Annotated in this window: 55 protein-coding genes (2 of these 55 running past the window's edge); 33 read left to right on the top strand and 22 right to left on the bottom strand. The window is 67.2% G+C overall.

The annotated features are described in order from the left end of the window. On the bottom strand, window positions 1-262 hold the start of the coding sequence (locus RN629_RS03205; protein WP_407033827.1) for a polyprenyl synthetase family protein. Its footprint begins 749 nt before the window's first position; the window shows 262 of its 1,011 coding nt (coding positions 1-262); its start codon is at window positions 260-262; its stop codon lies off the left edge, out of view. 108 nt (window positions 263-370) lie between these two features. Here RN629_RS03205 and RN629_RS03200 point away from each other — a divergent pair, with 108 nt between their 5' ends. Then, window positions 371-649, top strand: a complete 279-nt coding sequence (locus RN629_RS03200; protein ID WP_407033826.1) for a chorismate mutase — start codon at window positions 371-373, stop codon at window positions 647-649. Further along, entirely contained in the window at window positions 649-1,320 is a 672-nt protein-coding gene (locus tag RN629_RS03195) for a nucleoside/nucleotide kinase family protein (protein WP_407033825.1), read from the top strand. The genes RN629_RS03200 and RN629_RS03195 overlap by 1 nt, the downstream gene beginning before the upstream one ends. 89 nt (window positions 1,321-1,409) lie before the next feature. Here the strand turns inward: RN629_RS03195 and RN629_RS03190 are convergent, their stop codons facing one another. From RN629_RS03190 to RN629_RS03180, 3 genes are all read right to left on the bottom strand, one after another. Further along, a complete protein-coding gene (locus RN629_RS03190) occupies window positions 1,410-2,000 on the bottom strand; it encodes an NADPH-dependent FMN reductase (RefSeq protein ID WP_407033824.1) in 591 nt (196 codons plus the stop codon). A 90-nt stretch (window positions 2,001-2,090) separates the two neighbouring features. Further along, entirely contained in the window at window positions 2,091-3,554 is a 1,464-nt protein-coding gene (locus tag RN629_RS03185) for a methyl-accepting chemotaxis protein (protein WP_407033823.1), read from the bottom strand. A gap of 124 nt (window positions 3,555-3,678) precedes the next feature. Then, the gene (locus RN629_RS03180; protein WP_407033822.1) at window positions 3,679-5,220 is read right to left on the bottom strand and encodes a DUF389 domain-containing protein; all 1,542 of its coding nucleotides are present in this window, start codon (window positions 5,218-5,220) and stop codon (window positions 3,679-3,681) included. A gap of 134 nt (window positions 5,221-5,354) precedes the next feature. On the opposite strand from RN629_RS03180, the gene RN629_RS03175 reads away from it, so the two are divergent. The 7 genes from RN629_RS03175 (at window position 5,355) to rplA (ending at window position 11,332) form a co-directional block, all read left to right on the top strand. Further along, complete coding sequence (locus tag RN629_RS03175) at window positions 5,355-6,671, top strand: chloride channel protein (protein WP_407033821.1); 1,317 nt, start codon at window positions 5,355-5,357, stop codon at window positions 6,669-6,671. Between the two features lie 131 nt (window positions 6,672-6,802). Further along, window positions 6,803-8,848, top strand: a complete 2,046-nt coding sequence (locus tag RN629_RS03170) for a carbon starvation CstA family protein (protein ID WP_407033820.1) — start codon at window positions 6,803-6,805, stop codon at window positions 8,846-8,848. 10 nt (window positions 8,849-8,858) lie between these two features. Continuing rightward, the gene (locus RN629_RS03165; RefSeq protein ID WP_407033819.1) at window positions 8,859-9,041 is read left to right on the top strand and encodes a YbdD/YjiX family protein; all 183 of its coding nucleotides are present in this window, start codon (window positions 8,859-8,861) and stop codon (window positions 9,039-9,041) included. Between the two features lie 179 nt (window positions 9,042-9,220). Continuing rightward, on the top strand, window positions 9,221-9,418 hold the full coding sequence (gene secE, locus RN629_RS03160) for a preprotein translocase subunit SecE (RefSeq protein WP_407033818.1): 198 nt from the start codon (window positions 9,221-9,223) through the stop codon (window positions 9,416-9,418). Window positions 9,419-9,427: 9 nt separating this feature from the next. Then, complete coding sequence (gene nusG, locus RN629_RS03155) at window positions 9,428-9,964, top strand: transcription termination/antitermination protein NusG (RefSeq protein WP_407033817.1); 537 nt, start codon at window positions 9,428-9,430, stop codon at window positions 9,962-9,964. 239 nt (window positions 9,965-10,203) lie between these two features. Then, window positions 10,204-10,635, top strand: coding sequence for a 50S ribosomal protein L11 (gene rplK / locus RN629_RS03150; protein ID WP_407033816.1), 432 nt, complete (start codon window positions 10,204-10,206; stop codon window positions 10,633-10,635). 4 nt (window positions 10,636-10,639) lie between these two features. Then, window positions 10,640-11,332, top strand: a complete 693-nt coding sequence (gene rplA / locus RN629_RS03145; RefSeq protein WP_407033815.1) for a 50S ribosomal protein L1 — start codon at window positions 10,640-10,642, stop codon at window positions 11,330-11,332. Between the two features lie 349 nt (window positions 11,333-11,681). Here rplA and RN629_RS03140 read toward each other — a convergent pair whose 3' ends face one another. Beyond that, window positions 11,682-12,497, bottom strand: a complete 816-nt coding sequence (locus tag RN629_RS03140) for an LD-carboxypeptidase (protein ID WP_407033814.1) — start codon at window positions 12,495-12,497, stop codon at window positions 11,682-11,684. Between the two features lie 74 nt (window positions 12,498-12,571). Between RN629_RS03140 and RN629_RS03135 the strand changes: the two genes are divergently transcribed. The 9 genes from RN629_RS03135 (at window position 12,572) to RN629_RS03095 (ending at window position 18,124) form a co-directional block, all read left to right on the top strand. Then, the gene (locus tag RN629_RS03135) at window positions 12,572-13,963 is read left to right on the top strand and encodes a UDP-N-acetylmuramate--L-alanine ligase (protein ID WP_407033813.1); all 1,392 of its coding nucleotides are present in this window, start codon (window positions 12,572-12,574) and stop codon (window positions 13,961-13,963) included. Between the two features lie 63 nt (window positions 13,964-14,026). Next, window positions 14,027-14,437, top strand: a complete 411-nt coding sequence (locus tag RN629_RS03130) for a hypothetical protein (protein ID WP_407033812.1) — start codon at window positions 14,027-14,029, stop codon at window positions 14,435-14,437. Continuing rightward, window positions 14,434-14,634: a helix-turn-helix transcriptional regulator gene (locus tag RN629_RS03125; protein WP_407033811.1), complete on the top strand. Its 201-nt coding sequence runs from the start codon at window positions 14,434-14,436 to the stop codon at window positions 14,632-14,634. The genes RN629_RS03130 and RN629_RS03125 overlap by 4 nt, the downstream gene beginning before the upstream one ends. Window positions 14,635-14,742: 108 nt before the next feature. Continuing rightward, on the top strand, window positions 14,743-15,474 hold the full coding sequence (locus RN629_RS03120; RefSeq protein WP_407033810.1) for an alpha/beta hydrolase: 732 nt from the start codon (window positions 14,743-14,745) through the stop codon (window positions 15,472-15,474). Beyond that, the gene (locus RN629_RS03115; RefSeq protein WP_407033809.1) at window positions 15,471-16,220 is read left to right on the top strand and encodes a tetratricopeptide repeat protein; all 750 of its coding nucleotides are present in this window, start codon (window positions 15,471-15,473) and stop codon (window positions 16,218-16,220) included. Before RN629_RS03120 ends, RN629_RS03115 begins: the two co-directional genes overlap by 4 nt. Before the next feature lie 61 nt (window positions 16,221-16,281). Beyond that, complete coding sequence (locus RN629_RS03110; RefSeq protein WP_407033808.1) at window positions 16,282-16,560, top strand: hypothetical protein; 279 nt, start codon at window positions 16,282-16,284, stop codon at window positions 16,558-16,560. Window positions 16,561-16,570: 10 nt separating this feature from the next. Next, window positions 16,571-17,287: a hydroxyacylglutathione hydrolase gene (gene gloB / locus RN629_RS03105; protein WP_407033807.1), complete on the top strand. Its 717-nt coding sequence runs from the start codon at window positions 16,571-16,573 to the stop codon at window positions 17,285-17,287. Window positions 17,288-17,324: 37 nt separating this feature from the next. Beyond that, window positions 17,325-17,759 carry a hypothetical protein gene (locus RN629_RS03100; protein ID WP_407033806.1) on the top strand — a complete coding sequence of 145 codons (435 nt, stop codon included), beginning with the start codon at window positions 17,325-17,327 and terminating at the stop codon, window positions 17,757-17,759. Beyond that, on the top strand, window positions 17,759-18,124 hold the full coding sequence (locus tag RN629_RS03095; RefSeq protein ID WP_407033805.1) for a hypothetical protein: 366 nt from the start codon (window positions 17,759-17,761) through the stop codon (window positions 18,122-18,124). Before RN629_RS03100 ends, RN629_RS03095 begins: the two co-directional genes overlap by 1 nt. A 49-nt stretch (window positions 18,125-18,173) precedes the next feature. Here RN629_RS03095 and hslU read toward each other — a convergent pair whose 3' ends face one another. The 3 genes from hslU to phaR all read right to left on the bottom strand — a co-directional run bounded on the left by hslU (window position 18,174) and on the right by phaR (window position 20,923). Further along, entirely contained in the window at window positions 18,174-19,472 is a 1,299-nt protein-coding gene (hslU, locus tag RN629_RS03090; RefSeq protein ID WP_407033804.1) for an ATP-dependent protease ATPase subunit HslU, read from the bottom strand. A gap of 13 nt (window positions 19,473-19,485) precedes the next feature. Beyond that, a complete protein-coding gene (gene hslV / locus RN629_RS03085; RefSeq protein WP_037569098.1) occupies window positions 19,486-20,028 on the bottom strand; it encodes an ATP-dependent protease subunit HslV in 543 nt (180 codons plus the stop codon). Window positions 20,029-20,365: 337 nt separating this feature from the next. Beyond that, the gene (phaR, locus tag RN629_RS03080; protein ID WP_407033803.1) at window positions 20,366-20,923 is read right to left on the bottom strand and encodes a polyhydroxyalkanoate synthesis repressor PhaR; all 558 of its coding nucleotides are present in this window, start codon (window positions 20,921-20,923) and stop codon (window positions 20,366-20,368) included. Between the two features lie 39 nt (window positions 20,924-20,962). On the opposite strand from phaR, the gene RN629_RS03075 reads away from it, so the two are divergent. The 3 genes from RN629_RS03075 (at window position 20,963) to RN629_RS03065 (ending at window position 26,713) form a co-directional block, all read left to right on the top strand. Next, window positions 20,963-22,039, top strand: a complete 1,077-nt coding sequence (locus RN629_RS03075) for an alpha/beta fold hydrolase (RefSeq protein WP_407033802.1) — start codon at window positions 20,963-20,965, stop codon at window positions 22,037-22,039. A gap of 23 nt (window positions 22,040-22,062) precedes the next feature. Continuing rightward, complete coding sequence (locus tag RN629_RS03070; protein WP_407033801.1) at window positions 22,063-23,235, top strand: acetyl-CoA C-acetyltransferase; 1,173 nt, start codon at window positions 22,063-22,065, stop codon at window positions 23,233-23,235. A gap of 187 nt (window positions 23,236-23,422) precedes the next feature. Next, window positions 23,423-26,713 (top strand): TonB-dependent receptor domain-containing protein, encoded by a 3,291-nt coding sequence (locus tag RN629_RS03065; protein ID WP_407033800.1) that lies wholly within the window; start codon window positions 23,423-23,425, stop codon window positions 26,711-26,713. A 647-nt stretch (window positions 26,714-27,360) separates the two neighbouring features. Here RN629_RS03065 and alr read toward each other — a convergent pair. From alr to RN629_RS03025, 8 genes are all read right to left on the bottom strand, one after another. Next, window positions 27,361-28,401, bottom strand: a complete 1,041-nt coding sequence (gene alr, locus RN629_RS03060; RefSeq protein ID WP_407033799.1) for an alanine racemase — start codon at window positions 28,399-28,401, stop codon at window positions 27,361-27,363. Between the two features lie 96 nt (window positions 28,402-28,497). Further along, window positions 28,498-29,373 carry a 3-hydroxyisobutyrate dehydrogenase gene (mmsB, locus tag RN629_RS03055; protein ID WP_407033798.1) on the bottom strand — a complete coding sequence of 292 codons (876 nt, stop codon included), beginning with the start codon at window positions 29,371-29,373 and terminating at the stop codon, window positions 28,498-28,500. 36 nt (window positions 29,374-29,409) lie between these two features. Further along, on the bottom strand, window positions 29,410-30,186 hold the full coding sequence (locus RN629_RS03050; RefSeq protein ID WP_407033797.1) for an enoyl-CoA hydratase: 777 nt from the start codon (window positions 30,184-30,186) through the stop codon (window positions 29,410-29,412). Between the two features lie 11 nt (window positions 30,187-30,197). Then, window positions 30,198-31,247: an enoyl-CoA hydratase/isomerase family protein gene (locus tag RN629_RS03045; RefSeq protein ID WP_407033796.1), complete on the bottom strand. Its 1,050-nt coding sequence runs from the start codon at window positions 31,245-31,247 to the stop codon at window positions 30,198-30,200. 137 nt (window positions 31,248-31,384) lie between these two features. Continuing rightward, window positions 31,385-32,527, bottom strand: a complete 1,143-nt coding sequence (locus RN629_RS03040) for an acyl-CoA dehydrogenase family protein (protein WP_407033795.1) — start codon at window positions 32,525-32,527, stop codon at window positions 31,385-31,387. 11 nt (window positions 32,528-32,538) lie between these two features. Then, window positions 32,539-34,056, bottom strand: a complete 1,518-nt coding sequence (locus tag RN629_RS03035) for a CoA-acylating methylmalonate-semialdehyde dehydrogenase (RefSeq protein ID WP_407033794.1) — start codon at window positions 34,054-34,056, stop codon at window positions 32,539-32,541. Between the two features lie 127 nt (window positions 34,057-34,183). After that, entirely contained in the window at window positions 34,184-34,816 is a 633-nt protein-coding gene (locus tag RN629_RS03030; RefSeq protein WP_407033793.1) for a YoaK family protein, read from the bottom strand. Between the two features lie 363 nt (window positions 34,817-35,179). Beyond that, window positions 35,180-35,332, bottom strand: coding sequence for a hypothetical protein (locus RN629_RS03025; RefSeq protein WP_407033792.1), 153 nt, complete (start codon window positions 35,330-35,332; stop codon window positions 35,180-35,182). Window positions 35,333-35,586: 254 nt separating this feature from the next. Here RN629_RS03025 and RN629_RS03020 point away from each other — a divergent pair, with 254 nt between their 5' ends. The 7 genes from RN629_RS03020 to RN629_RS02990 all read left to right on the top strand — a co-directional run bounded on the left by RN629_RS03020 (window position 35,587) and on the right by RN629_RS02990 (window position 47,076). After that, window positions 35,587-36,849 (top strand): efflux RND transporter periplasmic adaptor subunit, encoded by a 1,263-nt coding sequence (locus RN629_RS03020; protein ID WP_407033791.1) that lies wholly within the window; start codon window positions 35,587-35,589, stop codon window positions 36,847-36,849. Then, window positions 36,849-40,043, top strand: a complete 3,195-nt coding sequence (locus RN629_RS03015) for an efflux RND transporter permease subunit (RefSeq protein ID WP_407033790.1) — start codon at window positions 36,849-36,851, stop codon at window positions 40,041-40,043. The genes RN629_RS03020 and RN629_RS03015 overlap by 1 nt, the downstream gene beginning before the upstream one ends. Further along, window positions 40,040-41,473 (top strand): efflux transporter outer membrane subunit, encoded by a 1,434-nt coding sequence (locus RN629_RS03010; RefSeq protein WP_407033789.1) that lies wholly within the window; start codon window positions 40,040-40,042, stop codon window positions 41,471-41,473. Before RN629_RS03015 ends, RN629_RS03010 begins: the two co-directional genes overlap by 4 nt. Window positions 41,474-41,676: 203 nt before the next feature. Continuing rightward, window positions 41,677-43,197: an aldehyde dehydrogenase gene (gene adh / locus RN629_RS03005; protein ID WP_407033788.1), complete on the top strand. Its 1,521-nt coding sequence runs from the start codon at window positions 41,677-41,679 to the stop codon at window positions 43,195-43,197. 68 nt (window positions 43,198-43,265) lie between these two features. Then, a complete protein-coding gene (locus RN629_RS03000) occupies window positions 43,266-43,655 on the top strand; it encodes a DUF779 domain-containing protein (RefSeq protein WP_407033787.1) in 390 nt (129 codons plus the stop codon). Between the two features lie 32 nt (window positions 43,656-43,687). Further along, a complete protein-coding gene (locus RN629_RS02995; protein WP_407033786.1) occupies window positions 43,688-44,842 on the top strand; it encodes an FIST N-terminal domain-containing protein in 1,155 nt (384 codons plus the stop codon). Further along, entirely contained in the window at window positions 44,839-47,076 is a 2,238-nt protein-coding gene (locus RN629_RS02990) for a NahK/ErcS family hybrid sensor histidine kinase/response regulator (RefSeq protein WP_407033785.1), read from the top strand. Before RN629_RS02995 ends, RN629_RS02990 begins: the two co-directional genes overlap by 4 nt. Here RN629_RS02990 and RN629_RS02985 read toward each other — a convergent pair. The 4 genes from RN629_RS02985 to RN629_RS02970 all read right to left on the bottom strand — a co-directional run bounded on the left by RN629_RS02985 (window position 47,057) and on the right by RN629_RS02970 (window position 49,666). Continuing rightward, entirely contained in the window at window positions 47,057-47,740 is a 684-nt protein-coding gene (locus RN629_RS02985) for a response regulator (protein ID WP_407033784.1), read from the bottom strand. The two genes, RN629_RS02990 and RN629_RS02985, sit on opposite strands and share 20 nt — an antisense overlap. Before the next feature lie 158 nt (window positions 47,741-47,898). Continuing rightward, window positions 47,899-48,798: a pirin family protein gene (locus RN629_RS02980; protein ID WP_407033783.1), complete on the bottom strand. Its 900-nt coding sequence runs from the start codon at window positions 48,796-48,798 to the stop codon at window positions 47,899-47,901. Beyond that, window positions 48,791-49,237 carry an NUDIX hydrolase gene (locus tag RN629_RS02975; protein WP_407033782.1) on the bottom strand — a complete coding sequence of 149 codons (447 nt, stop codon included), beginning with the start codon at window positions 49,235-49,237 and terminating at the stop codon, window positions 48,791-48,793. The genes RN629_RS02980 and RN629_RS02975 overlap by 8 nt, the downstream gene beginning before the upstream one ends. A 144-nt stretch (window positions 49,238-49,381) precedes the next feature. After that, complete coding sequence (locus tag RN629_RS02970; protein ID WP_407033781.1) at window positions 49,382-49,666, bottom strand: BolA family protein; 285 nt, start codon at window positions 49,664-49,666, stop codon at window positions 49,382-49,384. Window positions 49,667-49,706: 40 nt separating this feature from the next. Here RN629_RS02970 and RN629_RS02965 point away from each other — a divergent pair, with 40 nt between their 5' ends. Then, window positions 49,707-50,321 carry a J domain-containing protein gene (locus RN629_RS02965; RefSeq protein WP_407033780.1) on the top strand — a complete coding sequence of 205 codons (615 nt, stop codon included), beginning with the start codon at window positions 49,707-49,709 and terminating at the stop codon, window positions 50,319-50,321. Between the two features lie 24 nt (window positions 50,322-50,345). Here RN629_RS02965 and RN629_RS02960 read toward each other — a convergent pair whose 3' ends face one another. Beyond that, window positions 50,346-51,110 (bottom strand): VOC family protein, encoded by a 765-nt coding sequence (locus tag RN629_RS02960; RefSeq protein WP_407033779.1) that lies wholly within the window; start codon window positions 51,108-51,110, stop codon window positions 50,346-50,348. A gap of 193 nt (window positions 51,111-51,303) precedes the next feature. On the opposite strand from RN629_RS02960, the gene cobS reads away from it, so the two are divergent. The 3 genes from cobS to RN629_RS02945 are packed head-to-tail and all read left to right on the top strand — an operon-like array spanning window position 51,304 to window position 54,391. Then, window positions 51,304-52,311 carry a cobaltochelatase subunit CobS gene (cobS, locus tag RN629_RS02955; protein WP_407033778.1) on the top strand — a complete coding sequence of 336 codons (1,008 nt, stop codon included), beginning with the start codon at window positions 51,304-51,306 and terminating at the stop codon, window positions 52,309-52,311. A gap of 5 nt (window positions 52,312-52,316) precedes the next feature. Then, window positions 52,317-54,140, top strand: a complete 1,824-nt coding sequence (cobT, locus tag RN629_RS02950; protein ID WP_407033777.1) for a cobaltochelatase subunit CobT — start codon at window positions 52,317-52,319, stop codon at window positions 54,138-54,140. Then, window positions 54,137-54,391, top strand: a complete 255-nt coding sequence (locus tag RN629_RS02945) for a ribbon-helix-helix domain-containing protein (RefSeq protein ID WP_407033776.1) — start codon at window positions 54,137-54,139, stop codon at window positions 54,389-54,391. The genes cobT and RN629_RS02945 overlap by 4 nt, the downstream gene beginning before the upstream one ends. A gap of 38 nt (window positions 54,392-54,429) precedes the next feature. Here the strand turns inward: RN629_RS02945 and RN629_RS02940 are convergent, their stop codons facing one another. Then, on the bottom strand, window positions 54,430-56,028 hold the full coding sequence (locus RN629_RS02940) for a peptide MFS transporter (protein ID WP_407033775.1): 1,599 nt from the start codon (window positions 56,026-56,028) through the stop codon (window positions 54,430-54,432). Between the two features lie 128 nt (window positions 56,029-56,156). Here RN629_RS02940 and RN629_RS02935 point away from each other — a divergent pair, with 128 nt between their 5' ends. Further along, window positions 56,157-56,343 carry the beginning of a nitroreductase family protein gene (locus RN629_RS02935; RefSeq protein ID WP_407033774.1) on the top strand. The gene runs 407 nt beyond the window's last position, so only the first 187 of its 594 coding nucleotides appear in the window; it begins with the start codon at window positions 56,157-56,159; its stop codon lies beyond the right edge, outside the window.

Genomic DNA, 56,343 nt, shown 5'->3' with positions numbered 1-56,343 from the left:
TGAACTCGACCGCCGCCGCCAGCACATGGTGGCTGGTGCCCCGATAGCCCAGCAGTTGTGCGCTCGCGAGCGTCAGCATCGGGCGCATCCGCTTGCCCCCGCCCGAGATCAGATGCCCGGCCAGTTGCGGGATCAGCGGGATTTCCGAGCGCATCCGGTCGATGATGACCTGGTTCACGGCGTTCATGTCGTCCGCCACCAGCCGGATCATCGGGTCCAGCGAGGGCGCGGGCTTGGCGAGGCGGGTGGCGGTTACGGTCATGGGCAGGTAAGAGCCTCTGGCGACAACGCTTGCCGAACGCAAGCCTTGGCGCGAAAGGGCGGGCGTGAAATTGCCCGTGCCCGCCTGTCCGAGGGAGACGTATCGATCATGTCCGACACCGTGCTGACCGGCTATCGCCAGTCGATCGACAATATCGACGCCGCGCTGGTCTTCATGCTGGCCGAGCGGTTCAAGGTCACCCAGGCGGTCGGCGAATATAAGGCGAAGAACGGCCTGCCCCCCGCCGATCCGGGCCGCGAGGAGTCGCAGATCGCGCGCCTGCGCCAACTGGCCCTGGATGCGCAACTCGATCCGGAATTTTCGGAGAAGTTCCTGCGCTTTATCATCGACGAGGTGATCCGCCACCACGAAAGGCTGCGCGGCTGATGGCATTTCTTCTGGCGATCGAAGGCGGCGATGGCGCGGGCAAGGCGACCGCGACCGCGGCGGTGGCCGAGCGCCTGAACGCCGCCGGGCGTTCGGCGGCGGCGCTGTCCTTTCCACGATATGGCGACACGATCGGCGGCTGGGCGCTGGGCGAGTATCTGGCGGGCCGTCTGCCCCATGCGGCGGCGCCCGAAACGGCGGCGACGCTCTACGCGCTCGACCGATTCGAATCGCGGCCGCATCTGGTCGACCTCGCCGAGCGGCACGACGTCATCGTCTTCGACCGCTATATCGCGTCCAACATGGCCTATCAGGCCGCGCAGGTGCCGCCCGAACAGGCGCAGGCGCTGCTGCAATGGATCGAGCAGCTCGAAACGGTGCAGTTCCGCCTGCCCGCGCCGCACCTGTCGGTCTATCTCGACACCCCGCTCGACATCGCGCGCGACCTGATCGCCCGGAAGCGCAAGCGCAGCTACACCGACGACACCTATGACGCCTATGAGGCCGATCTGGGGCTGCAGGCGCGGGTGCGGGCCAATTATGCCGCGATGGCGGACGGCGCGATGCTGGGCGAATGGGCGACGGTGTCAACCGTGGCGCACGGCGCGTTGCGCGATCCCGCCGCGATCGCGGACGAGATCACCGCGCTGGTGACCGACCGGCTGGGTTAAGGCCGGAGACCGCCCCGACAAAGGGCCGAGCCCAGGGGTCACGGTTCACCAAGCCGATGGCGTGTTTTGACCGTCGGGCGATCGAACGCTTAGTTCGACGCCTGGATGGTCCCCGCCAGCGGCGCGAAACGGGCGATCTGCTGGCCGACCAGCCGCAATTGCCCTTCGACCGCCGGGTCGCCGATCCGCCCCTCCGCGTCGAAACGGGTCTGCTGCGTATTGATCGCCGCCGCGAACGGCGTGGGCCAGCCGCGCAGCGCATGGACGATCGAGCGCAGCGCCGCGATGGTCGACCCCGTCGCCTGCCAGCCATAAGCGGTGGCGATCAGCCCGACCGGCAGGTCCGCCAGATAGGGCCGCGTGTCCTTCGCAGTTTCCTCCAGCAGGTCGAGCGCGTTCTTCACCAACCCCGAAATGCTGCCATGATAGCCCGGGCTGGCGATGATGATCGCCGAAGCCTGGCGCACCGTGTCGACAAAGGCCTGCTCCGCCTCGGTCCGCTCCGCCGCGCGCGGGTTGTAAAGCGGCAGGCGCGCCAGATCCTCGCCGCCGAACACATGGGTGCGGAACCCTTCATCGGCTGCGGCCGTCATCGCGATCCGCAGCGCCCGCTCGGTGGACGAAACGCTACCGATCGTACCGCCGATACCAACGACCAGGGGAGAGGAAATATGGTCCATGCCCGTCTTTCACCCCGGAGACGGGCAGCGGGCAAGCGATAAGTTGGCCGGCCATGGGAAACCTGCCCGGCCGTGGCGGCCCATCGGGGGTCAGCCGGTGGCCGTCAGCCGCCGTTGCAGGCGATGAACCGCATTGCCGCGATCGCCCATCTCGGCGCTCAGGCGGAAGCGCGCGACCTCGTTCGCCAGGATCTCGGCCTCTTCGGCCAGGCTGCGCGCGGCGGAAGTCGCCTGCTCGACCATCGCGGCGTTGCGCTGGGTCACGCCGTCCATCTCGGACACCGCATTGTTGACCTGTTGCAGGCCATTGGACTGCTGGCTGGCGGAAGCGGCGATACGCGAGACGAGGTCGCTGATCTCGCCGATGCGACCGATGATCCGCTGCAGTGCCTCGCCCGCCTGGTTGACCAGCTCGACACCGGCGCCGACCTGATCCGACGAGGCCAGGATGCGCGTCTTCACGTCCTTGGCCGCTTCGGCCGAACGCTGGGCGAGCGCCCGCACCTCGCTGGCAACGACCGCGAAGCCCTTGCCCGCTTCCCCGGCCCGTGCCGCCTCGACGCCTGCGTTGAGCGCGAGCAGATTGGTCTGGAACGAGATGCCGTCGATGACGGTGATGATCTCGCTGATCTCGGAGGAAGAGCGTTCGATCCCGCTCATCGCCTCGACCGCGCGGCGGACGATCTCGCCCGAATCCTCGGCCTCGCTGCGCGCTTCGCCGACGATGCGATTGGCCTGCGACGCACCCTCGGCGGTCTGGCGGACCGTAACCGTGATCTGCTGCATCGCCGCGGCGGTTTCCTCCAGCGAGGCCGCCTGTTGCTTGGTGCGGTCGGACAGGTCGTCCGAGGCCTGGTGGATATCGCCCGACCCGGTGCGGATCTGCCCGCTCGAACGGGTGACGACGCCCAGCGTCGAACACATCTGGACGCGCATCGCCTCGAAACTGTCCGCCAGCGCCTGATATTCGGCGGGGAGCCCGTCGAGCGTCGCGGTCAGGTCGCCCTTGGCCATGCGGTCGAACACCGCCTCGCACCGTTCGATCACCGCGCGACGTCCGGCCTGTTCGGCCTCGAAATAGGCGGCCAGCGCGATGTCCATGTCGATCAGCGACGCCTTGACCAGCGCCGTGGCGGCGCGCGCCCGGCGCCGGGCGCCGAACAGACCCAGGAACCGCCCGATGATGAGCTTGGGCAGCACATATTCCAGCATCCGTGCATAGCCGCTGATGTACCAGGTCGGCGCCAGGCCGATCCGGGCATGGACCTGGCCGATATGCGTCGACGATTCGGCATAGCCGCGGTCGAGCGGGCCGGAAAACAGCTTGCGCCAATGGTCCAGTTGCTTGTCGCGGGCGTGATCCATCCGCGCCTGCGACGCGAACAGCCCGCGAATCTGCGACGTCGCCCCGATATAGCGGTACAGCGCGACCAGCGCGGCGGGCGCATGACGCTCGATCGCCCGCTTGATCGTCGGGAAAGAGGAATAGCTGGAGGCATTATACCCAAAAGCCGCCAGCCGCTGCTCAAAGTCGATCTGTTCCGTTCCGCTCACAGGATGCCCTCCGCTCCACATCGTCTGTAAAGACAAAGCGTTAACGGGGCGTAACATCAGGGCGGCGGCCGGATCCCGAGCCGGGCCGGCGTCGGATGCGGCCCGCTCACTCTCCTGCACCGCGTCATCGGGCCGCCGGCGCGCGGTGGCTGTCCCCTTCCGCCGCCGCCACGACTGGCGCATTCTCAACCCAGGCCAGCCGCAACGAACCCTCCGCCGTCGCACCGGCACTCGCCGAGCCGCCCCGATCGCGGATTCCGACGGCGACCGCACGGCGCTGCGCCGGGGTTCCGCCCTGCACGACCAGCGCGCGCCCGGCACGACCGGACGCCCAGGCCGCCAGCGTCAGCGCCCCGTCGCTGACCACCCCCGCGTCCAGCCGGGGGACCGGCAGGACCGCGTCGACCGAAGGAGCCAGCCGCACCGTCCATCCCGGCAACGCGTTGGACGCCCTTGCCTCCAGCTCGCGATAGCCCGCCATGGTCAGCCCCGGCAACGGCGCCGCGGTGGCCTGCAACGAACGGTTCTCGGTATCGACACGCACATCGTCGGGCCGCACCCCGGCGATCAGCGCGAGATCGGCGACCGCGCGCTGTTGCAGTTCGGCCGCGCTCGGCCCGCTGGACCGGTTGGCCCCCGCGATCTGCGCGGCTTCGACGCTGGTGCCGTCGGGCGCGATCCGCAACTGGTCGACATGCACGTCGATCGGGCGCGCCAGCCTCCGGCGCAGATCGGCCTCCAATCGCCGATCGGCCGTGGGATCGAGCTTGGCGGTCAGCACCATTGCGCGGATACGGATCGGCTTGGCACCATAGTCGATGTCGAGCTGCCCCAGGCGCGAGGGATCGGGGAAGCGCTCGGCGATCGTCTCCCGCACTTGGCGCCGCGCCACGGACTCGAACGCGATCTGGCGCAGCGCAGCGCCCAGCGGCACCGACAACAGGCCCAGCGCGACGACGAACAGGATCAACTGCCATCCGGTATGCTGCGGTGACAAATGGCTGCCAAAGCCATAGACCCGCGCGACCAGCGCGGCGGTCAGCGCGATCGTGATCGCATTGGTCAGGAAGAGCAGCAGCGACCCGCTGAACACCGTCCAGTTGAGCGTCGCGATGCCGAAGCCGACCACGACCAGCGGCGGCATCAGCGCGATCGCGATGGCCACGCCCACCACCGTGCCCCCCCGTCCGCGAATCAGCGCATAGGCGCCCGCCACCGCCGACAGCAGCGCGACCAGCAGGTCGAACAGGGTCGGCCGGGTGCGGCTGGCGATCTCGCTGGTGATCGTCTGGATCGGCGACAGGGTTACGAACAACACCGACAGCGCGACGGCGAGCAGCGCCCCGACCAGCAACGCCGTCGCCGCCCGCCGGATCTCGCGCGTGTCGACGGTGGCGATGCCAAAGCCCAGCCCGATGATCGGCATCATCAACGGCGACAGCAGCATCGCGCCGATCAGCACCGCGACAGAAGGCATGAGCAGGCCGAGCAGCGAAATGGCGGCCGACACGACGATCAGGAAGGCATAGCGCCCGGTCCAGCCCGAATCCTCGGCGATCTGGCGCAGCACCGCGTCATGATCGACGCCGCCCACCGCCCAGATCGACCACCAACGCCGGAATCTACCCGGCCCCTTCGTCATGTTCGCCGCCGCTTCTGCTGCCATCTTGTCGGTTCGTCCGTTGTTGATCCCATGCCTGGTCGGGACCTGATCCGGCCGGGCATGGGCGGGTCTAGGCCAATCGGGCGGCGGGGACGAGCCCGGCTGGTCTTTTTCCTTGGGAGGTGTAAGCGACATCCATGTCGGATTCGGAGTCCATTTCCCCATCGCACCACCGATGGACGCCCAGTCGCTATCGCGCCCTGCTCCGCACGCAAAGACCGAGCACGATCCAGTTCCGGACCCGGCTCGCCATCCTGCTGGGGGCGGTGGCGATCGGCTTGGCCGCGACGCTCTTCGCGCTCGCCGCCGATACCGCTGGCCGGATGTTCGCGCTCTATGCCGCCCGCTATCCCTATGCCCCGCTCGTCACCACGCCGATCCTGTTCGCCGCGCTGGTCTGGCTGACACGGCGCTACGTGCCGCTGGCGCGCGGTTCGGGCATTCCGCAGGTGATCGCGGCGCAGGAGGACCCCGAACGCGCCACCCATTCGCTGGTGTCGATCCGTACCGTGATCGGCAAGGCGTTACTGACCATCATGGCGGTGCTGGGCGGCGCGTCGGTCGGGCGCGAAGGCCCGACGGTGCAGATTGCCGCAGCGGTCATGGGGCTGAGCCACCGCCTGCTGCGCGTGCCGTTGCGCGGCGCGGTGCTGATCGCCGGGGGGGCGGCGGGGGTCGCCGCGGCGTTCAACACGCCGATCGCCGGGCTGTTGTTCGCGATCGAGGAACTCGCCTCCGCCTATGAGCAGCGGGTCACGCTGCTGGTGATCGCCGCGATCGTCATCGCGGGCATGGTCGCCCAGTCGGTGCAGGGCGACTATGTCTATTTCGGCGTGATCGGCGCGCATATGGGTGTCACCTCCGCCCTGGTCGCGGTGCCGGTGATCGGGCTGGTCGGCGGGCTGGTCGGCGGGCTCTTCTCACGCCTGATGCTGATGCTCGCGATCGGCACCAACCGGCTGACCCGCTGGACCAAGGCCCATCCGGTCGTCTTCGCCGCGCTGTGCGGGCTGGTGGTCGCCGGGCTGGGCTGTGCCACCGGGCTGACCTGGGGCACCGGCTATGGCTCGGCACGGGCGATGATCGCGGGGGCCGATGCGCCGCTGTGGTTCGGCCCGGCCAAGCTGGTCACCACGCTCGCCACCGCGGTCGCCGGACTGCCCGGCGGCATTTTCGCCCCCTCGCTGGCGGTGGGCGCGGGCGTGGGCAATCTGCTGTGCCCGCTATTCCCCGGTTCGCCGTCTTCGGCGATCGTTATCCTGGGCATGGTCGCCTATTTCGCCGGCGTGGTGCGCGCGCCGCTGACCGCCGTCATCATCCTGTCGGAGACGACCGCCAGCCGGGGCCTGATGCTGCCCATGTTCGCGGTCGCGTTCCTGGCCGACGGCGCAAGCACGCTCGTCTGTCGCGAGAAACTCTATCACGGCCTGTCGCGCACCTTCTCCATGCATTGAGAACCGCCCGCGCAAGGCCCGCTCTCCTCACTCCCCCATTGCCTTCACCCATCGATCGTCTTTCCGGGGTGGCGTGATCGGACCCGGACGGTAAAGATCCCGCCGGACAAACGAGAGAGGACCGGCGGGGCATGACGAAACACCTCCCCTGGATCGCGCTGGCGATCATGGGCGCGGGCGCACTGGGCGTGATCGCCACGGTGCGGGGCGAACCGATCAACGCACTGTGGATCGTCGCGGCGGCGGTCTCGGTCTATCTCATCGCCTATCGCTATTATGCCCTGTTCATCGCGCGGGTGATCGGCATCGATCCGGCCCGCCCCACTCCCGCGATCCGCCGCGCCGATGGCCTGGACTATGTCGCAACCGACCGGACGGTGCTGTTCGGCCACCATTTCGCCGCGATCGCGGGGGCCGGACCGCTGGTCGGGCCGGTGCTGGCGGCGCAGATGGGCTATCTGCCGGGGACGCTGTGGATCCTGGCCGGTGTGGTGCTGGCCGGGGCGGTGCAGGATTTCCTGGTGCTGTTCCTGTCGATGCGACGCGACGGCCGTTCGCTGGGCGAATTGATCCGCATGGAGATGGGCCCGGTGGCGGGCACCATCGCGCTGTTCGGCGCCTTCATGATCATGGTCATCATCCTGGCGGTGCTGGCGCTGATCGTCGTGCGGGCGCTGGCCGAAAGCCCCTGGGGACTGTTCACCGTCGCGGCCACCGTGCCGCTCGCCATGCTGATGGGCGGCTATACCCGCTGGGTCCGGCCGGGGAAGATCGGCGAGGTGTCGATCATCGGCTTTATCGGCCTGATCCTCGCCATCGTCTATGGCCAGTCGGTCGCGCAATCGGCGGTGTTCGCGCCGCTGTTCACCTTCACCCCGGTGCAGCTCTGCTTCCTGCTGATCGGTTACGGCGCGGTCGCCTCGGTCCTGCCGGTGTGGCTGTTGCTCGCCCCGCGCGACTATCTGTCGACCTTCCTCAAGATCGGCGCGATCGTGGCGCTGGCCATCGGCATCGTCATCATGGCGCCCCCGCTGAAGATGCCCGCGCTAACGAAGTTCATCGACGGCAGCGGGCCGGTCTGGGCGGGGCCGCTCTTCCCCTTCCTGTTCATCACCATCGCGTGCGGTGCGGTGTCGGGCTTCCACGCGCTGATCGCCAGCGGCACCACCCCCAAGCTGATCGCCAGCGAGAAGGACGCGCCGTTCATCGGGTATGGCGCGATGCTGATGGAAAGCGCGGTGGCGATCATGGCGCTGGTCGCGGCCTCGATCCTCGATCCGGGCGTCTATTTCGCGATGAACGCGCCCGCCGCCGTGCTGGGCACCGACCCCGCCAGCGCCGCCGCCGCCGTCACCGCGATGGGCTTCCCCATCTCGGCCGATACGCTGGCGCAGGTGGCCAGGGATGTCGGCGAGCATACGATCATCAGCCGCGCAGGCGGCGCGCCGACGCTGGCGGTGGCGATGGCGGAGATTTTCAGCCACCTGTTCGGCGGACAGGCGATGAAGGCCTTCTGGTATCACTTCGCGATCCTGTTCGAGGCGCTGTTCATCCTGACCGCCGTCGATGCGGGCACACGCGCAGGGCGGTTCATGTTGCAGGACCTGATCGGCCTCGTCGTCCCCGGCTTCCGTGGATCGAGCAAGGTCGCGCCGGGGCTGATCGCGACCGGCCTGTGCGTCGCGGCCTGGGGCTTCTTCCTCTATCAGGGCGTGACCGATCCGCTGGGCGGGGTGAACACGCTGTGGCCACTGTTCGGCATCTCCAACCAGATGCTGGCCGCCGTCGCGCTGATGCTGTCGACCGTCGTGCTGTTCCGCATGAAGAAGGACCGTTTCGCCTGGATCACGGTGGTGCCGACCATCTGGCTGCTCGCCTGCACATTGACCGCGGGGTGGCTGAAGATCTTTTCCAGCGACCCACGCGTCGGCTTCCTGGCCCATGCCGACCGGTTCGCGACGGCGGCGGCGGACGGGAAAATCCTGGCCCCGGCCAAGACCATGGCCGAGATGGGCCGGATCGTGTTCAACGACCGGATCGACGCCGGGTTGAGCGCGATATTCCTCGGCGTGGTGGTGGCAATCCTCGTCTATGCGGTGCGCACCTGCCTGATCGCCCGGCGAATCGACCGGCCGAGCGTCACCGAAGTGCCGCCCGAGATGGTCGCCGCCGAATGAGCCGGGGCGCATGAGCTGGCTGGCCCGGTTGCGGGCGATCGGCAACGCGATGGTCGGGATGCCGAGCTATGACGCCTATCGCGCGCACATGGCCGCCACGCATCCCGACCGGGAGCCGATGGACGAGGTGACGTTTTTCCGCGAGCGTCAGCAGGCGCGCTATGGCGGAAAGAATGGCGGTCGCTGCTGCTGAGTCGATCCGTGGCAGCGACGCATCTTCGGCCCGCCCTTGCCTTTTACCCCATGCACGGCTACATCGCGTGCCCATCCGAACAGCGCGGACGGACCTTTCGTCGCAGGACCCCCGGGTCAGGCGACGGCGGACCCATGCCCCGCTGACCCCTATTCAACGCAGGTGCGGGAACGGCACGAGTGGCGAAGACGACCCCCATCGAATTCTTCCAGCAGGTCAAGACCGAGACCAAGAAGGTCGTCTGGCCGACGCGGCGCGAAACGGTGATGACCGGCGTGATGGTGGTCGTGATGACCACGATCCTCGCCATCTTCTTCCTGGCGGTCGACTCGTTCTTCGAGGCACTGGTCCGCGCGCTGCTCTCGCTCGCGAAGTAAAGGTTCCCCATGGCGCGCTGGTACATCATCCACGCTTATTCCGGTTTCGAGGGCAAGGTCCGCGACTCCATCATGGCCGAGGCGACCCGCCTGGGCCTGGACCATCTCGTCGCGCAGATCGAGGTGCCGACCGAAACCGTCACCGAGGCGCGGCGCGGCAAGAAGATCGCTGTCGAGCGCAAGTTCATGCCCGGCTATGTGCTGGCCAAGCTCGACATGACCGACCAGGTCTATCACCTGGTCAAGAACACGCCGAAGGTGACCGGCTTCCTGGGCGCGATGGGCAAGCCCCAGGCGATCAGCGAGGCCGAGGCCGCGCGGATGCTCAACTCCAAGGAGGAGGCCGCCGCCGCCCCCAAGCACAAGGTCAAGGTCGATTACGAGATCGGCGATGCGGTCAAGGTGCTGGAAGGCCCCTTCGCCAGCTTCAACGGCGTGGTCGAGGAACTCGACTTCGACAAGTCCAAGGTCAAGGTGTCGGTGTCGATCTTCGGTCGCGCGACTCCGGTCGAACTGGATTTCGAGCAGGTCGAACGCTCGAAATAAGATCGCACGATCGGACGGGAAACGGGCCGGGGCGGCGACGCCACCGGCCTTTTTCATGCCGCCTCGCGCGCCGCCGCTCGCGCCGCGCGAAACACCCGTCGGGCCACCTTGCCATTCACCCCATTTTCGGCTATCGGCCCGCGCTTCCCTAGCATCATGCGACGGAACCCTTGCGGGAGGGTGCGCTGGCTCATGCCTCGCGTGCCCGTCACGACCGCTAGACTCGAAAAGAGAGTGACATGGCAAAGAAGATTACCGGCTATATCAAGCTGCAGGTGCCTGCGGGCGCCGCCAACCCCTCGCCGCCGATCGGCCCGGCGCTGGGTCAGCGCGGTGTAAACATCATGGAATTCTGCAAGGCGTTCAACGCGCAGACCGGCGAAGTCGAGAAGGGCACCCCGCTGCCCACCGTCATCACCGTCTATGCCGACCGTTCGTTCTCGTTCGAGACGAAGACCGCGCCTGCGACCTACCTCATCAAGAAGGCGGCCAACCTGAAGTCGGGCTCGAAGGAGCCGGGCAAGGTGTCGGCGGGCAAGATCGCGCGCTCCAAGCTCGCGGAAATCGCCCAGGCCAAGATGAAGGACCTGAACGCCAACGACATCGAGGCTGCGACCAAGATCATCGAAGGCTCCGCCCGCGCGATGGGCCTCGAAGTGGTGGAGGGCTGATATCATGGCGAAGCTGACCAAGAAGCAGAAGGCCGTCCAGATCGACGCCGAGAAGCTGCACGGCATCGACGAGGCGATCTCGCTGGCGCGCACCCATGCGACCTCGAAGTTCGACGAGACGATCGAGATCGCCGTCAACCTGGGCGTTGACCCGCGCCACGCCGACCAGATGGTCCGCGGCGTCGTCACCCTGCCCAAGGGCACCGGCAAGACCGTTCGCGTGGGCGTGTTCGCCAAGGGCGCGAAGGCCGACGAGGCACGCGCCGCTGGCGCCGACGTCGTGGGCGCCGAGGACCTGATGGAAACCATCCAGGGCGGCACCATCGATTTCGACCGCTGCATCGCGACCCCGGACATGATGGGCGTCGTCGGTCGCCTCGGCAAGGTGCTGGGCCCCAAGGGCCTGATGCCGAACCCGAAGCTGGGCACCGTGACCATGAACGTCGCCGAAGCCGTCAAGGCGGCCAAGGGCGGTCAGGTCGAGTATCGCGTCGAAAAGGCGGGCATCATCCACTCGGGCATCGGCAAGGCGTCGTTCCCGGCGGAAGACCTGCGCGCGAACTTCGACGCGCTGGTCGATGCACTGATCAAGGCCAAGCCGTCGGGCGCGAAGGGCAAATATGTCCGCAAGATCGCCGTCTCGTCGACGATGGGCCGTGGCATCAAGGTGAACGTCGCGGAAGTCCCGGGCGCGTAATCACCGCCCGGCCTTGCGGCTGACAGGATCAAGGGGTCGGGACTTCGGTTCCGGCCCCTTTTCCTTTGGGATCCAGTGCGACGGGGCTCTCCCAATGCGGCGCGTGGTCATGTACCCTGCCGGGATGACCGCCTTTCCCCAGCCCGTCCTAGACTATTGGGACCAGAGCTTTGCGGCCACTCGCCCGAACGGTCGGGGCGATCTCGCCTATGCTGTCCTGGCCAGATACTGTGGCCTGAGGATGTTCGGGGTATGGACGACAGCAGCCATCCTACCTTCGCGGACGGCGAGTAGCAGCCCCAAGCCTCTTGCCGTCCCAGGGCCACCCGGGGCCAAGACCGCCGTCGGATCAGGCAATTCCGAACGGGACCAGATGATTGTCCTGCACATGCCCGATCCGCGCGCGGCCCAGATAGGGCACGCCCATCTCCCCGCACCAGCGCTGGATCATGAATTCCAGCGTCTCGCCCCAGGCGGGTTCATTGTCCTGCACATTGCTGACCGCGCCCAGCCGGACGCCCGCCAGCCCCTTCAACTGGGTGGCGTTGGCCATGGTGAAGAGCATCCGGTCGATCGCATACATATGCTCGGACACCTCCTCGATCAGCAGGACGTGATCGGTCAGGTCGGGCAGCCAGGGCGTGCCGATCAGCGCGGCGAGGATGGACAGGTTGAACGCCGCCGCCGGTCGCCCGTCGAGACCGGGCTCCAGCCCCTGCCGGTCGCCGCTCGCCAGCCAGCCGAGCGAGCGGGCGATCGTCACGTCGCCGCCCTGCCGCCGGATATCGCTGACCATCGGGCCATGCACCGGCCGCCCGATCCGCCGCGCATAGAGCGCCGCCAGCACGAAGCCGATGTCCGAATAGCCGATATAGGTCTTATGCCCCGCCGCGCCGTTCAGCTTGGGCATGACCCGCGACAGGATGCGATTCGATCCATAGCCGCCGCGCAGGAACCAGATGGCGTCGACCCCCGGATCATTCGCGAATTCGAGGAAGGCCGCCGCGCGCCGATCGTCCGACCCGGCGAAATGCCCGTCCTGCTCATAGCATTGCGGGTGGAAGATCAGGTCCAGTGCCGGATAGGCGATCGCGGCAAAGGCGCTGGCGGGTGCCTCGGCGGCGGGATTGCCGATGCTGGAAGGGGCGAGGATTCCGATCTTCATGCGGTTGTGATCCCCGGCACGACAAGAGGAGCAGGCATTGCCCTGAAGGGCCAAGTCGCCGATAGCGTGGCACCATGGACAACGGCAAATCCTGTTTTCTGGTGGGTATCGGCGGATCGGGCATGATGCCGCTGGCGATGATCTTGTGTGCGCGCGGCTGGACCGTGGCGGGATCGGATCGTGGGTTGGACCAGGGGCGGGTTGCGGCCAAGTTCGACGCGTTGCGCGCCGCCGGGATCGCGCTGTTCCCGCAGGACGGCTCGGGCGTGACCGCAGCGGACCAGCTGGTCATCGCCTCCGCGGCGGTCGAGGAGACGGTGGCCGATATCGTCGTCGCCAACCGGCTGGGCTGCCCCCGCGCCACCCGCGCGCAGATGCTCGCCAGCCTGTTCAACGACAGCGCGCTGCCCATCGGTGTCGCGGGGACCAGCGGCAAATCGACCGTCACCGGCATGATCGCCTTCATCCTGCACGAAACCGGACGTGACCCGACCGCGATGAACGGCGCGGTGATGAAGGACTTCGTCTCGCCCTACAGCCCGTTCGCCAGCGCGCTGGTCGGCAACGGCGCGGCGTTCGTCAGCGAGGTGGACGAGAGCGACGGCTCGATCGCGCTCTACGATCCGGCGATCGCCGTGCTGAACAATGTCAGCCTCGACCATAAATCGCTGGAGGAACTGCGCACGCTGTTCGGCGGCTTCGCGGCGCGCGCGCGCCATGTCGTCGCCAATGCGGGCGATCCCGAGACGGCGGCGCTGCTCGCCGATCTTCCCGACCTGACGACCTTCGCGGTCGAGGGCGCGGCCGATCTGGTGGCCGAGGCGCTGAAGCCCGAACCCTTTGCGATCGGGTTCGACATGGTGACGGGCGGCGCGGGCTATCATGTCCGCCTGTCGGTGCCGGGCCGCCACAATGTCTCCAACGCGCTGGCCGCGATCGGCGCGAGCGTGGCGGCGGGGGTGCCCTTGATCGACGCGATCCGCGCGGTCGAGCGCTTCACCGGTCTCAAGCGCCGGTTCGAGAAGGTCGGCGAGGCGAACGGCGTGACCGTGATCGACGATTTCGGCCACAACCCCGACAAGATCGCCGCGACGCTCGACACGCTCCACGCCTTTCCGGGCCGGTTGCTGATCCTGTTCCAGCCGCATGGCTATGGTCCGCTGAGGGTCATGCGCCGCGAGCTGGTCGACAGCATCGCCGCGCGGATGATGCCGGGCGACGTGCTGGCGATGCCCGACCCGGCCTATTTCGGCGGCACCGTCACGCGTGAGGTCACGAGTGCGGATATTACCGCCGACCTGCGCACACGCGGCGTCGATGCCCGCCATATCGCCGACCGCCAGGCGGCGGCGGACATGCTGGTGGCGGAAGCGCGGGCAGGCGACCGGATCGTGGTGATGGGCGCGCGCGACGACACGCTGAGCCTGTTGGCGCAGGAGATGGTGGAGAAGCTCGCCGAGACGTAAAGCTCGCTTGACGTAAAGCAAACTTTCCATGCAAAGCTCCCTTCACATTCGAAGGAGGTTGCGATGCCCATGCCCCCCGAAATCAAACGCTATACCCGCCGGCTATTGGTCACGATGACGCTGTACGGGGTCGCTCTGGTCGGGGCGAATATGTGGTTCCGTCATGCGCCCCCGGCGGGATTGCTGGCCTATATCGTCGCGATCCTGCCCGCGCTGCCGATCATGGGCGTATTCGTCGTCATCGGACGGCTGTTGATCGAAATGCGGGACGAATATGTGCGGATGCAATTTGTGCGACAGTCGTTGATCGCGACCGGCGTCACGCTGTCGATCACGACCGCCTGGGGTTTTCTCGAGGGCTTTCAACTGGTCCCTCATGCGCAGGGCTATTACGCCGCGACACTCTGGTTCAGCAGTCTGGGACTATGCGTGATGGTTCATACCGTCCGGGAAATCTGGCGCGCGCGCGTGTGAACAACCATCTCCGCACACTGCGCGCCGAGCGCGGCTGGAGCCAGCAGGATCTGGCCGCACGGCTGGAGGTCAGCCGTCAGAGCGTCAACGCGATCGAGACGGGGCGCTATGATCCATCCCTCCCCCTCGCCTTCAAGATCGCCGAACTGTTCGATCGGCCGATCGAATCGATTTTCATCAGCCCTTCGCGCGGCTGATCCGGCGGGCAAGCGCCCCCTGCCGTGACGGGGGGTCTTCGCCGGGGCCCTGCGCGGGAGCCCCAACATCCGGTTCCAATCTCCACGCCCCGCGCCTAGACCCACGTCATGACCAACACTGCACCCGGCACCCGCCCCAATCTCGCCTATCACTGGACGCCGGGCGACGGTCCGGCGATCGTCTTCCTGCCCGGCTATGCCTCGGACATGCAGGGATCGAAGGCGCTGGCGCTGGAACAATGGGCGCGGGCGAACGGGCGGGCCTTTCTGCGCTTCGATTATGGCGGCTGCGGCCAGTCGGAGGGGGCGTTCGAGGACCAGTCGCTGGCCGACTGGCGCGACGATGTGGTCGCGATGCTCGACGATGTGGTGAAGGGACCGACGGTGCTGGTCGGATCGTCGATGGGCGGCTGGCTGATGCTGCTCGCCGCGCGCGCTCGGCCCGATCAGGTGAAGGCGCTGGTCGGCATCGCGCCGGCGCCCGACTTCACCGACTGGGGCTTTTCGACCGAGGACAAGATGGCGATCCTCCAGACCGGCCGCCTGGAGCGCGCCAATCCCTATGGTCCGCAGCCGACCGTCTATACCCGCCGCTTCTGGTCGTCGGGGGAGGCCAACCGCCTGACCTTCGGCCCGATCGCGTTCGACGGCCCGGTGCGGCTGTTGCAGGGCATGGCCGATCCCGATGTCCCCTGGGCGCGCGCGACGCATCTGGCCCAGCTGATCGGTTCAGCCGATGTGCAGACTCTGCTCATCAAGGATGGCGACCATCGGCTGTCCCGCGACAGCGATATCGCGCTGTTGATCCGCGCCGTCGAGGACGTGTCGAGCCGCCTATGATCCTGCTCCCCTTCATGCTTGCCGCGCTCGCCAGCCCGGCCGACCTGCCCGCCGATCCGCGCGAGGCGCGCTATCGCCGCTGCGCCGCCACCGCCGAACGCGCCCCCGCCGCCGCGCGCGGCGAGGCGACTCGCTGGCAATTGGCGGGCGGCGGCTATTTCGCGCAGCAATGCACCGGCCTGGCCTATGCGACCGAGCGCAACTGGACGGCGGCCGCTCGGTCGTTCGAACAGGCCGCCCGCGCGGCGGAAACGGCGCAGGACAAGCGCGCCGCCAATTACTGGGCGCAGGCGGGCAATGCCTATCTGGCGGCGGGCGATGCCCCCCATGCGCGCGCCGCGCTCGACGCCGCGCTCGCCTCGGGCGATCTCGACGATTTCGCGCGGGGCGAGGCGCAGCTCGACCGCGCCCGCGCGCTGGTCGCTGCGGGACAGGTGGCCGCCGCGCGCACCGATCTCGACGCGGCGCTGATCCATGCCTCGGCCGATCCGCTCGCCTGGCTGTTGTCGGCGACGCTGGCACGGCGGATGAACGACCTGCCCCGCGCGCAGAAAGACATCACACAGGCGCTGGCCCGCGCCGCCGACGATGCCAATGTCCAGTTGGAGGCGGGCAATATCGCCGCCATGGCGCAGGATGAGGCGGGCGCGCGGAAGGCGTGGAGCGAAGCCGCCCGCCTCGCCCCGCCCGACAGCCCGACCCACGCGGCGGCGGCCGGGGCGCTCGCCCAGTTTCCGTCTCGCTGAACCGAGCAACCGGACCTGAACCGACCGCGCCCACCCGTCCATATCGAAGGCCTTCATTCCGATGCGTGACCCGCATGCCATGATCCACGTCGACAATCCCGACGCGACGATCCGCTTTTTCGAACGCCCCGGTCTGCGACCGGCGCGCCTCAAAGGCCCTGAGGGCAGCCGCCATTTCCGTCATCCAACGGACGCCGGGCTCGCGATCGACCGGCCTCGGCGAGACGGGCCGATGGCCTTCGTCAAGACAGCCGAAGGGGTACCGATAGCGCTATTGCAGGACGCGGCACTACCGCCCGCCAAACCTTGGCTCTCGATGTCCAGGGCCGGAAGCTGGTAAGGCGCGTTCCATGGAAATCGTCCGAGTCCCCGTCCTGTCCGACAATTATGCCTGGCTGATCCACCATGCCGGGCGCACCGTGGCGCTCGATCCGGGGGAGGCGGCGCCGGTCCAGGCCGCCGCCGCCGCGCGCGGGTGGCGGATCGACGAGGTCTGGCTGACCCATTGGCATCCCGACCATGTTGGCGGCGCGGGCGCGATCCAGGCCGACGGCGCGCAGGTCGTCGGCCCGGCGGCGGAAGCGGCCAAGATCGTCGGACTCGACCGCCTGCTGGCCGAGGGCGACCGAATCGCGCTGGGCGAGGCGGAGGCGACCATCTGGTCGGTGCCGGGGCATACCGCCGGACATATCGCCTTTCACTTCGCGGACCGGGGGGTGGTCTTCACCGGCGACACGCTGTTCGCGATGGGCTGCGGGCGGCTATTCGAGGGGACGGCGGAGCAGATGCACGCCAATATGCGCCGTTTCGCCGCGCTGCCCGAGGATACGCGGGTCTATTGCGGGCATGAATATACCCTCTCCAACGCACGGTTCGCGGCGGCGGTCGAGCCTGACAATGCGGCCATCGCCCAGCGCCTGGCGGAAGTGACCGCGATGCGCGAGCAGGGGGAGCCGACCGTCCCGACGACGATCGCGCTGGAGCGGGCGACCAACCCCTTTCTGCGCTCGGTCGATGCGCAGGAATTGGCGGAGCGGCGTGCAGCCAAGGACGCGTTCAAGGGTTGAACAGGGGCTACGGGGAATGATTTCTGGAGTTCGATCGATGCGCATCACCCCTTTCCTCCCCCTGTCACTGGCGCTGCCGCTGACCGTGCTCGCCGCCTGCGCGCCCACCGCCGCCGAACAGGCGCGGATGGCGCAGCGCAGCGCCGACGATCAGACCGCCCTGGCGCGCGACCTGCGCGGGCTGGTGGCGCAAAAGCCGACCCAGTGCATCAGCCAGTATCAGACGCAGCAGATGCGCGCCTATGGCCCGACCATCGTCTATACGGTGTCGCCCCGGCTGAAATATGTCAGCCGCACCCAGGGCGGATGCGAGGGCGTGGGCGAAGGCGCGCGCAACGATATCCTCGTCACCCGCACCTCCACCGGACAGCTTTGCGCAGGCGATATCGCGCAGACGGTCGACCGGACCTCGGGCTTCTTCACCGGCAGTTGCAGCTTCGGGCCGTTCGTCCCCTATCGGGCCGGCAAGTGATGCGCGGCCGGATGATGACGCTGGCGGCGCTCGGCCTTGCGCTGACGGCCGCCCGGTCCGACCCCTTTGCCGGCCGGGTCGCGGGTCCGCCCGTGCAGTGCGTCGGTACCAGCGCCGCGCAATCGGGGCCGAGCATCGCCGACAACGGCACGATCGTCATCGATGCGGGCGGACGACGCATCTGGCGCGCGCAGGTGCGCGGCATGTGCCCGGGGCTACAGCCGTTCAACACGCTGATCGTCGAGCGCTGGGGCTCGCAGCTATGCCGCAACGATCGGTTCCGGGTGCTGGAGCCGGGCCTGTCGATCCCGTCGGCCTGGTGCTTCTTCGACGGCTTCGTCCCCTATGACCGGGTGAAGAAGTAACGCGGATCGCCAGGGAAGGGCCCGGTATCGGCCGGGCCCTTCTTGCGGGTCAGAGGACGAACCGGCTGAGGTCGGTGTTGCGCGCGACCGCCGACAATTGCCGGTCGACATAGGCGGCATCGATGGTCAGCGTGCTGCCCTGACGATCCTCGGCCTCGAAGCTGATCTCTTCCAACAGCTTTTCCATCACGGTCTGGAGCCGCCGCGCGCCGATATTCTCGACCTGCCCGTTCACCTCGGCGGCGATGCGGGCGATCGCGGCGATGCCGTCCTCGGTAAAGGAAATCTCCACCCCCTCGGTGCCGATCAGCGCCTTATATTGCACGGGCAACGACGCCTTGGTGTCCGACAGGATCGCAACGAAATCTTCCTCGGTCAGCGCCTTCAGCTCGACCCGGATCGGGAGGCGGCCCTGAAGCTCGGGCAGCAGGTCGGACGGCTTGGCGACGTGGAACGCGCCGGACGCGATGAACAGGATATGGTCCGTCTTCATCGGGCCATATTTGGTCGAGACGGTCGTCCCCTCGATCAGCGGGAGAAGGTCGCGCTGCACGCCCTCGCGGCTGACCGAGCCACCGCGCACGTCGCTGACCGCGATCTTGTCGATCTCGTCGAGAAAGACGATCCCGTTCGCCTCGGCATCGGCCAGCGCGGTGCGGCTGACCTCGTCCTGATCGAGCCGCTTGTCCGCCTCTTCCTCGACCAGCTTGGTCCAGGCGGCGCCGACGGTCAGCTTGCGACGCTTGAGCGGCTGGCCGCCGCCGAACGCCTTGCCCATCATCTCCGACAGGTTGATCATCTGCGGCGCGGCACCGGGAATCTCGAACGGCATGGCCGGGGCCTGTTCCAGTTCGATCTCGATCTCGGTCTGGTCGAGATGGCCATCGCGGAAGCGCTGGCGGAACGCCTCGCGCGTCGCCTGGCTGGAGTCCTTGCCGACCAGCGCGTCGAGCAGGCGGTTGAGCGCCGCCTCTTCCGCCTTGTCCTTCACCGCGACGCGGCGGCGTTCCTTTTCCAGCCGGATCGCCTCCTCGACCAGGTCGCGGGCGATCTGCTCCACATCGCGGCCGACATAGCCGACCTCGGTGAACTTGGTCGCCTCGACCTTGACGAAGGGGGCATCGGCCAGCTTGGCCAGACGGCGGCTGATCTCGGTCTTGCCGCAACCGGTGGGGCCGATCATCAGGATGTTCTTGGGCGTCACCTCGTCGCGCAGGTCGGCGCCGAGACGCTGGCGGCGCCAGCGGTTGCGCATCGCGACGGCGACCGCGCGCTTGGCGTCGGCCTGGCCGATGATATGCGCGTCGAGCGCGGCGACGATCGCCTTGGGGGTCAACTGGTCGTTCATGGGAGCTTTCGGGTTACTGCGCGCCGTCGATGGCTTCGAGCGTGACGCGGTCATTGGTGTAGACGCAGACATCTGCGGCGATCGCCATCGCCTTGCGCGCGATCGTCTCGGCATCCTGTTCGTAATCGTCAAGCGCACGGGCGGCGGCGAGCGCGTAATTGCCGCCCGACCCGATCGCGCAAATCCCATTCTCAGGCTCCAGCACGTCGCCATTGCCGGTCAGGATCAGCGTGACGTCCTTGTCGGCGACGATCATCATCGCCTCCAGGTTGCGCAGGAACTTGTCGGTGCGCCAGTCCTTGGCGAGTTCGACCGCGGCGCGCAGCAACTGGCCGTTATGCCGCTCCAGCTTGGCCTCCAGCCGCTCGAACAGGGTGAAGGCATCCGCCGTCGCGCCCGCAAAGCCGCCGATGACCGATCCGTCGCCCAGCCGCCGCACCTTGCGCGCATTGGGCTTCATGACCGTCTGGCCCATCGAAACCTGACCGTCCCCGGCCACCACCACCCGGCCGCCGCGACGGACCGAGCATATCGTCGTGCCATGCCAGGTGGGCATGGCGTGTTCATTCCCGCTCATGCGCGGCGATATGGAGGTGGGGATGCGCGGGTTCAATGGAGGGATTTCCGAGGTTTTAACCCGTCCCCCCCGTTCCAGCCTGAGCGCAGTCGAGGGCCACGCCGGACCCAGGCGGCGAGGCGCGGACATTCCTCCCCAGCAACGGGAGGTGGCAGCGTGTCAGCGCTGACGGCGGGGTGTCGCGCCATCCAGGGGAGGTCGCCCCGCCGTCAGCTTCACGCGTCCTCCTCCGCTGCAAGCGAGGCATAGAGATGCGCCCGGCGGTCGGCGTTGAAGCGTGGTTTTCGACTAGGCTCAGGCCGAAAGAGGGCGAGAATTACTCGCCCAGCTTCTCGATCTTGGCCTTCAGCGCCGCGAGTTCGGCCTTCAGCGCCGCCATCTCGGCATCCTTGCTCGCCGCCGATGCCGTCGGCGCGGCTGCTCCGGCCGCCGCCCCGGGCTTGAATCCCTGGGTCGCCGCCTCGAACATCGCTAGGTTCCGCTTGGCCAGGTCGGCGAACGGCGTGTTGGCGAACGCGCCCTCGACCGCCGACTTGAACTGTTCCTGATTGCGGCGAAAACTGTCCATCGACGCCTCCAGATAGCCGGGCACCATCGCCTGCATCGAGTCGCCGTACATCGAGATCAACTGGCGCAGGAAATTGACCGGCAGCATCGTCTCGCCCCGGCTTTCCTCTTCCATGATGATCTGGGTCAGGACATTATGGGTGATGTCTTCGTCGGTCTTGGCGTCGACCACCTTGAAGTCGCGACCGGCCCGGATCATCCCCGCCAGATGGTCGAGCGTGATGTAGGAGGATGTCTCGGTATTGTAGAGCCGCCGGTTCGCATATTTCTTGACGATCACGACGCCGTCCGCTGCCTGCTTCTTCATCGATCCCCGCCTTTCATGATTTTGGTGTAGCCTAACGCCATGGATTTCGCATCGCAACATGGTCCGCGCCCCCTGCCGCTGTTCCTGGAGATGCTGCGCAGCGAAGCCGCGGCCCAGCCCGATCTGGTCGCCCGCGCGCTCACCGGGCTGGAACGGTTTCAGCAGGCCCCGCGCGAACGGCCGATTCGCGCGCTGCCCGTCCGGCGGCGGCGCGGACGGGTGCGGCTGCGCGACGGGGGCGGAGGCAGGAATGGGGCCGATACGACCGGGGCCATCGGGCCGCCCGTCCTGTTCATCCCGTCGCTCATCAATCCGCCCTCGATCCTCGATCTGTCGCGCGACCGCTCGCTGATCCGCTGGCTGCGCGGGCGGCGCTGCCATCCCTGGCTGATCGACTGGGGCACGCCCGGCCCCCGCGACCGGGACATCGATGTCGCGGGGCATGTCGAGCGGTTCCTGTTGCCGCTGATCGCCAGTTTCCCGCAGCCGCCGGTGCTGGTCGGCTATTGCCTGGGCGGCACGCTCGCGATGGCCGCAGCGACACGGGCGCGGGTGGCGGGGCTCGCCATCATCGCCGCGCCCTGGCATTTCACCGGCTATGGCGCGGACGAGCGCGCCGCGATGGCCGCGCAATGGGCCGCGACCCGGCCGATCGCCGAGATGTTGGGCGTGGTGCCGATGGAGGCGCTGCAAGCCGGATTCTGGCGGCTGGACCCGGCGCGGACCATCGCCAAATACGCCGCCTTCGCCGATCTCGATCCACGGAGCGAGGCGGCACGGCGCTTCGTCCGGCTGGAGGACTGGGCGAATCAGGGGGCTCCCCTGCCCCATGCGTTCGGGCGCGAACTGTTCGAACAGCTCATTGCCGAGGATCGCCCCGGCCAGGGGCGGTGGCGCGTCGGCGGTGATTTTGTCACGCCCGCGCAATGCGATGCTCCTAGCGTCGAATTCGTCGCGACCGCCGACCGGATCGTGCCCGCCGCCACCGCCATCGGCCTGTCCGACCGGCGCGTGGGCGGCACCGGCCATGTCGGCATGGTGGTCGGCGGCCGCGCGGAGCGACGGCTCTGGCAACCGCTCGCCGACTGGATCGGGGGCCTGCCAGCGCCTAGATAGGGTGGAAGTTGAGAGGAGCATTCATGACCGAGATCGTCATCGCCGCCGCCAAGCGCACCCCCGTAGGCAGCTTCCTGGGCGCGTTCGCCACCACCCCCGCGCATGAACTGGGCCGGATCGCGATCACCGCCGCGCTCGAACAGGCGGGTGTCAGGGGCGAAGAGGTGTCCGAAGTGATCCTCGGCCAGGTGCTGACCGCCGCGCAGGGCCAGAACCCCGCACGCCAGGCGGCGATGGCCGCCGGCATCCCCAAGGAGGTCCCAGCCTATGGCGTGAACCAGGTCTGCGGATCGGGGCTGCGCGCCGTGGCGCTCGGCTTGCAGGCGATCGCCAATGGCGATGCCACGATCGTCGTCGCGGGTGGCCAGGAGTCGATGTCGCTCTCACCCCATGCCCAGACGATGCGCGCGGGCACCAAAATGGGCCCGCTGACCATGGTTGACACCATGGTGCATGATGGCCTGACCGATGCCTTCAACGGCTATCACATGGGCATCACCGCCGAGAACCTGGCCGAGCAATATCAGGTGTCGCGCGACGACCAGGACCGGTTCGCCGTCCGCTCGCAAAATCTGGCCGAAAAGGCGCGCGCGGAAGGCCGCTTCAAGGACGAGATCGCCCCCGTCACCGTCAAGGGGCGCAAGGGCGACACCATAGTCGCCGACGACGAATATATCCGCGCGGGCGTGACGCTGGACAGCGTGTCGGGCGTGCGCCCGGCCTTCAAGAAGGATGGCAGCGTCACCGCCGCCAACGCCTCGGGCCTGAACGACGGTGCCGCCGCCCTGGTGCTGATGCGCCGCGAGGAAGCCGAGACACGGGGTATCCCGGTGCTCGCCACGATCAGGAGCTGGGCGTCGGCGGGCGTCGATCCGTCGGTCATGGGCATCGGCCCCGTCCCCGCCACCCGCCGCGCGCTCGAAAAGGCGGGCTGGACGGTCGAGGATCTGGACCTGATCGAAGCGAACGAGGCCTTTGCCGCGCAGGCGCTGTCGGTGGGCCGCGAACTGGGCTTCGATCCCGACAAGGTCAACGTCAATGGCGGCGCGATCGCGCTGGGCCATCCCATCGGCGCCAGCGGCGCGCGCGTCCTGACCACGCTGATCTATGAGATGCAGAAGCGCGACGCCCGGAAGGGCCTGGCGACGCTGTGCATCGGCGGCGGCATGGGCATCGCCATGTGCGTGGAGCGCTGACCCCGCGACTTCGCGAAAATTACACGGATTGCAATTCTGTTGCAGGGATGTGTCGAACGTGTCACATCTCTGCAACAAGCGGCGATAAAACACGAACACCCCGGTCGCGACGGCTTGTTTTAAGAGGGAAAATTTCTTTCCCTAGGATGAACGGGCAAAAGCCTGGATAATCCTGGGGGTTTACAAGATGAAAATTCGCTACCTTCTCGAAGCATCTGCCTTGGCAGGATCGCTCGCTCTGGCATTTCCAGCCATCGCGCAAACCACGCCCACCACATCAGTCCAGACTGAAGATGGTTCGGCACAAAATGCCGAAGCCCATCCCTCCACCGGGGGCGAAGTCATCGTAACGGGATCGCGCATCCGCCGTCCCAATGATCAGTCCCCCGTGCCGATCAGCACCGTGTCGGCCGCCGAGTTGACCAGCACGTCGCGCATATCGATCGGAGACGTGCTCAATGACCTTCCGCAGTTGCAGAGCACCTTCAGTTCGGCCAATTCGACGCGCTTCCTCGGAACGGCAGGCCTTAACCTGCTCGACCTTCGCGGCCTTGGTCCCGTCCGCACGCTGGTGCTAGTCAACGGCCGGCGGCATGTTGCCTCGGATATTCTCAACAACGCCACCTCGGTCGACGTCAACACGATCCCGACAGATCTGATCGAGGCTGTCGACATCGTGACTGGCGGCAATTCGGCCGTCTATGGGTCGGACGCGCTGGCGGGCGTCGTCAACTTTCGCCTGAAGCAGGATTTCCAAGGGCTACAAGTCCGCGGGCAGGGTGGCGTAAGCCAGCATGGCGACGCAGGCGCCTATTTCATCAGCGCAACGGGTGGTACGAATTTCAACGAAGGTCGCGGCAACATTGCGGTCAACGTTGAATATGCTCGTCAGAACTCGCTCTATGCGTCGCAACGTCGTGCACTGCGTCACAATGATAGCTTCGTCACCGTGGATGCCGACTCGCCGGGTATTGCTCCGGGTCAGACCAACATGAACTATGATGGCAATCCGGACAGCGTATTCTTCCGCGACATACGGTCGGCGACTATTTCCGCGGGTGGCCTGATCGGCTTTGCAAGCCCCAACGGAGCTTGCGGTCGCGATACTCAGCCGAACGCCAACTTCGGCGGAGCAGGCCGACCATTCACCTGCAATTTCCTGTTCCAACCAGGTGGCGCTCTCGCCCAGCAGGTGGGTAGCCGCGTTGGACTTGGACAGACCGTGACGTCTGTCGTCAACGGTACAACGGTGACGTCGGCCAGTTCGGTCCCTACCGGCGCCTATATCGGCGGCAATGGCGACACGCGGCGCGAAGGCATGCTGGTGCAAATCCTGCCTCAGACCGAACGCTACGCCGCCAACCTGATCGCGCACTACGACTTTTCGGACGCGTTCAAGCCCTTCGTTGAGGCCAAATATGTTCGGACGAACACATTTGGCCAGGGCACGTCCGGTCCGGCCTTCTTCACGGGACAAACGCTGGGCCGCTTCAATGGCAACTCCATCTTTTATGAACGCCCCCGACTCGACAACCCGTTCCTGTCCACGGACTCGCGTGCGACCCTGACCACGCAGGCGCTGGCTTTGGCGAATGCTGGCTTCAATCCGACCACGGGCGCAGCCTTCGCCACGCCAGCGGCACAGGCCGCGACGGTCGCCTCGATCAACGATGGCTCCTATCGCTTCGTCATGCGCAAAAATCTGGTGGACCTGGGCGTTCGCAGCGAAGAATCGCGTCGTGATGTCTTCCGTATCGTCGGCGGCTTCCGTGGCGACATCAGCGACCACTTCAATTATGAAGTGGCGGTCAACTATGGCCAGTTCGACGAAAAGACGCGCGTTCTGGGTAATCTGAACGTCCAGCGCATGCTGCTCGCGCTAGATGCCCAACGCGGTCCCAATGGACAGATTGTTTGCGGCTCGCAGATTGCAGGCAACACGGCAGCACGTTCGGACTTTGCTGGCAATCCAGCGGTTCTCGCCGCTGATATTGCTGCCTGCCAACCACTCAACCCGTTCGGTCAGGGTTCGATCTCGCAGGCTGCCCGCAACTATGTCCTCCAGGACACGACATCGGTGGGTCGCATCACGCAGTTTGATACGACGGCGTTCATCTCGGGCGACCTAGGCCAACTCTTCACCCTTCCGGGTGGTGGTTCAGTCGGATTCTCGCTGGGCGGCGAATATCGCCGTGAAACCGCCCGCTACCACCAAGATCCCCTTGTCTCGTCGGGTTACACCTTCTACAATGCGATCGCAGATTTCACGCCGCCGTCGTTCGAAGTGAAAGAAGCTTTCGGCGAAGTTTCCGTACCTCTGCTCCGTGATCTGCCTTTCGCCAAGGAACTGACCCTGTCGGGCGCCGGGCGCGTCTCGGATTACAAGGGCGCTGCTGGCACGGTGTGGACGTACAGCGTCAGCGGTGTGTATTCCCCGATCAGCGACATACGTCTGCGCGCCAATTATTCGCGTGCTGTCCGTGCGCCGAACCTGACCGAACTCTATAACCCACTCGGTCAGAACTTTGCATCCAACTTCAAAGACCCTTGCTCTGCACGCTATATTGCAAGCGGAACGCAATTCCGCGCCGCCAATTGCGCTGCTCAAGGGATCCCGACGAGCTACGACTACAACTATCAGCAATCGCTGGAGATTATGAGCGGTGGCAATACACAGCTCACTGTCGAAAAATCCGATTCCTATACCTATGGCGCACAATTCATACCAAGCTTTGCGCCAGGCCTCTCTCTTTCGATTGACTACTATAACATCAAGGTCAACAACGTTATTACGGCGCCGACGGCGCAGGCTATCGTCAATAGCTGCTATGATACGCCCAGCACGTCCAACCAGTTCTGCGGGCTGTTCAAGCGCGTAGCATCTGGCCAGACCGGCCCGAATGGCGAGGAAGCCTATCGCATTGAAGAAGGATCGCTTCAGCAGGTCCTGTTGAATTATGCCAAGTTGCAGGTGCGTGGCTTGGACGTCGATCTGGCATACCAGCGTCGTTTTGGCGACATGCACCTGACATCGCATATTATCTATACGCATCAGTTCCAGAACGACTCTTTCCTTGATCCGACCCAGCCGGGCTTTGCTAACGCCCGCACTGGTGAGCTTGGATATCCCCGTGATCAGGTCAACTGGAATATCGGCGCAAACTTCACGAATTTCTTCGCGAATGCTCAGATGCGCTACATAACCAAGATGTCCATTGATGAAATCGAGAATATGATCACATTTCAGGGGCGTCCTCCGCAGAATCTTGATGCCTATGACATCCCTTACTACCCGGACGTCTTCTATCTTGATCTGAAATTTGGCGCGAACGTTACACCACGTACGAATTTCTACTTTGGCATGGACAATGTGACCAACCGCATCCCGCCTTTGGGAGCGACCGGTACTGGTGCTGGTTCGGGCATCTACGAGCCTGTGGGCCGCCGTCTATATGCGGGTTTCCAAGCCCGCTTCTGACCAAGTCAGAACATTTGACCTGGATAGGGCCGGTGGTCTCCACCGGCCCTTTTCGTTAAGGATCCTGGAAAATCGACGCCAGATTCAATGAATCCACTGGCCTTGTCCGAGCATCTCCAAGCATATGGGCGTTCAGCGGAAGCCGTCATGACCATGCCGCGTGCAGCGGCGCTCCTGACGCCACCCCGTTGTGCTGTCTCGAACTATGACGCTTGATGCCCCCTTGTCGGAGCCGCACGCAATGCTTTGGTGCGCACTCGCAGAGGCAGGCACAGCGAAACTGCGACGATCGAAATAGCCCTGACGGCAAATGGCATCGGCGGGCCAGGACTGGCGGAGGCTTGCACCTGTTGCGCGACAAGCCTCGCCGGTCGCTGCGACGCGATCCGTTCTGCGCCTGATTAATTTCATAGCGATGGACGACAATGGCAATCCGACCGGACCAATTGAGCGCCAATGCCTCGCCGAGCATGATGTGATGGTCCGTATCCCACATTTTTTGTCAGATACGAAATTCGATCATGCCGCCCCGTCGGGAACGCCCAGAGTTCGTCATGCGGCCCCGCCGGTCATTCGGAGCACGAAATGGATCGCCACGCGCTGAATCTGTGAAAGAAGCTTCAGTGTCTGGAACGGACCCGAATGAGCTACTCGACGGACTGCCGCCCGAACCGCTGCCCCAGGCCGGTCAGCAATTCATATTGCGACACGCCGGACACGGCCGAAGCCGCGGCCAGGTCATAATCCATCGCCAGCCAGTCGCCCTCCGCCAGATCGGGACGGGCGCTGACATCGATGGCGACCATGTCCATCGACACGCGCCCCAGCACGGGCAAACGCACGCCGTCCGCCGCCCGCGCCGCGCCGCGGCCGGAGAGCGCCCGGCGATAGCCATCGGCATAGCCAAGATTCAGGGTCGCCACTTCGGTATCGACGGGCGCGGTCCAGGTCGCGTTGTAGCCGACCGTCTCCCCGGCGGGCACCCGCCGCCGCTGGAGGATCTGCGCCTCGGGATAGGCCACCTGCCGCAACAGCCCGGCCATGTCGGCGCGCGGCACGCCGCCATACAATGCCAGCCCCGGCCGGGTCAGGTCGAAATGATAGTCGGCCCCAAGCGCGATCCCGGCCGAATTGGCCAGGCTCATCCGCCGCGCGACGACACGCCCGGCCAAGCTGGCAAAGGCCGCCTGCTGCCGCGCGTTCATCGGCACATCCTCGTCGGCGCAGGCCAGGTGGCTGAGCAACGTCTCCACCGCCAGGCCATCGAGCAGCCCCTCGCGCACCGCCTCGACCGAGACGCCCAGCCGGTTCATGCCAGTGTCGACCATCACGTCGCACGCCCCCCCGCCACTCTCGCGCCAGCGGGCGACCTGTTCGGCGGTGCCCAGCACCGGTCGCGCGATCCCCGCCCGCGCGACGGCCACATCCTCGGCGCGCAGGCCGTGCAGCACCGAGACGGTCAGCCCCAGCGGCGCCAGCGCGACCGCCTCTGCCCAATTGGAGACGAAGAAATCGCGGCACCCCGCCAGGGCCAAGGTCCGCGCCACCAGGACCGCGCCCAGACCATAGCCATTGGCCTTCACCGCCGCCCCGCACGCCGCTGCGCCACTCAGCCGATCGAGCGCCTGCCAATTGGCGGTCAGCGCGTCGCGATCGACACGCAGGCGGAGCGGAGCAGCTATTTCCATCACGCACGGGGCTTTAGGCCGCGTTGCCGGATGGGAAAAGGCGGCTTCGGCATTTCCCGGCGCGATGCACCCGGGATATGGGCCGGGGCGTAGCCTTTACCGAAGCGTGCGGATGATGGCCGAAAAGTCGACCGGAGGCTGCCCCTGGCCGACGAACGCGGCATAGAGTTCGGCCGCCCGTTCGCCCATCGGCGTGGTCGCGCCGGCATCGCGCGCCGCCGCCATCGCCAGCTGCAGGTCCTTCAGCATCAGCGCCGCCGCAAAGCCACCCTGATAGTCATGATCGGCGGGCGTCTCCGGTCCGACACCAGGAACCGGGCAATATTTGGTCATCGACCAGCTCTGGCCCGACGAGACCGAGGCGATGTCGAAGAAGGTCTGCGCTTCCAGCCCCAGCTTCTCGGCCAGCACGAACGCCTCGCAGGTCGCGATCATCGTCGCGCCGAGCAGCATGTTGTTGCAGATCTTGGCCGCCTGGCCCGCGCCATTGCCACCGGCAGGGATTACCGCCTGCCCCATCGCCGAGAGGAAGGGCTCGGCACGGTCGAACGCCTCCTTCAGGCCGCCGACCATGAAGGTCAGCGTCCCCGCCTTCGCCGCCGCGATCCCGCCCGAGACGGGGGCGTCGACCGCCAGCATCCCCTTGGCGCGCGCGGCCTCGGCCACCCGGCGCGCGGTGGCGACATCGATGGTCGAACAGTCGATCAGGATGGCGGAGAGCGGCGCGGCGGCGAACACCGCATCGGCATAGACGCGCTCGACATGGGTTCCGGCGGGCAGCATCGTCACCACCGCCTCCACCCCGTCCATCGCCGCCAGCGCGCTGTCGACGGGCAGGCACCCGGCCGCTTCCGCCGCTGCCAACGCCTCCGCCGACAGGTCGAAGGCGCGGACGTCATGCCCCGCCTTCGCCAGATTGGCGGCCATCCCGCCGCCCATATTGCCCAGGCCGATAAAGGCGATCCGCGCCATCCTGTCTCTCCTTCGATCCTTATCCGCGAGCCCGGCTTATCGCCCGGTCCAGCGGGGGGCGCGCTTCTCGACGAAAGCCGCCATGCCTTCCTTCTGGTCGGCCGAGCCGAACAGGCCGTGGAACAGCCGCCGCTCGAACTGCACGCCCTGCGCCAGCCCCATGTCGAAGGCGGCGTTGACCATCTCCTTGTTCGCACGCACGGCGAGCGGCGCCATGCCCGCGATGGTCGCGGCGGTCTTCATCGCCTCCTCGACCAGATCGGCCGCGGGCACGATGCGCGCGACCAGCCCGGCGCGCTCGGCCTCCTCGGCATCCATCATCCGGCCGGTCAGGCACATCTCCATCGCCTTGGCCTTGCCGACTGCATGGGCGAGCCGCTGCGAGCCCCCCATGCCCGGCGTCACGCCCAGCTTGATTTCGGGCTGGCCGAACTTGGCGGTGTCGGCGGCGAGGATGAAGTCGCACATCATCGCCAGTTCGCACCCGCCGCCCAGCGCATAGCCCGCGACCGCCGCGACGATCGGCTTGCGGGTGCGGGTGAAGTCGTCCCAGCCCGCGAAATGGTTCGCGCCGTACATGGCGGCGAAGTCCATCTCCTGCATTTCCTTGATGTCCGCGCCCGCCGCAAAGGCCTTGGCCGAGCCGGTGAGGACGGCGCAACGCTGATCCGGGTCGGCGTCATAGGCGCGGATCACGTCGAGCAATTCGGCCAGCAACTCGGCATTGAGCGCGTTCAGCGCCTGCGGCCGGTTGAGCGTCACCAGCGTCACCGCCTCGCGGCGCTCGACGATCAGGGTGTTATAGTCGGTCATGCTCGTCCTCCTCAGCGGTCATCGGGGGTCCAGGCCTGCCCCTCGGGAAGGGCGGCGAAGATATGGTCGATCATCGTGTCGGTGACGCCGTCGGGCGTGGCGGGGTTCCAGCGCGGCGCATTATCCTTTTCGACGATCAGCGCACGGACGCCCTCGATAAAGTCGGGGCGCTGCACCACATGCGCCGCCACGCCATATTCGCGCGCCATCTCGTCGGCGAAGTCGGTGGTCAGCGCGCCTTCGCGCAGCAGGCGAAGCGACACCTTGCACGCTTGCGGCGATTTGGCGCGCAACACGCCCCGTTGCCGCGCCGCCCATTCGCCGCCATCCGCCTCCAGCGCGGCGAGGATCTCTTCCAGCGTGTCGGCGGCGAACAGCCGGTCGATATCGGCGGCATGGGCCATGATCGCAGCCTCGGGCGCCGGGGTGGCGAGGCCGTCGAGCGTCGCGGCGATCTCCTGCGGCGCGGCGAGGATCGCGGCCTTGGCCTCGCCCAGCGCGGATGCGGGCAGATAATGGGTGGCGAGGTCCAGCGCCCGTGCCTCCGCCCCGTCGAGCCGATGCCCGGTCAGTGCGAGGAACACCCCCATCCGCCCCGGCAGCCGCGACAGATACCAGCCGCCGCCGACATCGGGGAACAGGCCGATTCCCGTCTCGGGCATGGCGAGCCGGGTATTCTCGGTCGCGATCCGGTAGCGCGCGGGGGCGGCGATACCGACGCCGCCGCCCATGGTGATGCCGTCCATGACCGCGACGATCGGCTTGGCATAGGTGAACAGCCGATGGTTCATCCGGTATTCGGCGCGAAAGAAGGCGCGTGCCGCCTCGCCATCACCCGCGCCGCTTTCGGCCAGCAGGCGGATGTCGCCGCCCGCGCAGAAGCCGCGCCCCTCGGCATGGTCGATCAGGATCGCCTCGACCGACAGATCGGCGCGCCAGTCCTCCAGCGCGGCGAGCACGCCCTCGCACATATCGCGGGTCAGCGCGTGAATCGCCTTGGGCCGGTTGAGTCGCAGCCGCCCGACCGGGCCTTCGCGAGTGACGATCAGGTCTTGGGTCATCGCCTCTACCTTACTCTCTTCTTCCACCCCGGCGAAGGCCGGGGCCCGGATGCGGTGCAATGCGTGGCGCGCCATCGGCCGGTTGGCAACCGGACCCTGGCTTCCGCCGGGATGGTCGCGGCATTTTAGGGCGGGGCTTAGTCCTTCAACAAATCCCGCCCGACGATCATCCGCATCACCTGATTCGTGCCCTCCAGGATCGAATGCACCCGCAGGTCGCGCCAGAAGCGCTCGATCGGATAATCCATCAGATAGCCATAGCCGCCATGGAGTTGCAGCGCCCGGTCGACCACCGACGATCCGGTATCGGTCGCCAGCCGCTTGGCCATCGCGGCAAAGCGCGTCCTGTCGGGAGCCCCCGCCGTCACCTTGGCGGCGGCGAGGTAGAGTAGCGCACGCGCCGCCTCCAGTTCGGTTGCCATGTCGGCCAGCGTGAACTGGGTATTCTGGAACTCGGCGATCGCCTTGCCGAACTGGCGGCGGTCCTTCACATACGCGACCGCCTCGTCCAGACAGCGTTGCGCACCGCCCAGCGAGCAGGCGCCGATGTTCAGCCGCCCACCGTCCAGCCCCATCATCGCGATGCGGAACCCCTCGCCCTCCGCGCCCAGGCGGTTGGCGGCGGGCACGCGCACATTATCGAACGTCACCTGCCGCGTCGGCTGCGAATGCCAGCCCAGCTTGCGCTCGTTCGTGCCGAACGAGACGCCGGGCATGTCCTTGTCGATCACCAGACAGGAAATGCCCTTCGGCCCCTCCTCGCCGGTGCGGACCATGGTGACATAGACCTCGTTCTCGCCGCCGCCCGAGATGAACTGCTTGGAGCCGGAGACGACATAATCGTCGCCGTCGCGCACCGCGCGAGTCTTGAGCGCCGCCGCGTCCGACCCGGACCCCGGCTCGGTCAGGCAATAGCTCGCCATCCGTTCCATGGTGACGAGGGTGGGCAGATAGCGGCCCCTCACATCCGCATCGCCGAAGCGGTCGATCATCCACGACGCCATATTGTGGATCGAGATGAACGCCGAGGTGGAGGGGCAGCCATAGGCCATCGCCTCCATGATGAGCGCCGCCTCCAGCCGCCCGAGCGCGATCCCGCCCGATTCCTCGGAGACATAGATGGCGGCAAAGCCCAGTTCCGCCGCCGCCTTGATCGTGTCGCGCGGGAAGATGTGCTTCTCGTCCCACTCGGCGGCGAAGGGGGTGATGCGGTCGGCGGTGAAGCGGCGCGCCAGGTCCTGGATCTCGCGCTGTTCGTCGGTCAGGTCGAATTGGGTCATGTCTCTCTCGATCAGCCCATGGTCGGGATGACGAAGGCGCTGTTGGAATTTGGGCCGCCATCGGGCGCGCCGTCGGGCCAGCGTTGCGTCACGGTCTTCACCTTGGTCCAGAAGCGGACGCCCTCCATGCCGTGCTGGTTGACGTCGCCGAACGCCGAGCGCTTCCAGCCGCCGAAGCTGTGATACGCCACCGGCACCGGGATCGGCACGTTGATGCCGACCATGCCCACCTCGACCCTTGCGGCGAATTCGCGCGCGGCATGGCCGTTGCGGGTGAAGATGGCGACGCCGTTGCCGTACTGATGCTCGCTGGGCAGCCGCACCGCCGTCTCGAAATCCGGCGCGCGGACGATCTGGAGGACGGGACCGAAGATTTCCTCGCGATAGCTTTGCATCGTCGGTGTCACCCGGTCGAACAGCGACGGGCCGATGAAGAAGCCTTGCTCATGGCCTTGCAGCGTGAAGCCGCGTCCGTCGACGACCAGTTCGGCCCCCTCGTCGACGCCGGTCTGGATCCAGTCCTCGACCCGCTTCCTGTACGCGGCATTCACGACCGGGCCATAATGCGCCTCCGCATCGGTGGAGACGCCGACCCGCAGCGCGTCGATCGCGGGGATCAGCTTTTCGCGCAGGGCATCGGCGGTCTTGTCGCCCACCGGCACCACCACGGGCAACGCCATGCACCGCTCGCCCGCCGAGCCGAAGGCCGCGCCCGACAGGTCGGCGACCACCTGGTCCAGATCGGCGTCGGGCATGACGATGCCGTGGTTCTTCGCGCCGCCCATCGCCTGGACGCGCTTGCCCGCCTCGACCCCGCGTCGATAGACATAATGGGCGATGTCGCTGGAGCCGACGAAGCTGACCGCGCCGATCGCGGGATGGTCGAGGATCGCGTCGACCATCGCCTTGTCCCCGTGCACGACCTGAAGGATGCCCTCCGGCAGTCCGGCCTCGCGCATCAGTTCGGCAAGGCGCACCGGCACCGAGGGGTCACGCTCGGAGGGTTTCAGGATGAAGGCGTTGCCGCACGCGATGGCGACGCCGAACATCCACATCGGGATCATCGCGGGGAAATTGAACGGGGTGATGCCCGCCCCGATACCGATCGGCTGGCGCATCGAATAGACGTCGATGCCCGGCCCGGCTCCCTGGGTATATTCGCCCTTGAGCGCGTGGGGGATGCCGCAGGCGAATTCGATCACCTCCAGCCCGCGCTGGATGTCGCCCTTGGCGTCGGCAATCACCTTGCCATGTTCGGACGAAAGCAGATGCGCCAGCGCGTCCATATTCTGCTCGACCAGTTCCTTGAACCGGAACAGCACGCGCGCGCGGCGTTGCGGATTGGTCGCGGCCCAGCCGGGCTGCGCGGCGCGCGCGGCGGCGACGGCGCGATCGAGCAGCGTGGCATCGCCAAGCGGCACATGTGCCTGAACCTGCCCGCTATTGGGGTCGAAGACATCACCCTGACGGGCCGAAGGGGCGTTGGTCGCGGCGGCTCCACCGGCGACCACATGGTCGATCACACGCATAGGCTCTCCTGTCGCGGGTCTGACGCCCGACTCTTCGCCTTGTAATTATATTGCTCGCGCGTGAAATCCAAGCGGGGTACGCAGAAAAGACGGCGAAGGCCCCCGATCCGGCGTCGGATGCCGGGCATCAGTCGATGAAGACGGCGACCACCGATGCCGCCAGCGCCGCCGCCACCGCGCCCCACAACGCCGCCATGCCCCAGATCGGGAACAGCCACGCCCCCATCGTCGCGCCGGAGACGAACCCCGCCCAGAGCATCAGATAGGGAATCCAGGCCCAGCGGGCGCGCCCGGCAATCATCCGCGCCATATGCTGGCCGATCTTGACCAGGGTTCCGGTCATATAGGTCACGCCGATGCTGACCTCGCCATCGCGCTCGAACGTCGCATTGGCCACGCCCATCGCGACCACCATGGCCAGCGCGGCATAGGAATGCGACCCGTCCCCCGCCACGGCGATGGCCAGCAACGCGGCGACCACCGCCTGCAACACGCTCTGCCCCCAACGCGGCCAGCGCAACCGGATCAGCGTTCCGGCCATCACGCCGACGACGAACAGCCCCAGCAGCGCGGCCAGCATCGACGCCCGCTGAGTCGCGCTGTCCCCGCCGATCAGATGCACCGCCAGCATCGTCCCGTTGCCGCTCATGAACGACACGAAATAGCCGCCAAGCCGCTGAAACCCGATCGCGTCCACATAACCGGCCAGCATCGCCAGACCGATGGCCAGCGGCCAGGCGCGTCTATCGGATCGTATCATGCGACGGATTTAGGCCAATCATCATCGCCGGAGCAATGGAATGGAAAAGTTTTGGTGCGACACCGGATCGGCGGTCAGGACGATGCGTTGGCATCATCGTAACGAGGGGATGGCAATGGCCGGCGCGCTGGTGGAGATTTGGCTGATGATATCCGCCGTGTCTTCGCTTGCCATCCTCTGCATCGCGCTGAGCCATAGCGACTGGCGCTTCGACCGCCGGATACGGCCGCACCGTCCGCGAACGGGTTCGCTCAAACGGCGACAGACAAGGCCTGCCCCGCCGCGCGTACTGGATCACGTGCGTTCGTAACGGGAGCGTCCACGACGGGCACTGGCCATCCGGCCAGCACTCGTCCATCATCATCAGAAGATCTGGCGCAGACGATCGAACAAACCGGAGGGGCGATCGCGCATCGCCTGATACCGGGCACTGTCGTCGTTGAAACGCCGATAGAGTGCATCGAGCCGCTCTTCACGCGGCAAATCCGAAATACGCTGCGGTATATGACTGGCCATGATACTCTCCTTCCCTGCCTCAGTCTGTTGAGCCGTTGTATTTAAACGACGAATGGTGAATATTGTTCCAACAGCGAGATGATCGGGGTGCCGTCGCCTTCCGCACGGTGGTGTCCCATGCTGGGGCGGCGCGGCGCGAGGTGGCCTGCGCCCGCGCCTTTCATGAACGTCTCGTAAGGTTCCTGTAAGGCATCTGTTAGCCCCGCCCCCCTAACGCCGGGCAGGATCTCCGACCTTCGCGCCGAAAGAAGCCGATGCACGCCAACCCTGCCGACGAAACGCTTCCCGAAACCCGCCGCCTCTCGTCCGGTCAGCAATGGCGTTGGCTGGGGATCGCCGCCGCCGTGCTGGTCGGCGTGCTGATCCTGATCAGCGTCGTCGGCAAGCTGACGCACAAGGAGGAAACGCCACCGGCCCCGCCGCCGCCGGGCACGCTGCGGCTGTCGAAGGACCAGCTGGCCGCGATGCCGACGATGCAGGTCGGGCTGGGCGCGTCGGGAGACCAGACGATGGCGACCGGCGCGATCACCGTCGACGCCACGCGCTCGACGCCGGTGCTGATGCCCTTTGCGGGCCAGGTCGTGCGCCTGCTCGCCGATGCGGGCCAGGTCGTGCGCCAGGGCCAGCCGCTGCTGCTCATCAAGACGACCGACTTCGTCGATGCGCGCTCGGGGCTGTTCTCGGCACGCGCGGCGTATCAGAATGCGCAGGCGCAACTCCTCGCGGCGCAGCGCAACGCCGACCGCCAGCAGCAGATCTATGAGACGGCGGGCGGCGCGCTGAAGGATTATCAGCAGGCCAAGGCCGACCTGGCCGCCGCGCAGGCCAGCGCGCGCACCGCCGCCGCCGCCCTGGGCGCCGCGCGCGACAAGCTCGCCATCCTCGGCAAGTCGCAGGGCGAGATCAGCCGCATGGAGAATGCCGGCGCGCTTTCCGGCATCCACGACATCACCACGCTCTACGCGCCGATCGGCGGCGTCATCGCGTCGCGCGACGTGGCCGCGGGGCAATATGTGTCGCAGGGCGGCGACAAGCCGGTGATGACGATCACCGATCCGTCGCGCGTCTGGCTGGTCGCCCAGGTGGCCGAAAGCGATGCGCAGAATGTCCGCGTCGGCGATCCGGTCGAGGTGACGACGCCCGCGCTGCCCGGCCGGGTCTTCCACGCCACCATCGACCTGGTCGGTGCCGCGCTCGACCCGCAGACCCACCGCCTGCCGGTGCGCGCGTCGATCCCCAACCCCGACAAGGCGCTCAAGCCCCAGATGTTCGCCAGCTTCGCGATCCAGCATCGGAATGCGGGCCAGGCGATCCGCGTCCCCGCCGCCGCCGTGATCCATGAGGGCGATACCGCGCGCGTCTGGATCATGCGGCCCGACGGCCTGCTCGTCGCGCGCGATGTAAAGACCGGCGACTCCGCGAACGGCCTCGTCACCATCACCGCCGGCCTGAAACCGGGCGAGAAGATCGTCACCTCGGGCGCGCTGTTCGTGAACGAAGCGGGGCTGGGCGAATAATGAACCGCATCGTCGACTTCGCGCTGCGTCAGCGATTGCTGATCGTCGGCCTGTTCATCTCCATGATCGTGGCCGGGGTCATCGGCTTCATCAACCTCAACATCGAAGCCTATCCCGACCCCGTGCCGCCGATGGTCGAGGTGATTACCCAGACCCAGGGCCTGTCGGCCGAGGAGATGGAGCGCAACGTCACCATCCCGATCGAGGTCCAGATGGCGGGCATCCCGCATCTCACCGCGATCCGCGCGATCAGCCTGTTCGGCCTGTCCGACATCAAGATCCAGTTCACCTACGACTATACCAACGAACAGGCGCGCCAGCAGGTCATCAACCGCCTGTCGCAATTGCCCGCCCTGGCCGGCGGCGCGCAGCCAACGCTGTCGCCGACCTCGCCGGTGGGCGAGATCTATCGCTATCGCATCGCCGCGCCCAAGGGCTATTCGGTGATGGACCTGAAGACGTTGCAGGACTGGGTGCTGCAACGCCGGTTCAAGCGGATCCCGGGCGTGATCGACGTCACCGGATGGGGCGGCAAGCTGCGCGCCTATGACGTGGTGATCGACCAGAACCGGCTGAACGCGCATGGCGTGACCGTCGCGCAGGTGCTGGCGGCGCTGTCCAAGAGCGACGGCAATGTCGGCGGCCAGACGATCAACTTCGGCGAACAGGCCGCGATCGTGCGCGGCATCGGCCTGATCCAGTCGCCCGACGCGATCCAGAACGTGTTGGTCGGCCAGGCCGGTGGTACGCCCGTGCTCGTCAAGGACGTGGCCACCGTCAAGATCGGCAATGCGCCGCGCATGGGCATCGCCGGATATAACAACGACGACGACATCGTGCAGGGCATCGTCCTGATGCAGCGCGGCGCCCAGTCGATGCCGACGATCAAGGCCGTGCAGGCCGAGGTCGCCAACATCAACAATTCGGGCGTCCTGCCCCCGGGCGTTCATCTGGAGCGGATCTACGACCGCTCGGACCTCATCAACCTGACGATCCACACCGTCATGGAAAACATGGTGGTGGGCATCATCCTGATCTTCGCGCTGCAATGGCTGTTCCTCGGCAATCTGCGCTCGGCGATCATCGTGGCGGCGACCATCCCGTTCGCGCTGGCCTTCGCGATCCTGATCCTGGTGTTGCAGGGGGAGAGCGCGAACCTGCTCTCGGTCGGCGCGCTCGACTTCGGCCTGGTCGTCGACGCCTGCGTCATCATGGTGGAAAATATCTTCCGCCACATGGTCGAGCGTTCGGCGGCAGTCGAAAACGGCAAGGGCCATTACACCATGGCGAGCCGCTTCGGCGCGGTGCTGGGCGCGTCCAGCGAGGTCAGCCGCGGCATCTTCTTCGCCGCCGCGATCATCATCGCCAGCTTCCTGCCGCTGTTCACCCTGACCGGGGTGGAGGGGCATATCTTCGGCCCGATGGCCAAGACCTATGCCTATGCGATCAGCGGCGGCCTGCTCGCGACCTTCACCGTCGCGCCGGTGCTGTCCACCCTGCTGCTGCCGGACAAGCTGGCCGAGACCGAGACGTTCATCGTCGGCAAGCTCCGTCGCGTCTATGAACCCGCCGCCTCCTTCGCGCTGCGCAACCGGATCGTGACCATCGGCGGCGCGGTGCTGATGATGGGTCTCGCCTTTGTCGGCGTGCGGTCGCTGGGCATCGAGTTCCTGCCGCACCTCGAAGAAGGCAATATGTACATCCGCGCCACCCTCCCCTCCTCGATCAGCCTGGAGGCGGGCGAGAAGGTCACCAACGAGGTGCGCAAGATCATCGCCAGCTATCCGGAAACCACCGCGGTCCTGTCCGCGCATGGCCGCCCGGACGACGGCACCGACGCGACCGGCTTCTTCAATGTCGAGTTCTTCGTGCCGCTGAAGCCGTTCGGCACCTGGCCGTCGGGCATGACCAAGGAAAAGCTGATCGACGAACTGTCGAGCCGGCTGGCCAAGAAATATCCCGGCGTCGACTTCTCCTTCTCACAGATCATCGAGGACAATGTCGAGGAGGCCGCCTCGGGCGTGAAGGGCGCCAATTCGATCAAGCTGTTCGGCCCCGACCTCGTCACGCTGGAAAAACTGGCCAACCAGATCAAGGCGCAGATGGCCAAGGTGAAGGGCATCGAGGATCTCGGCGTGTTCGAGATCCTGGGCCAGCCGACCGTGCGGATCGACGTCGATCGCGCCAAGGCCGCCCGCTATGGTCTGACGCCGGACGACATCAATTCGACTGTCGCCGCCGCGATCGGTGGCCAGTCGCCCGCCGACCTGTACGAACCCGGCACCGACCGCCACTTCCCGATCATCGTGCGGTTGCAACCGACCCAGCGCGACTCGCTGGAATCGGTGCGCAACATCACGATCGGCGCGCCCGGCCCCGACGGCAACGGCACGATCCAGGTGCCGCTGTCCGAGGTCGCCAGCGTCAAGCTGACCAGCGGCGCGTCGTTCATCTATCGTGAGCATCAGGAACGCTATATCCCGATCAAATTCTCGGTGCGCGGCCGCGATCTGGGCGGCGCGGTCGAGGAAGCGCGCGCGCGGATCACCCAGAATGTCCACCTGCCGCCGGGCTATCACCTGGAATGGGCGGGCGAGCTGGACAATCTGAAGAACGCCATCGCCCGGCTGGAGATCGTGGTGCCGATCAGCCTGGTCCTGATCCTGCTGCTGCTCTATGCCAATTTCGGGTCGCTGCGGGACAGCCTGCTCGCCTTCTCCGCCATCCCGATGGCGATCATCGGCGGCGTGCTGGCGCTGGCGCTGACCGGGACGGCGTTCAGCATCTCGGCGGCGATCGGCTTCGTGGCCTTGTTCGGCATCGCGGTGATGGACGGGATTCTGGTCGTCACCACCTTCAACAACGCCATCGACGAAGGCGCCCCGCGAGAAAATGCGCTGGCCACCACCGTCAAGAACAGCCTGCGCCCCGTGGTCATGACCTGCCTGGTCGCCGCCATCGGCCTGCTGCCCGCCGCGCTGTCGCACGGCATCGGCAGCCAGGTGCAAAAGCCCCTCGCGCTGGTCGTGGTCGGCGGCATGACGCTGGCCCCGGTGCTGATCCTGCTGGTCCTGCCGGTGCTGATCGGCCGCTATTCGATCCGCGTGCCGCTGTCGCAGCGCAAGAAGAAGCACGCCCCGATGGTCGACGACCACACCGACTCTGATCCCTCTGAAACCGGGGTTCCGGCATGACGCGTTTCCTGACCCTGCCGCTCCTGGCGTGCGTCTCCGCCGGCCTGTCCGGTTGCGCGGTCGGCCCGCACGATCTGGACGCGCATGCCAGCCTGCCGCCCCTATCCGCCGCCCCGGTGATCGCCCCGGCCAGCGGCCCGGCGCAGAGTGTTTCGGCGACGGTCGCGCCAGAATGGTGGCACGCCTTCGGCAATACGCAGGTCGACGCGCTCGTCACCGAGGCCCTCGCCCACAATAATGACGTGGCAGCGGCCGAGGCCTCGCTGCGGCAGGCGCGCGAACAGGCGCTGGCGACCAAGGGCTCGCTGCTGTTCCCGCAGGGCGGGCTGAGCTACAATGCGCAGCGGACCCGCGTGTCCAACGCGCTGTCCCCCGCGGTCGCCAACCAGAACCAGCAACTCTACACGCTGCACACCGCGCAGGTCAGCATTTCCTATAATGTCGACACGTTCGGCGGCAATCGCGCGCAGGTCCGTTCGGCGAAGGCGCAGGCGGCGATGGCACGGCATCAACTGGATGCCGCGCGCATGACGATCGCGGCCAATCTGGTCACCGCGCTGATCGAACGCGCCAGCCTGGCCGAGCAGGTCGCGGCGGCGAAGACCGCCATCGCGGTCAACCGCGACATCCTGTCCGCGCTGCAACAGCGGCAGAGGCTGGGCGCGGTCGGCGCGGCGGACGTCGCGACCCAGCAGGCCGCGCTGGCCACCGCCGAAGGCGCGCTGCCGCCGCTGGTCCGGGCCGAGGCGGCACAGCGCACGATCATCGCGACCCTGCTCGGCCGGGCACCGGGCAGCGAACTGCCCGCCTTGCCCGAACTGGCGCAGATGACCCTGCCGACCGCGCTGCCGGCCATCATTCCGTCGGAGCTGGTCCATCGCCGGCCCGACGTGCTGGCGGCCGAGGCGCAGTTGCAGGGCGCGGGCGCGGATGTCGGCGCGGCGATCGCGGCCCGCCTGCCCAGCATCCAGCTGTCCGCCAATGCCGGCGGCACGGCGCAGGATTTCGGCAACATGTTCAAGAGCGGCAACCCCTTCTGGGCGCTGCTCGGCGGGATCACCCAGCCGCTTTTCCACGCCAATGCGCTGCGCCACCAGCAAAAGGCGGCGGAAGCGGCGCTGGAGGGCGCCAAGGCGCAATATCGCAGCGCGGTGTTGCAGGCCTTTGGCGACGTCGCCGACTCGCTGACCGGCCTGTCGACCGATGCGCAGGCGCTGGAGGCCGCGCAGCGCGCCAGCAATGCGGCGGGCCAGGCGCTGACCTTTGCCCGGCGGCAACTGGCGCTGGGCGATGTCGGTACGTTGCAACTGCTCAACGCGACGGCCACCGATGCACAGGCGCGCGCGCAGATGATCCAGGCCAGGGCAGCCCGGATGACCGATACGGTCGCGCTGTTCCAGGCCGCTGGCGGGCCGGTCGCCCGCGACTGATCCCCCGGTCGGGCGGGGTGATCGCGCATCGACCCCGCCCGATGGCAGGCCCTGGGATGGCCGATTCCCACAGGCTTGGGCCCGGGCCATGGCCAGCGCGACTAGGCCTTTGGTACAGGTGGCGATGACGCAGAATTGGGCGCATCTTTCCGTCACAGGGTGCGAGTCGATCGCAAAAACCCCTGATGAAGGAGAGGCATCCCATGTTGCAGCAGGCCATCGAGCAGCTGAAGGGCGACGTCGCAATCCGCCCGAAATATGACAATTTCATCGGCGGCGACTGGGTCGCCCCCGTGCGCGGCCAGTATTTCGACAATCCCTCCCCCGTCACCGGCAGGACGATCTGCCAGGTCGCGCGCGGCACCGCCGAGGATATCGAACTGGCGCTGGACGCCGCGCACAAGGCCAGGGACGCCTGGGCCCGCACCTCGCCCATGGAGCGCAGCCGCGTCCTGTTGAAGATCGCCGACCGGATGGAATCGAAGCTCGATCTGCTCGCGCTGGTCGAGACGATCGACAACGGCAAGCCGATCCGCGAGACGACCGCCGCCGACCTGCCGCTGGCGATCGACCATTTCCGCTATTTCGCCGGCTGCCTGCGCGCGCAGGAAGGATCGATCGCCGAGATCGACCATGACACGGTCGCCTATCATTTCCACGAGCCGCTGGGCGTCGTCGGACAGATCATTCCGTGGAACTTCCCGCTGTTGATGGCGGTATGGAAGCTCGCACCCGCGCTGGCGGCGGGCAATTGCGTGGTGCTGAAGCCCGCCGAACAGACGCCGATGTCGATCATGGTGCTGATGGAGATCATCGGCGACCTGCTGCCTGCGGGCGTGCTGAACGTCGTCAACGGCTTTGGCGTGGAAGCGGGCAAGCCGCTGGCGCAGAACAAGCGCATCGCCAAGATCGCCTTTACCGGCGAGACGACCACCGGCCGCCTCATCATGCAATATGCGACCGAGAATCTGATCCCGATCACGCTGGAACTGGGCGGCAAGAGCCCCAACATCTTCTTCGCCGACGTCATGCAGGAGGATGACGAGTTCTTCGACAAGGCGCTGGAAGGGTTCGCGATGTTCGCGCTCAACCAGGGCGAGGTCTGCACCTGCCCCAGCCGCGCGCTGGTCCAGGAAAGCATCTATGACCGCTTCATCGAACGCGCGGTCGCCCGCGTGCAGAAGATCAGGCAGGGTAACCCGCTCGATCCCGCGACGATGATCGGGGCGCAGGCCTCCAACGACCAGCTCGAAAAAATCCTGTCGTACATCGACATCGGCAAGGACGAGGGTGCCCGGCTGCTGACCGGCGGCGCGCGCGCGCAGCTCGGCGGGGAACTGGACGGCGGCTATTATGTCACGCCGACCATCCTGGAAGGGCATAACAGGATGCGCGTCTTCCAGGAGGAGATTTTCGGCCCCGTGCTGGCGGTGACGACCTTCAAGGACGAGGCGGATGCGCTCGCCCAGGCGAACGACACGCTCTACGGCCTGGGCGCGGGCGTCTGGTCGCGCAACGGCACGACCGCCTATCGCATGGGTCGCGGCATCCAGGCCGGGCGCGTCTGGACCAATTGCTATCACACCTACCCGGCCCATGCCGCGTTCGGCGGCTACAAACAGTCGGGCATCGGGCGCGAGACGCACAAGATGATGCTCGACCATTATCAGCAGACCAAGAATCTGCTGGTCAGCTACAGCCCGAAGGCTTTGGGCTTCTTCTGATCCCCGAACCCGTCGGCGGCGGCCCTGTATCAGGGGCCGCCGCCATGCCTTGCGAGGGGAGATTCCGCATGACACCGCCACCCCGCGTCCTGGCGACGCCGGCCGCGCTGGCCATGATCGCCCGCCTGGCCGAACGCCATGGCCCGCTGATGTTCCATCAATCGGGCGGCTGCTGCGACGGCTCGGCCCCCATGTGCTATCCGGCGGGCGAGTTCCGGGTCGGGGCCCAGGACATATTACTGGGGATGATCGCGCAGGACGTGCCGGTATGGATCGGGGCGGCGCAGTTCGCCTATTGGCGCCACACGCAGGTGACCATCGACGTCGTGCCGGGACGCGGCGCGGGCTTCTCGCTCGAAGGGCCGGAGGGCGTCCGCTTCATCGTGCGCAGCCGGGTGTTCAGCGACGCGGAAGTCGACGCGCTCGATGCGGCGGGCGAGCCGCCACGCGGCGGATGACGGATCGCACGGACGGTGGCACAATCCCGATCATGAAGGCCGGTCCCTCCCCGTCATCGTCCGCGATCCGCGCCGCTTCCTGCGATCTGGACGATCCGGTCGCGGCGGTCCGCGCGGTCTTCGCCGACCTCGATCCGCCCAGCCTGACCGGCGTGATGCTGTTCTGCTCCAGCCGCTACGACCTCGATCGGCTGGCCGAGACGATCGCGGCGTGCAGCGAAGGCCTGACCGTGATCGGCTGCACCTCGTCGGGCGAAATCGCCCCGCAGGGGCTGGTCGAGGGAACGATCACCGCGATCGGCTTCCCGGCCGACCGCTTCACGATGCGCGCATTGCGCTTCGACGCGCTCGACCGTTTCGATCCGGGCCAGGCGCAGCAGAGGGTCCGCACGCTGGTGGCGGAAACCACCGAGGCCGCGCACGGCAGGGGCCATGACGCCGGTCGCGCGGCGATCTTCCTGGTGGACGGCCTGTCACACCGCGAGGAGATGCTGACCGTCACGGTGCAGGACGCGCTGGGCGACATCCCGCTGATCGGCGGATCGTCAGGCGACGCGCTGGATTTCAAGCAGACGTTCATCCTCCATGACGGTGCGTTCCGTCGTGACGCCGCGCTGGTCGCCGTGCTCTGCTCGCGCCACCGCATGGAGGCCTTTCGGGTGCAGCATTATGCCCCCGGCGGGGTACGGATGGTCGTGACGCGCGCCGATCCCGACCAGCGGGTGGTGACGGAGATCAATGCCGAACCGGCGGCGGCGGAATATGCCCGGCTGATCGGCTTGGAGGCGGCCGCGCTGACGCCGGAGGTGTTCGCGCTCCATCCGCCGATGGTGCGCGCGGGCGGGGATTATTATTGCCGCTCGATCCAGAGCGCCAATGCCGATGGCAGCCTGACCTTCTACGGCGCGATCGACGAGGGGATCGTGCTGACCCTGGGCGAGGCGCATGACGCGCTGGCAGGGCTCGGCGCGCTGTTCGACCGGCTGGATGCGCGCGTCGGCGGGCTGGACAGCGTGCTCGGCTTCGACTGCGTCCTCAACGCGGCGGCGCGGACCACGCAGCAGATTCGCCAGGACGTGTCGGCGCTGTTCGCGCAACGCCGCGTCCTAGGCTTCAACACCTATGGCGAGCAGTTCCACGCGCTGCACGTCAATCAGAGCTTCGCGGGCATCGCGATCGGCGCATGACCGGGGGAGAGACGGACAAGGCCCGCATCGCCACGCTGGAATCCCGGCTGGTCAAGGCGGAGCGGATCATCGAGGTCTTGATGAACCGGGTGGAGCGATCCACCGACCTTCAGGGCAACGCCTTTTCGCTGTTCGAGACCGCGATCACGCTGGAGGCCAAGGTCCGCGACCGAACCGGCGACCTGGAGCGCGCGCTGGCCGAACTGGCCGCCTCCAACGCCGAACTCGCGGCGGCCAAGGCGCAGGCCGACGATGCCGAACGCCGGCTGAGCGACGCGATCACCAGCATCAACGAAGGCTTTGCCCTGTTCGACGCGGAGGATCGGCTGATCCTGTGCAACGACACCTATCTGGGCCTGTGGCCGCGCTTCGCCGACCGCATCCGCCCCGGCATCACCTTTGACGACGTGATGCGCTGGATTCGCGAAACCGGCAGCACGCAGGGGTTGCGCGACGCGCCGCAGCAATGGATTTCGCAGCGCGCGGTGCGCGACCGGGTGGTCGAGGGCGGCCATGTGCATGTGCTGGCCGATGGCCGCTACATCCAGATCAACGAGCTTCGCACGTCCGAGGGCGGGATCGTCGGCATCTATACCGACATCACCGATGTAAAGACCGAGGACGCCCGCCAGCGGACCCGCGAACTGGCCGAAAAGACCGCGGTGCTTCAGGCCACGCTCGACACGATCCGGCTGGGCGTCGCGGTCTATGGCCCCGACCGGCGGCTGATCGCGTTCAACGATCCGTTGCTCGCGATGATCGCCCTGCCCCGCAACGGGCTGGGCCGGATCGAGACCCATGCCGCGATGATGGCGCATTGCGCGCCCTGGACGCTGGAGGACGGGGATGTGCTGGGCTGGCTGCCCGACGGCGCGGTGGATGTCGTGGCGCAGCATCGCCGCGCCGACGGCCACTCCATCGAGGTGCGCCGCTCCTCCATGGCCGATGGCGGCATGGTGATGAGCTTCGAGGACATCACCGAAAGGCTGGCCGCCGATGCCGCGCTGCGCGAAGCCAATGAAACGCTGGAGCGTCGGGTGCGGGAGCGGACCGGCGATCTGGTCGCGCTCAACGCCGAATTGCGCCGCGAGGTGGCCGAGCGCCTGTCCGCCGAGGCCGCGATGCGCGAGGCCAAGACGGCGGCGGAGACCGCCAATCGGTCCAAGACGCGCTTTCTCGCCGCCGCCAGCCATGACCTTCTGCAACCGCTCAATGCCGCGCGACTGTTCGTCTCGGCCGCCGCCGATCGGCGTCTGGCCCCCGCCACCCGCAACCTGGTCCGCCAGACCGCCTTCGCGCTCGATTCGGTCGAGGATCTGCTGGAGGCACTGCTCGAAATCTCCAAGCTGGATGCCGGGGCGATCGTGCCGCAACCCGCGGACGTGCCGCTGGCCGATCTGCTGCGCGCGATGCTCATCGAATTCGCGCCCGTGGCGCGCGCGCGCGGCCTGGAGCTGGATATCGCGCCGTCCGACCTGTGGGTGCGCACCGACATGCGGCTGGCCCGGCGCATCCTGCAGAATCTGATCTCCAACGCGCTGCGCTATACCGAGGCGGGGCGCGTCGACATTCGCTGCACGCCGGTCGGCGACAAGGTGCGGATCGCGGTGCGCGACACGGGCGAAGGAATCGCCCCCGAGAATCAGGACCGGATCTTCGAGGAGTTTCGCCGCCTGCGCGAAGGGGGACGCGATCGCGGCATGGGGCTGGGCCTGGCGATCGTGCAGCGCGCGGCGCGGATGCTCGACACGCGCGTCGAGCTGGACTCGTGGCCGGGCCGGGGATCGACCTTCTCGATCACCCTGCCCTCCGCCGCCGCGCGCGAGCCCGAACCGTCCGCCCGGGTCGAGATGCGATCGCGCCGCGCCGCCGACCGCGCGGTGCTGGTCATCGACAATGAGGAGGTGATCCTGGAGGGCATGTCGGCGATGCTGACCGGCTGGGGCTATCGGGTCGCGGTCGCCCGCGACATCGCCGCCGCGCTCGCGATGGTCGATGCCGGGTTCCTGCCCGATATCGTCGTCGCCGATTTCCACCTGGACGGCGCGCAGACCGGCGAGGCGGCGGTGGAGCGGCTGCGCGAACGGACCCGGACGCTGCTTCCCGCCGTGATCGTCACCGCCGACCGCACGCCCGAACTGCGCGCGCACCTGTCGTCACTGGGCTTTGCGTGCCTGACCAAACCGCTCAAGCCCGCGCATCTGCGCGCGCTGCTCAGCCCGCCGACCGGCTGACCCGTGCCGCGCCATCGGGCGCGACGAAGCCGACCTTGCCCGCCGCCACCGCCGCCTGCGTCCGGCTGACCACGCCCAGCTTGCCCAGGACCGCCGAGACATGCGCCTTGACCGTCGTCATCGAGATATCGAGGTCATAGGCGATCTGCTTGTTCAGCTTGCCCGAGACGATCTGCCCCAGCACGATTCGCTGCTGCGGGCTCAATTGCTCGATCCGCGCCCAGATCGCCTGATTCTCCTCGCTTTCGCCCGTCTGGTCGAGTTCGGCCGGGACATAGATGTCACCCGCCAGCACCGCGGCGAGCGCGTCGACGATCGCCTCGCGCCGCAGCGATTTGGGGATGAACCCCGCCGCCCCCGCGCTCAGTGCCGCCGCCACCAGCGAACGGTCCGCCGCGGCCGAGATCATCACCACGGTCAGCGCGGGGAACAGCCGGCGCAACCGCTCCAGCCCCGCCGTTCCGGCGGTGCCCGGCATATGCACGTCGAGCAGCACGAGGTCGCATTCGCCATCCGCCTCCAGCACGGTCACGGCTTCGTCGAGCGACCCCGCCTCGACCACCGCGCAGCCGGGGAAGCTCGCGGCGATCACGGTGCGCAGGCCGTCGCGGACCAGCGGATGATCGTCCGCGATCAGGATTCGGTCGGGCTCCACATTCGTCACGCCATCCTCCATCGGTCAGCGTGGCCGGGCGGCGGCGGCGAACCGGCCAGTTCGGGTCGGACCGCCAGTATAGACATGGCTACCCCCGTGCCGACATATGGTACTTTCGGCCCCCATACGGCCCGCGCGCGGTCCCCGGCCATCGCCATTCGCGGCGATCAGGGATAGCTGACGGTCTTGGGGATTTCCGGGATTTCGATCCGCTCCAGATCGTCGCCCGGTACGGTCGGGAATTCCCGCGCCTTCCACGCGCGCTTGGCTTCCTCGATCCGTTCGCGACGCGAGGAAACGAAATTCCACCACACATGGCGCGGCGTGGTGAAGGCGTCGCCGCCGCACAGCATGACGCGGCCGCCCCGTTCCGAACGCAGCGTCGCCGCGACGCCGGGCTTGAGGATATAGAGCCGTTGCGGCTCCAGCGGCATCCCCTCCAGACTGGCCTCGCCCAGCGCGCAATAGACGGCCCGTTCCTCCGCCGCGGTGTCGATCGGAATGCTGCCACCCGGCTCCAGCGCGATGTCGGCATAGATGGTGCCCGCATAGATGGTCGTGGGCGCACGCTGTCCCCAGAGTTCGCCCATGATGACCCGCGCGGTCGCCCCCCGGCCCGCGATCACGGGCAGCGCCTCGGCCGCGACATGTTCGAAATCGGGGTCCATTTCCTCCTGCGCCTCGGGAAGCGCCAGCCAGGTCTGGATGCCCGACAGGACCGGGCCCTGCGGCCGCGCCGCCTCGGGCGAGCGTTCGGAATGGACGATGCCATGGCCTGCGGTCATCAGGTTCACCGCGCCCGGCTCGATCACCAGATCGCTGCCCAGCGAGTCGCGATGCCCGATCGCGCCGTCGAACAGATAGGTGACGGTGGCGAGATTGATATGCGGATGCGGCCGCACGTCGATCCCAGACCCGGGCAGCAACTGCGCCGGGCCCATCTGGTCGAAGAACAGGAAGGGGCCGACCATCGTCCGTTCCTTGTTGGGCAGCGTCCGGTGGACCTTGAACCCGCCCAGATCATGGGTGGAGGGCTGCAACGTGCGCAGCAGGAAATCGTCAAACATGGGTCGGCTCCGTGGCGTCGAGCAATTCGATCAGATCGGTCGGGAAATAAGCTTCGTCATGGCCCGCCAGTTCCGCGCGGCTGAACCAGCGCCAGCTCCGCATGACCCGCTGTTCGAGCGCGGTATGGCCCGCGTCGGTCACCGCATGCGCGTCGATATCGACGCGGAAATAGCGTTCGTCCGCTTCGACCTCGACCCCCTCGATGGTGCGGAACGCGACCTGTCGCCGGGCGACCTGTGGCCCGCAATCGCGGTCGAGCCCGGTTTCCTCGCGCAATTCGCGGCGCGCGGCCCGTTCATAGCTCTCGCCGGGATCGACCGCGCCGCCGGGCGTGCACCAGAAGGGCGGCCGGTCATCGGGCGTGAAGCGGAACATCAGGGCCCGGCCGGCCGCATCGACCAGCAATATGCGCGCGGCGGGACGAGGCTGGCGGATCATGCGGCATCAGGCTCCGGGCAATGACGGGAAGGCCCGTCCTCGTTGAACATGGGTCGGCGGTGGCCCTCCGCGCGGCCGGGCGCGGTCTTCACGCGGTTCCGCCGGGCCGGTAGCACAGGTCCTGCGCCGCGTCTCGTATGCGCCTTATTCGCCGGGGGCTTTCGCGCTGATCGCCAGCGCATGGATGCGATCGCGCAACAGATCGGCCAGCGCATGGTTCACCAGCCGCTGGCGCGCGACCCGCGACTGGCCGGCAAAGGCGGGCGATTCGAGGATCACGCGGAAATGGCTCTCCCCCGTGCCGTCATCGCCCAGATGACCGCGATGCATCACGCTTTCGTTGATGACATCCAGATGCGTGGGGGACAACGCCTTGGTCAGGCGCGCGGTGATCTGGTCGACAAGGGGCGCGGTGGTGATATCGGTCATGGTGACTATATAGGATGTTTTTCGGGACAAGCGGATAACAGTGACTCGTCGGTCGAGCAGCGATACCTTCAGGGCCAAACCCGGCGCACGTTTCCACGGCCGTGTCGAGAATAGCGGCCGCGCCTGCGACCATCCCGGTTGCGAGCTGGCGGGCGAATTCCGCGCGCCACCGCCCGAAGGCACGCGCAGCGGCGAAGGGCCGGGCCGGTTCCGCTGGTTCTGTCTCGACCATGTCCGCGCGTTCAACAGCCGCTACAACTTCTTCGACGGGATGAGCGCGGACGAGATCCACCAGGCGCAGCGCCCCTATTCGGGCTGGGAGCGCGAGACGCGCGCCTTCGCGCAGAACGGCACCGATCCGGGGCCGCGCTGGGCCGATTTCTCCGATCCGCTCGACGCCATCGCCGCGCGCTATCGCCGTGAAGTCGCGCCGGAGCGTCAGGACGGCAAGCCATTGTCGGGGCAGGATCGCGAGAGCCTGAAGGTGCTGGGGCTGGCGGCGGATGCGGACCGCAACGCGCTGCGACGACGCTATAGCGAACTGGTGCGGCGCTATCACCCCGACCGCAATGGCGGCGACCGGAGCCAGGAAGCCCGGCTGCAAAAGGTCATCACCGCCTATCAGCAGCTCCGCCAGGCGCCCGCCTTCGCCTGATCCCCACCCGTACCGGGCGGGGCGTCATGGCCGCGGCCCGACCAGCCCGAAGCGCGCGCCCTGCGGATCGCGCGCCGCCAGCGCATGCCCCACGCCCGGAATCTCCACCGGGCCATATTCGATCGTCCCGCCATGGTCGGTCACCCGTCCCGCCGCCGCATCGATATCCTCGACCGCCACGTAGAAATACCATCCCGGCGTCCCGTCCGGCGGACAGCCCATCATCGCGCCCAGCACCACCGGCCCGTCGGCCAGGAACCGATATTCGCCCAGTTCGCCCATCGGCATCCCGCCACGATGCGTCCAGCCGAAATGCCGCGCGAAGAAGGCCAGCGCGCGATCGGGGTCGCTGGCGATCCGCTCGTTCCAGACGACATGGCCGACCACCGCGCCGCTGCCATATTCGGCGAAGGCGCGAGAGGGGCGCTCCGCCTCATGCGCCATGACATAGAAAGGCGCGCCCAGCGGATCGGCGACCAGCGCCATGCGACCGACGCCCGGCACGGTCCAGGCTGGTTTCAGCACCGTGCCGCCATCCTCGACGATGGTGCCCAGCGATTCGTCGACATCGACGACGGGCAGATAGCCGAACCAGGCCGGATACCCCGGTGCGTCCGCGGGGCGCTGCATCAGCCCGCCGATCGCCTCGCCCTCCGCCGTCGCGACAATCCGGTAGTCGAGATCGGGAATACCGCTGTCGCCGACCTGCCAACCGATCACCGCGCTGTAAAAGGCCTGCGCCGTCGCGACGTCGTCGGTCAGCAATTCGTACCAGATGAAATTCGCCATTGAGCCTGCTCCTTGGGAGAATCCGCAAGACTGTCCGGTGCCTTGGCCGCCCATCGCCGGCCGATTCGCAACGCGGAGGATGACCGCGACGACCGTTCCATACAATCGTCCGGCGTCACGCTTCGTGCGATCACCGCCATTGAGTAGGGAGCCGCGCTTGGCCTAAGGCGTTAAACGACGAGACGAGGGCCTGATGACCAACATCCCGAATACGCTTCCCGATAGCCGCGACACCACGATTCTCGACGCGCCCGACAAGATGGTGTCGGCACGCGACCTGTTCGGCATCGACATCGATATGCAGGTGCCCGCCTTTTCCGAGGCCGACGAGCGCGTCCCCGATCTCGATCCCGCCTATGTGTTCGATCCGGACACCACGCTGGCGATCCTGGCGGGCTTCGCGCACAACCGCCGCGTGATGGTGCAGGGCTATCACGGGACCGGCAAGTCGAGCCATATCGAGCAGGTGGCGGCGCGGCTCAACTGGCCGTGCATCCGCATCAACCTCGACGCGCATATCAGCCGTATCGACCTGATCGGCCGCGACGCCATCGTCCTGAAGGACGGGCAGCAGGTGACCGAGTTCCGCGAAGGCCTCCTCCCCTGGGCGCTCCAGACGCCGACCGCGCTGGTCTTCGACGAATATGATGCGGGCCGCCCCGACGTGATGTTCGTGATCCAGCGCGTGCTGGAGACCGAGGGCAAGCTGACCCTGCTCGACCAGAATCGCGTGATCCGCCCCAATCCCTGGTTCCGCCTGTTCGCCACCGCCAACACGGTCGGTCTGGGCGACACCAGCGGCCTGTATCACGGGACGCAGCAGATCAATCAGGGCCAGATGGACCGGTGGAACATCGTGGTCACGCTCAACTATCTGCCCGCCGCCACGGAAGCGCAGATCGTGCTCGCCAAGTCGGGCGAGTATGACAAGCCCGAGGGCAAGACGCTGGTCGAGAACATGGTCCGCGTCGCGGACATGACCCGCAAGGGCTTCATCAACGGCGACATCTCGACCGTGATGAGCCCGCGCACGGTCATCACCTGGGCGCAGAACACACTGATCTTCAACAATGATCCGGGCTTCGCCTTCCGCCTGTCCTTCCTCAACAAGTGCGACGAGAACGAACGCGCGCTGGTCGCGGAATATTATCAGCGCGTGTTCGGCAAGGATCTGCCCGAGAGCGTCGTCAGCCGGGCCTGACCCCTGTGGCGAACGAAACCCCTCTCGATCGGTTCAAGACGGTCCTTGGCGGCACCGCGCGCACCATCGCGCAGGAGCCGGAGGTGGAGCTGGCCTTCACCGCCGACGCGCCGACCTCCTCGGGCAAGCATATCCGCGTGCCGATGCCCGCCCGCGCGCTGCCCGCCGACCAGGTGGCGGAGGCGCGCGGCTTCGCCGACGCCTTCGCGCTGCGGCTGAAGCTGCACGACACTGCGCTCCATGCCCGGGCGGCCCCGACCGAGGCCGTGGCGCGCGCGGTCTATGACGCGGTCGAGACGGCGCGGGTCGAGGCGCTGGGCGCGCGCGGCTATGCCGGGATCGGCGACAATCTCGGCCATGCGCTCGATGTGCGGCTCCGCGCCGACCCGATTACGCGGGCCCGCAACCGCGACGAGGTGCCGCTATCGACCGCGCTCGGCCTGTTGCTGCGCGAACGGATGACGGGCCGCCCTTCGCCGACCGAAACCGCGCCCGCGCTGGCGCTGGTCCGCGACTGGCTGGAGGGCGCGACCGATCTCGACGCGCTGGCCGGCGCAATGGACGACCAGAGGACGTTCCAGGCGCTCGCCGCGCGGATGCTCGCCGACCTCGAACTCGCCGAGCCCCCCGCCGAACCCGACGAGGCGGACGAAGGCGGCAATGAGGACGAGGGCGAGGAGCAGCAGAACGAGGATGACGGCGACGACGAGAATGACGGGGAGGGTCAGGGCGAAGGCGAGGTAGAGGCGCGTGCCGAGCAGCGCGAGTCGGACAGCGAGGACGGCCAGTCCGAGGATGCCAGCCAGGACGCGCTGGACGATCTCGACGGCGAGCCGGGCGAGGACGGCGACGATGGCAGCCAGCCGACCCGTCCCAACCGCCCGCTGGCCGATCCATCGGCACAGTTCGACTATAAGCCGTGGACTACCCAGTTCGACGAGGTGATCGCGGCGGGCGACCTGTGCGACGCCGACGAGCTGGCGCGGCTGCGCGGCTATCTCGACCAGCAGCTCGCGCATCTGCAATCGGCGGTGTCGAAGCTCGCCAACCGGCTGCAACGCCGGTTGATGGCGCAACAGTCGCGGTCCTGGGACTTCGATCAGGAAGAGGGCATCCTCGATGCGGCGCGGCTCGCCCGCGTGGTGGTCAATCCCGGCCTGTCGCTGTCCTACAAGATCGAGCGGGACACCGATTTCCGCGACACCGTCGTCACCCTGCTGATAGACAATTCGGGGTCGATGCGCGGGCGACCGATCGGCATCGCCGCCATCTCCGCCGACATTCTCGCGCGCACGCTGGAGCGGTGCGGGGTGAAGACCGAGATCCTCGGCTTCACCACCCGCGCGTGGAAGGGCGGGCAGAGCCGCGAGACCTGGCTCGCCGCCGGGCGCCCGCCACAGCCGGGGCGGCTGAACGATATCCGCCATATCGTCTACAAACAGGCCGACGAGCCGTGGCGGCGCGCGCGCAACAATCTCGGCCTGATGATGCGCGAGGGGCTGCTCAAGGAGAATATCGACGGCGAGGCGCTGCTCTGGGCGCATGGCCGGCTGATCGCGCGGCCCGAGGAGCGGCGCATCCTGATGGTCATCTCCGACGGCGCGCCGGTGGACGATTCGACCCTGTCGGTCAATTCGGGCAGCTATCTGGAGCGGCATCTGCGGCAGGTGATCGGCTGGATCGAAGCGAAGAGCCCGGTCGAGCTGATCGCGATCGGCATCGGCCATGACGTGACCCGCTATTATGCGCGCGCGGTGACGATCATGGACGCCGAACAGCTGGGCGGCACGATCATCGAGCAACTGGCCAGCCTGTTCGACACGCCATGAGCCGGATCGCCGCGCCGGCCCATGGCTTTGCCGGTCCGGTCAAGCGCTCGATCACGATCGCGGGGCACGCCACCTCGATCAGCCTGGAGCCGGTCTTCTGGACCGCGCTGGAGGACGCGGCGACCGCGCATGGCCTGCCATTATCGGCGCTGGTGGCGGAGATCGACGCGTTGCGCATCGTGGCGCCAGACCCGCCCAATCTGGCCAGCGCGATCCGCTCCTGGCTGTTCGGGGTTCAACCCCGGGGCTGAACCCGATCCCCCCGACAAGGGAGAGGATCGGGCGCGCATCACAGCGGCTTGTGCTCCAACCGCGTGTCGGTGCCCGCGGCGGCCGGTTCGGCCAGTTCGCGATCCCCGGCCAGCCCGCCGCCCGCCGCGCCCTCGGCCTTGAGCAGGTCGAGATGCATCAGCCGGGCGACCAGCGGCGCGACGATCAGCACGACCACGCCCGCGCCGATCGAGAACCAGCCGATGCGGCTGTAGATGTCCAGAACCTTCTCCGGCCCCGCATTCTCGCCACCGGTCGTCTGCGCGATCACGCCCGCGATGAAATTGCCGCCGGCGGTCGCCAGGAACCACGTCCCCATCATCAGGCCCGTCATGCTGGGCAGCGACAAACGGGTCATCGCCGCGAGCCCGACCGGCGAGAAACACAGTTCCGCCATGGTGTGCATCAGATAGACGAGGATGACGAAGATCATCGGCGTCGGCATCCCCGCATAGGCCACCGCCCCCGCGACCAGCACCAGGAAGCCCGCGCCCACGCCGACCAGTCCGATGCCGAACTTGAACGGCGCGCCCGGCTCCCACCCCCGCTTGCCCAGGCTCGTCCACAGCGCGGCAAAGGCGGGCGCGAGCAGGATGATGAAGATCGAATTGACCGACTGGAAGGCCGAGGCCGGGATGACCCAGCCGAACAGCGTCCGGTCGACCATGCGATCGGTATAGACGTTGAGCGACGATCCCGCCTGCTCGAACAACGCCCAGAAGAGCGGGCAGAGCGCGATCAGGAACAGGGCGGCCAGGATGCGGTCGCGATCGACCTTGGGCAAATGGAACACCGCGCGCCACAGGATGAACAACACGGTGGCGGCAGCAAAGACGATCAGCAGCGTGCCGACCGCATCCTGATGCTGGATCAGTTGCCAGGTGCCCAGCGTCGCGACGATCGCGCCCAGATAGATCATCCATTCGCGGGACAGGCCCATGATGACCGGCGCGCGCAGCACCGGCAGCGAGGGCGCCTCGCCCGCGCCGTGCAGTTCGCGCTTCAACGCGATGAACGCGATCAGGCCCAGCACCATGCCCACGCCCGCCGCGCCGAAGCCATAGGACCAGCCGACCGTCTCGCCCAGCACGCCGCACACGATCGGGCCGAGCGCGCCGCCGGCGTTGATGCCCATGTAGAAGATCGAGAAGGCGGGATCGCGGCGCATGTCGTCGCGGGCGTAAAGCTGCCCCACCAGCACCGAGATATTGGCCTTCAGAAAGCCGGTGCCGATCACGATCGAGGCGAGCGCGAGGTAGAAGCCCTCCAGATAGGCCCCCGTCGCGCCCTGTGGCCCCTCCATGATCGCGATCAGGATATGGCCGAAGGCGATGAACATCCCGCCCGCCAGCACCGCGCGCCGGGCCCCCAGATAACGGTCGGCCAGATAGCCGCCGATCACCGGCGTTACATAGACCAGCGAGGTATAGGCGGCGTAGATGCCGAACGCCGGTTCATCGGAAAACAGGAAATGCTTGGTCAGGTAGAAGACCAGGATGGCGCGCATTCCGTAATAGGAAAAACGCTCCCACATCTCGGTGAAAAACAGTAGAAACAGGCCGAGCGGATGCCCCAAAACCGTCTTGCCGCGCGCGGCGGCCTCATACGCAGTCGCCATGCCGGCGTATACTCCATCGGGATCGCCCCGCACCGACCAGCCGGTCCTGCGCGGGCGTAATGCTTTCGTAACCTAACGCCAAAGCCGCGACTGTAAATATCATGTACGATGTCGTAAGGATCGATCGCATGACCGACACGCCGTTCAACGACCGTTCGAGCCCGCTTTCGCTGCTCGCCACCCGCCGCTCGGGCAAGCCGCGCGATCTGGTCGCGCCCGGCCCCGACGCCGCGCAGCTCGATGCGATCCTGACCATCGCGGCGCGCACGCCCGACCATGGCAAGCTCGCCCCGTGGCGCTTCGTGATCGTGCCCG

It is taken from the genome of Facivitalis istanbulensis (assembly GCF_040560405.1).
In the GTDB taxonomy this organism is placed as follows: Bacteria; Pseudomonadota; Alphaproteobacteria; order Sphingomonadales; family Sphingomonadaceae; genus Sphingomonas; species Sphingomonas istanbulensis.
This window is presented reverse-complemented; position numbering and strand designations above follow the sequence as displayed.

Coding starts and splice junctions, on each gene's coding strand:
- RN629_RS03200 (WP_407033826.1), top strand. CDS start 371: ATGTCCGACACCGTGCTGACCGGCTATCGCCAGTCGATCGACAATATC.
- RN629_RS03195 (WP_407033825.1), top strand. CDS start 649: ATGGCATTTCTTCTGGCGATCGAAGGCGGCGATGGCGCGGGCAAGGCG.
- RN629_RS03190 (WP_407033824.1), bottom strand. CDS start 2,000: ATGGACCATATTTCCTCTCCCCTGGTCGTTGGTATCGGCGGTACGATC.
- RN629_RS03180 (WP_407033822.1), bottom strand. CDS start 5,220: ATGGCAGCAGAAGCGGCGGCGAACATGACGAAGGGGCCGGGTAGATTC.
- RN629_RS03175 (WP_407033821.1), top strand. CDS start 5,355: ATGTCGGATTCGGAGTCCATTTCCCCATCGCACCACCGATGGACGCCC.
- RN629_RS03170 (WP_407033820.1), top strand. CDS start 6,803: ATGACGAAACACCTCCCCTGGATCGCGCTGGCGATCATGGGCGCGGGC.
- RN629_RS03165 (WP_407033819.1), top strand. CDS start 8,859: ATGAGCTGGCTGGCCCGGTTGCGGGCGATCGGCAACGCGATGGTCGGG.
- nusG (WP_407033817.1), top strand. CDS start 9,428: ATGGCGCGCTGGTACATCATCCACGCTTATTCCGGTTTCGAGGGCAAG.
- rplK (WP_407033816.1), top strand. CDS start 10,204: ATGGCAAAGAAGATTACCGGCTATATCAAGCTGCAGGTGCCTGCGGGC.
- rplA (WP_407033815.1), top strand. CDS start 10,640: ATGGCGAAGCTGACCAAGAAGCAGAAGGCCGTCCAGATCGACGCCGAG.
- RN629_RS03140 (WP_407033814.1), bottom strand. CDS start 12,497: ATGAAGATCGGAATCCTCGCCCCTTCCAGCATCGGCAATCCCGCCGCC.
- RN629_RS03135 (WP_407033813.1), top strand. CDS start 12,572: ATGGACAACGGCAAATCCTGTTTTCTGGTGGGTATCGGCGGATCGGGC.
- RN629_RS03130 (WP_407033812.1), top strand. CDS start 14,027: ATGCCCATGCCCCCCGAAATCAAACGCTATACCCGCCGGCTATTGGTC.
- RN629_RS03120 (WP_407033810.1), top strand. CDS start 14,743: ATGACCAACACTGCACCCGGCACCCGCCCCAATCTCGCCTATCACTGG.
- RN629_RS03115 (WP_407033809.1), top strand. CDS start 15,471: ATGATCCTGCTCCCCTTCATGCTTGCCGCGCTCGCCAGCCCGGCCGAC.
- RN629_RS03110 (WP_407033808.1), top strand. CDS start 16,282: ATGCGTGACCCGCATGCCATGATCCACGTCGACAATCCCGACGCGACG.
- gloB (WP_407033807.1), top strand. CDS start 16,571: ATGGAAATCGTCCGAGTCCCCGTCCTGTCCGACAATTATGCCTGGCTG.
- RN629_RS03100 (WP_407033806.1), top strand. CDS start 17,325: ATGCGCATCACCCCTTTCCTCCCCCTGTCACTGGCGCTGCCGCTGACC.
- RN629_RS03095 (WP_407033805.1), top strand. CDS start 17,759: ATGCGCGGCCGGATGATGACGCTGGCGGCGCTCGGCCTTGCGCTGACG.
- hslU (WP_407033804.1), bottom strand. CDS start 19,472: ATGAACGACCAGTTGACCCCCAAGGCGATCGTCGCCGCGCTCGACGCG.
- hslV (WP_037569098.1), bottom strand. CDS start 20,028: ATGCCCACCTGGCATGGCACGACGATATGCTCGGTCCGTCGCGGCGGC.
- phaR (WP_407033803.1), bottom strand. CDS start 20,923: ATGAAGAAGCAGGCAGCGGACGGCGTCGTGATCGTCAAGAAATATGCG.
- RN629_RS03075 (WP_407033802.1), top strand. CDS start 20,963: ATGGATTTCGCATCGCAACATGGTCCGCGCCCCCTGCCGCTGTTCCTG.
- RN629_RS03070 (WP_407033801.1), top strand. CDS start 22,063: ATGACCGAGATCGTCATCGCCGCCGCCAAGCGCACCCCCGTAGGCAGC.
- RN629_RS03065 (WP_407033800.1), top strand. CDS start 23,423: ATGAAAATTCGCTACCTTCTCGAAGCATCTGCCTTGGCAGGATCGCTC.
- alr (WP_407033799.1), bottom strand. CDS start 28,401: ATGGAAATAGCTGCTCCGCTCCGCCTGCGTGTCGATCGCGACGCGCTG.
- mmsB (WP_407033798.1), bottom strand. CDS start 29,373: ATGGCGCGGATCGCCTTTATCGGCCTGGGCAATATGGGCGGCGGGATG.
- RN629_RS03050 (WP_407033797.1), bottom strand. CDS start 30,186: ATGACCGACTATAACACCCTGATCGTCGAGCGCCGCGAGGCGGTGACG.
- RN629_RS03045 (WP_407033796.1), bottom strand. CDS start 31,247: ATGACCCAAGACCTGATCGTCACTCGCGAAGGCCCGGTCGGGCGGCTG.
- RN629_RS03040 (WP_407033795.1), bottom strand. CDS start 32,527: ATGACCCAATTCGACCTGACCGACGAACAGCGCGAGATCCAGGACCTG.
- RN629_RS03035 (WP_407033794.1), bottom strand. CDS start 34,056: ATGCGTGTGATCGACCATGTGGTCGCCGGTGGAGCCGCCGCGACCAAC.
- RN629_RS03030 (WP_407033793.1), bottom strand. CDS start 34,816: ATGATACGATCCGATAGACGCGCCTGGCCGCTGGCCATCGGTCTGGCG.
- RN629_RS03025 (WP_407033792.1), bottom strand. CDS start 35,332: ATGGCCAGTCATATACCGCAGCGTATTTCGGATTTGCCGCGTGAAGAG.
- RN629_RS03020 (WP_407033791.1), top strand. CDS start 35,587: ATGCACGCCAACCCTGCCGACGAAACGCTTCCCGAAACCCGCCGCCTC.
- RN629_RS03015 (WP_407033790.1), top strand. CDS start 36,849: ATGAACCGCATCGTCGACTTCGCGCTGCGTCAGCGATTGCTGATCGTC.
- RN629_RS03010 (WP_407033789.1), top strand. CDS start 40,040: ATGACGCGTTTCCTGACCCTGCCGCTCCTGGCGTGCGTCTCCGCCGGC.
- adh (WP_407033788.1), top strand. CDS start 41,677: ATGTTGCAGCAGGCCATCGAGCAGCTGAAGGGCGACGTCGCAATCCGC.
- RN629_RS03000 (WP_407033787.1), top strand. CDS start 43,266: ATGACACCGCCACCCCGCGTCCTGGCGACGCCGGCCGCGCTGGCCATG.
- RN629_RS02995 (WP_407033786.1), top strand. CDS start 43,688: ATGAAGGCCGGTCCCTCCCCGTCATCGTCCGCGATCCGCGCCGCTTCC.
- RN629_RS02990 (WP_407033785.1), top strand. CDS start 44,839: ATGACCGGGGGAGAGACGGACAAGGCCCGCATCGCCACGCTGGAATCC.
- RN629_RS02980 (WP_407033783.1), bottom strand. CDS start 48,798: ATGTTTGACGATTTCCTGCTGCGCACGTTGCAGCCCTCCACCCATGAT.
- RN629_RS02975 (WP_407033782.1), bottom strand. CDS start 49,237: ATGATCCGCCAGCCTCGTCCCGCCGCGCGCATATTGCTGGTCGATGCG.
- RN629_RS02970 (WP_407033781.1), bottom strand. CDS start 49,666: ATGACCGATATCACCACCGCGCCCCTTGTCGACCAGATCACCGCGCGC.
- RN629_RS02960 (WP_407033779.1), bottom strand. CDS start 51,110: ATGGCGAATTTCATCTGGTACGAATTGCTGACCGACGACGTCGCGACG.
- cobS (WP_407033778.1), top strand. CDS start 51,304: ATGACCAACATCCCGAATACGCTTCCCGATAGCCGCGACACCACGATT.
- RN629_RS02945 (WP_407033776.1), top strand. CDS start 54,137: ATGAGCCGGATCGCCGCGCCGGCCCATGGCTTTGCCGGTCCGGTCAAG.
- RN629_RS02940 (WP_407033775.1), bottom strand. CDS start 56,028: ATGGCGACTGCGTATGAGGCCGCCGCGCGCGGCAAGACGGTTTTGGGG.